Source organism: Pelorhabdus rhamnosifermentans (assembly GCF_018835585.1).
Taxonomy (GTDB): Bacteria; Bacillota; Negativicutes; order UMGS1260; family UMGS1260; genus Pelorhabdus; species Pelorhabdus rhamnosifermentans.
Map to the genome: position 1 here is coordinate 157,034 of NZ_JAHGVE010000002.1, position 57,671 is coordinate 214,704.

The window sequence follows — 57,671 nt, forward strand, 5'->3', positions numbered from 1 at the left end:
CTTACTTGCCAAATTTGTGCGATAAAGTTGAATTGTTACATACCTAGCTAATGCTTGCATAAAAAACTTCAGTTTGCATGAAATTATATATATCATTTGCTACTTTTTTAGCGTTCCTTCCAATCATAAAATTGTGCCCTCCCGCTATAGTTTTGGAGATAACAGGCGTTTTAATTGATGAGATTATATTTTTACGTTCCGGTTCTCGTATTATCACATCTCTATTCCCATAAATTAGTAGCATGGGTAAAGCCTTTTTTTGTAGTAGAGATAGTGATAACCATTTTAAATAAATGTTTCGTATAATATTTATATAGCGTACTTGGGATTTTGTAATAACATGTTTGAAACCTTGTTTAATCAACTCAAAGGATAGAAAAGATAAAGAAAGACCAACTAATCCTTTAACTTTATTGCTTTTGGATGCTAAATATATTGCTAACGAAGCTCCCTCGGAATGACCAATAAGCACTATTTTTTCTTTTTGATTACAGAGACGATAAAAATCTTGTTCGACTTTTTTAATGCCTACCCATCCATCCAATTCCATCCCGAGAATCTCGCATTCCAATCCTTTGCTTATCATTTCATTTTTAAGATTCATATACTTTTCGATTGGTATATGAAAGCCGGGAAGGATAATACATAAAGCGTTAATATCTGTTATAGTAATCACCAGCTTACTAATTAAATTTTTTGGAGATCAATTAATCTTTCAATAGGAACATGACCGCCTGTAACGGTATATAGCGCTAGGAGCTACTATACTTATTCACATGTTGAAACAATTCATAGTATATCACTTATGAAATAAATGTCAATTGACCTAAAAATTACTAATTTGACAAAAATAGATCTATTTTTCCACTTTTCTTTATATAAATTGACAATTTATAAATTAAATTGTCGATTTATTATATATAGTATGGAATTATTATAAATGTTTTTTTATACGAGACTTATTTCTAATAAATTTTACATATAGCAAGACGGAGTTATTCATTAATCTTGAAATTGTTCAGAAATATCCACATTTACAACAGTATAAGGGCACACAAAAAGTTGAGGAAAATGGTCCTCTGCTTTTGTGTGCCCTTTTTGTTTCAAATTACATTATATGAATTTGAGAAATTGTAAAAGAAAGAAAAGAGCTGTCACCAGCGATAAATTTATATCGTGAATGCGACAGTTTCTTTTGAATTGATGATCCATATTTATCGCTCATCAAAAGCAGGTTTTTTTTGCTTTTATGACAAATGTAATAATTATGAAAAACCTGAAAATGAAAATTAGTGAGTTTATTAAAGGTGGCGCAACGAATGAAGCGAATTGAGCATGTTTTTGAAATGGTCAAGGAGTTATGCGAGAAGCAGTATGTAGAGCAAGGTCAGAGGACGGGCATATCCACTGATGCGGTGGCTTCTCGGTTAGGTATTCAGCGTTCAAATGCTTCTGGCGATTTAAATGATTTGGTAAAAACGGGAAGACTAGAGAAAATAGAAGGCAAGCCCGTCTTGTATAAAATAGTGGATGATCCTATCAGAAAGACCGATGATATTATTTCGTGTTCCATATTGGATGATATTATTGGTGCGAATAAAAGTCTGAAAAACGCGATTCAACAAGCTAAAGCAGCTATTATGTATCCGCCATTAGGTTTGCATACTTTGCTTCTTGGCGAGACTGGCGTTGGTAAATCGATGTTTGCTGAGGCTATTTTTCGTTATGCTCGGGATATTGGGCGATTGAAGGCCAACGCGCCGTTTATTGAATTTAACTGCGCGGATTATGCTCACAATCCGCAACTTCTGTTAGCCCAGTTATTTGGTGTGAAAAAGGGCAGTTATACCGGAGCGGAACGGGATCGGATCGGTTTAGTAGAAAAAGCGAATCATGGCATTCTGTTTTTGGATGAAGTACATCGTTTGCCTCCGGAGGGGCAGGAAATGCTATTTTATTTGATTGATAAAGGGGCATTTCGGAGCATGGGTGAAATCGAGGCCCATCAAAAGGTTGAAATACTGATTATCTGTGCTACAACGGAAAATACGGATTCTGTTCTGCTCAGAACGTTTACCCGCCGAATTCCTATGATCATCCAGCTGCCTTCTATCAGAGAGCGATCCATGAGCGAACGTTGGGAACTTATTAAGTGCTTTTTTCAAAGGGAAGCCCTGTGTTTGAAAGTCCCCATTGGAATTTCTCAGAATTCCTTAAGAGCTTTTTTACTTTATGATTGCGTTAATAATATTGGTCAGTTGAAAAGCGATATTAAGCTTAGTTGTGCGAAGGCTTTTTTAGATTATGTAGGTAGTAAGGAGAAAATGCTTAAAGTACGGAGCGAAGATTTGCCTAAATATATCCGCCAGGGGTTTGTCAATTATAAAGAGCATCGGGGAGAACTGGATAAGATTGGAGTGACAAGAGGAATTGTTTTTCAGGTATCCCAGGACTCGTACTTTTCTGTAGAAGACACTCATACGGACAATATATATGAAGTGTTGGAAGAAAAAATGATGAACCTGAAATCAAAGGGGCTTAGCGAAGAAGATATTCAGTTGATTATGAGTTTGGACATGGATACTTATATCAAGAAGTATATGTCTAAATTTCGGCAAAGTAATTTGGAGGAGTTATATAAAATAGTGGACAGAAAGGTCGTGGAGGTTACACAGGAATTCTTGCAGTATGCCGCAGAAAAATTAGAACGGCAGTATAACGATAAAATTTTATTTGGTATGTGTATTCATATTTCCAGCACGTTAGAACGTATTCGAGAAGGCAAGGAAATTTTAAACCCTCACCTAGCAGAAATACAAAAGCTATATTCCCGTGAATATTCCGTCGCCAATTATTTTAGTTCGATGATGAAAAAATATTTTGGGGTACAGGCTTCGCTGTCTGAAATTGGTTTTATTACAATGTTTCTCGTATTTGACGATTATTTAGGGAAGGCAGAAGCCGGTCGGGTCGGGGTGATTGTAGCTATGCATGGTGCAAGTACAGCTACCTCGATGGCGGAAGTGGCTAATCGATTATTGGGAGAAAAGTATGTGGTGGGTTATGATATGCCTCTTGATCAAAGAACGGAAATTGCCCTGGAGGAGATTACTAAGTTAGTTGAATTGCATAACGAGGGACATGGTATTATCATGCTTGTTGATATGGGATCACTCGTGATGTTTGGCGATATGATTTATGAACGCACAGAGATACCGATCAAAACAGTAGAAATGGTTAGTACACCGATGGTGTTGGAAGCGACGCGCAAAGCATTGATGAAAATGTCTTTAGAGGATATCTATTATGCCGTGACCAATCTTAGTCCTTATATTGGGCGTATGCACGGGAATACGTTTAGTCATCAGTTGAAAGACAGTGTGATTGTGACGGCTTGTATTACTGGTAAAGGAACTGCCATTAAGCTAAAAAATATGATTGAAAAATTATTATGTGAGCAGGGACGGAAGGTGGATGTGATCCCTATAGAAATTAGTGACATGGAAGACTTCGAACGCAAGCTGACTAAAGTTAGTCAGGAAAAAAATCTAATTGCTGTGGTTAGTAGTATTAAGCCTCGCGATAAGACAATGAAGTACATTTCCACAAAGCAATTAGTGGAAGGTAAATTGGATCTGCTGCTTTCGGGGACAGCAATGGACTCTTTGCCCAACGAACTTGTTTTGGAACAATTGCAGTTCATGCAGGATGTAATTAGTGAGAATCTTGCTATAGATGGGAAACAGTTTATGCAGGCATGGAATTCGTTTTACTTAGAATTAAAAAAGCACAGTCTTGTGCTTAGTGAAGAAGCGGGGATTGGTTTAATTATGCATTTAGCCTGTGTTGTTGAGAAATTGACTCATGGTGAAATTATTGAATATTCTAAACGAACTGAACCATTGGATAGAAATCAATATGGCGGAAGCTGTAAGGTGGTGGAAATCTCTTTGCAGGCCCTGGAAGAAAGTTTCCATATTAACTTGGCTGATCACGAATATGAAAATGTGGTGAAACTTATCTACTATCTTTGATACACATCAGGCTAAAGAAGATTCTCGAAATGATCCTTCCAGGAATTTTCCTGGCTTTTACGGTGCTTGCGATAGTTATCAATAAAATAAAAGGAGAGTTTTAGATGAACAGGTTTGTTCGCTGGCTGGAAGAACATTTTATGCCTATCGTGGGGAGTATTGGACAACAGCGTCACCTGAAAGCACTACGGGATGGGATTGTTGCTACGATTCCCTTGTTACTGATAGGGTCTTTTTTCTTGATTATGGCTTTTCCTCCTATTCCATGGCTGGCCAAATGGGTGGAACCTTATGTCACCAGTTTGCTTACTGTGGTCAATGCTACATTTAACATAATGGCACTGTTTGTCGCTTTTTCTACTGCTTATTCTCTAGCTAATTCTTATAAGATGGATACACTTGCTGCCGGATTGTTCAGTGTTTCGGCTTTTTTACTTGCTACGCCTTTTACTAATAACGGAAATATTAATCTGGATCTCATGGGCAGCAAGGGCTTGTTTGTTGCTGTTATTTTAGCAATGATGGTAGTGGAAATACAGAGGATCATGCTCAAAAAAAATATCGTCATTAAAATCCCTGCGGGGGTTCCTCCTACGGTGGCTCGGTCCTTCGCGGCTTTGATTCCTGGATTTGTTATTGTTGTGACAGTATGGTTGCTTAATTGTATCCTGTTAGATGCGACCGACCTGTCTATCCAGGAAGTGATTAACCAAGTCATTACTGCGTCACTGCTTAATTTGGGTGGGAATATTTATGCAACGTTTATTGCAATCTTTTCCGGGCAGCTGCTGTGGTGTGTGGGAATCCATGGAACAGCATTGATTGACGGCATTATGAGACCTATTTGGATGGTTCTTAGCCAGCAAAATGTTGCGGCAAAAGCAGCTGGAGAAATGCTTCCCAATATTATTTCTCAACAATTTGTAGAGTCCTTTGTACTTATTGGGGGCTCAGGGACTACGCTGGCCTTAGAGGCGCTATTGGTTACTGTGGTGAAATCAAAACAGTTGAAGGCTTTAGGAAAGATGGCTATTTGGCCGGGAATTTTTAATATTAATGAACCCATTTTATTCGGTATGCCGATTGTCATGAACCCGATGATGTGGATTCCATTTATTTTTGCTCCGATAATTTGTGTCATGCTTACTTATTTTGCTCTGTCTACAGGGCTTGTAGACAGACCCTACGCCTATGTTCCTTGGACTACTCCGGCAGTTTTTAGTGGCTTTTTGGTAACGGGTGATTGGAAGGCCAGCGTGCTACAGATCGTTAATTTCTCAGTGGCTGCTATCGTTTATTATCCATTTCTAAAAGTGTGGGATAAAGCTAAGTTGTTAGAGGAGCAAGCTGTGGAACGCACGAGATCCTAAAGTTCTACACTGCATGGTTGTTCTTAAATAAAGGCATGAGAAAGGAGATTCACATGAATATTATACTAGTATGTGCATCAGGTATGTCTACCAGTCTCTTAGTAGACAAGATGGTAGCTGAAGGGGAAAGGCGAGGATTGAAGGGGATGCATGTTTTTGCCTGTTCTATAGATGAACTACAGGATTATATTGATCGGTTTGATGTGGTGTTGATTGGACCGCAACTTCGATATCGGGAAAAGGATGTTGCTGTTTTAGCCAAGTCCAGGGGTAAAAAGTACAGTGTAATAAATTTGATGAGTTATGGTATGATGGACGGTAGGCAGGTTTTAGATCAGGCTTTAAATATGCTGCAATAAAATTAAGCAGACGTGAAAGAAGGGATAGCATGGATCTTGAACAAGTGGCTTTTAATATCATCTTGCATGCCGGTAATGCCCGTAGCAGTTATTTTGAGGCACTGGGAATGGCGCGTGAAGAGAAATTCCCCGAAGCAAGAGAACGAATAGCTGAGGCAAAGAAAGAATTAGTTGAGGCTCATCGCATTCAAACTCATTTGCTTCAGCAGGAAGCGGGCGGAACAAGGCAGGAAATGAGTTTGTTATTGATTCATGCCCAGGATCATCTGATGACTGCCATTTTAGCACAGGATTTGATCCAGGAAATGATTCTTATGTATGAAAAACACGCGTCTTATACTGCGAACTGAAATCTTCGTTGTTTGAGTTGGTTTTAGCAAAGATCCCCTTACTGTAAATTTTTTGTTTTACAGTAAGGGGATCTTTTTTGATAAGTAGCTTATGTACTTTGTAATACAGAGAATAATACACACCAATACACATTTAATGGAAGAAAACACTATGGAAAAATATAGAATGTTTTGCGGTGAATTATCTGCCTTTTCAGATACTTTGGACGGCTTTTATTGTGTATTGGTATGTATCTTGCAATAAATGCAAGTAGGCAAGCAATAAGTAGTTATAAGAAAAGAGGTGCTGCTAGGCAAGCAGTAATTGGTTTGCAAGAAAAAGGCTGTTATTCAGTAAGTAAATCAAAAGTAAAGGAGTGTTGTTTTGATGGACGGAGTTATTAAATGGCTGGAAGACTATTATGCCCCTATTGCCGCGCGCATTGGTGAACAGCGGCACTTAAAAGCAATCAGGGATGGTATCGTATCTCTTATCCCTTTATTACTAATTGGTTCTTTATTTCTTATTCTGGCTTTTCCTCCAGTGCCTGTATTGGCAGACATGGTTAAACCCTATGTGGATAATTTGTGTTCGGTGAATAATGCCACCATGGGGCTGATGGGATTGATGGCATCATTCTCTGTTGCTTATTCATTAGCCAATTCCTATAAAATGGATCCATTGGAGAATTCTTTGTTTAGTGTGGCGGCTTTTATGCTTGCGACTCCTTTTGCTAAGGATGGTAATATTACATCATCCTGGATGGGGAGTAAAGGTTTGTTTGTGGCTATGTTATCAGCTATCTTTGTTGTAGAAATACATCGGTTTATGGTTAAAAAAAATCTGGTTTTCAAGCTGCCTGAGGGCGTACCGCCAGCAGTAACCCGTTCTTTTGTGGCTCTCATTCCTGGTTTTATTTCTTTAGCTATTGTTTGGTTGATAAACAGTATATTGTTGACGAGCCAAACCAATATCCAAGGTGTTATTTATAAGATCCTTGCTGCACCGCTTATTAGCCTGGGTGGTACTTTGCCTGCCTTTTTACTTTGCATATTCTTTTGTCAGTTATTATGGTGCGTAGGTATTCATGGCGCTGCCTTAGTCCAAGGTGTCATGAGTCCGGTATGGTTAACTTTAGCTCAGCAAAATGCCGCGGCCAAAGCAGCTGGCGAGGCTATTCCCAATATTATGTGTAATCAATTATGGGATGTGTATGCTTTGATTGGTGGGTCTGGTGCGACTCTGGCATTGGCGTTCATGTTACTGATGCTTAGTAAATCCAGACAGCTAAAAGTTCTTGGCAAATCTGCGATTGGCCCATCGTTTTTTAATATCAATGAACCCATTCTTTTTGGTATGCCAATTGTCATGAATCCGGTGCTGATGATTCCCTTCATATTCGCGCCGATGATATCCGCTACTATTGCTTATTTTGCCATCGATGCAGGCCTGGTAGACAAGATGTTTGCCATCGCGCCGTGGACTACGCCGCCCATTATTAACGCTTTCTTGGATACAGGCGATATAAAAGCATCAGTACTACAAATTGGTTGTTTTCTAGTTTCTGGTCTCATTTACTATCCCTTCTTTAAGATGTGGGATAAAGCGAAAATGAAAGAAGAAATGGCTGAAACACAGCAAAGTAAAATTGTACCAACACAAGGCTTTAAAGCCTGAATTATATTCTCGTTTACATTACGCGGGAAATGAAGCTGGAAGTTATGGGGGATTAATATATGTCTATTGAGTTTTAAATGTATTCATAAAAAATGAATCATAAGGAGAGGTAAAAATGAAAAAGGGTTTAAGTGCTTTATTAGCTTTGACATTTGCTCTTGGCGTTACGGGTACATCGTTTGCCGCCGGTAACAGTACTTTTTCGGATGTTCCTGCGAACCATTGGAGTTATAACGCTATCAGTCAATTGGCTAAGGACGGTATTATCGAGGGTTATCAAGATGGCACCTACCATGGCGAGCATATTTTGAGTCGCTATGAAATGGCAATGATTGTGTCGAGAGCTATGACAAAAATGGAAAAAGCCAATGATGCCGATAAAGCGTTGATTCAAAAGTTAGATGCTGAATATTCAACAGAGATCGATAAGCTAAATGATAAGTATGATAAATTGGATAAAAGAGTCGACAATGTTATGCTCAGTGGTTTTGTTCGGAGCAAATATGACAGTGATACTTCCAATGGGATGAGCAACAATGTGAATAAACATTTTTACATGGATTTTGAAGGCACCTTGAAAGTGAATGACACATGGGCTGGTCATTTCCAGAGTGAGACACGTGCCAATTATATGGCTCATAATAATTCTTACGGTCAAGATAATGAGCAGTATGGTACATATCAAAGAATTTGGACTACTGGCAGGATTGGTGATATCGGCGTTACACTAGGTAAAAAATGGTGGGGCTATGGTTTCCAAAATGTTATTTTTGGTCATGTCGCTGATGGTGTACAGCTGGATTGCGCTATTACTCCAAAACTTAACGCGAGTATCTTCAATTTAAGGCCAACTAGCGATCAAGGTGATTTAATGGATCTTGGCATACAGCCAACTCTTAATGCGAAGGGTAATGTTTGGAGTACTGCTCGCGATGCAAATATCTATGGTGTTAACTTGGTTAGTGAAGTACTCCCTAATCTCAATGCCAATTTGGTTGTTGCTGGAAACAATGATAAAGATAAACAAATGATGAGTAAATGGGGTTCGTTTGATTTGAGTACTAAAATGGGTCCCGATTGGAAGGTTACTGCCACTTATGCCAAAACGAATGCAGATGACTTTAACCACAGCACTGAATTTAGACTGGATTACAAACAAGTTGACCTCCAAAAACCGGGTTCCCTTAGTGCTTATCTGAGAGTGATCAATTTCGAAAAATATGGCGATGCGTCTCATGATGATGAGTGGGGTTCTTTGCCATCGGATATGAAAGGCTGGATTCTTGGAGTTGTCTATGTTCCTTACAAAAATGTCCAGTGGGAAACTTTTTATTCCGACCAAAAATTAAATATTTCAGGGACTAACGGCGGTGATTACAATTATGGTCATGGGGCAGTGAACCAAAATGCAAAAAGAAAATTGATTCGTTCTCAACTAGATGTTCACTTCTAATTAAATGATCTAACTACGAAAGGACTGCTAACCATTGGTTAGCGGTCCTTTCGTAGTTTAGATGGAACACGTAAGGGTATCTTGCAGGATTTGTCCAAGTGACAGTTTATGGAATGGATTCATCTTTTGTTAGTTCATTAATTAAATTCTGATCCGGTATATATACCTTAGTGCGAGAGCCAGCCAATTGAAAACAAGGAATATCCAGTTGGGTTCCTCCGTCTACGGCAATATAAGCAATCCCTTTTTCCTGAAAACGCTTCCGATTGGCTTGAAAGGTTGAGAAGTCAATCAACACACTGCGATGATTCTTAGCTATATATTCGTTCACTATTTTGAACTGCCGCTGTAGCTGATATTCACTGTAAATTTGTTCTCTTACTGATAGGAATACTACCAGGGTACTGTTGATAACAACTATGCACAGGAATAAGCTTGTGAGGTATTTCAGCTTAGGGTTTGTTTGAATCTCTGTTATATAACAGGCATAGATAAGTATGATTAGTGGAATCATCCACAGTTGAGGGGCATAACGTGCCCACCAAGCTTCAGGATTGATGAGTATTGATATCAATAGTCCAGTGATAAGGAATACAAAGTGATTACGTAGAGTCGTCTGGTGGCGCAATGCTAAAAAGCTCCCTAAGAGAACAGAACAGATCAAAATTCCGCTAAACCAAGGTCCAAAGCCACCAATTCGGGTATCTGCACTTTCATATAGTTTTAATTCATACTGAGAGAAGGTGAAGGGGATTTTAAGTTCCGGTGTTCCCCGCGGTTCCGGCATAGGCGCTGGGGAAAAGTCCGCATTATTCCGTCCGGTTGCCAGAGTTGACCAGATAACTTTTGTCAGGCGATTCTGTTTTAAAAAGTCGGGATGTTCATTTGGCGTTATGATATCAACACTATTTTTCCCCATAAGTGGCCAAAATGGATGGCCATGATGAATCAGATTGGTTATATAAGGGTGATATCCTACGAGTAAGCAGCTGGTTATTAGGCTAATAGTACACAATTTCAATAGGGTCTTTCTTTGCCTGTTAAATAAGTTGAAGAAAATCCAGCCTGTACAAAAAAGGCTGGCGTACACTAGGCCCGTAAACTTAATATTTGACAGTACGATGATTGCTAAGGCTATGCCAATATCCAGTATGACGCAGTCTGCTTCCTCCTGCTTACTCAGAAAATATCTTACATAGCCCAGGGCAATCAGTGCAAGAAGTAATAGGTACAAGACTCCATCCACGTAAAATGTGAAAAACTGTACTATTGCAACGGGATTGGCTACTAATAACAAACTAATCAGCCAACACAACACATTCGACTTTAAAAAAAATTTTAAGGCTGAATATGTAATGAATAAGGTTCCAAGCAACAATATCCCCTGAAACATCTTCCCTGTTTCAATAAGACCTGTAAATTGATAGACTGCTGTGCCAAAATACCATAAAGCTTTTGGGTATGAATTAATCCAGATAGAATAAGGAATATCCTCACTTAAGGCAGGGTCCCAAAAGGGGTTCCAGCCTTGATATAACCGAATAAGGGCTTCTTGCTGATAATTTTGTCCATCATAAGAGAAGTCATGAAAAGCACCGGCTAATAGCAAACAAATGATTAACGAAGCTAATAACTCTGCCATAATGTATTTGAAGACGCGTTTTTTTTCAGCAACATTTGAAATGGACTTTCCAGGTAGTGTCTTCCATAATAGCAAACTACATAACAGTAAACTTATTATAATACTATAGGACTGTATAGAGATGTTTAGAAGCAGGCTTCCCCACGTAATGAATAGGGTGATTCCTAAAAAATTCAGCAGTGAAATCCCTACAAGTAATAAATAATGATCTTTCATCGTCATTTTTTCCTTAGGTTAATTTTTTACCTCGAAAATATTTTTCATTAGCCCTAGCTAATAATTCCAAGTCGCCTCGACTATCGCCATAAACATAAAGATACTCTACGGCACGATCACCGAGCCATTCGTTAAGTTTTCTGACCTTCTCTGCCCCGTAGCAATTACATCCCAGAAGCTTTCCAGTGATTTTTCCGCAGGGATCTACCTCAAGCTGCGAGGATAGAACCATATCAAATCCATTGTCCTTGGCCCAGGTCGCTAAATAAAAATCAAAAGAAGCACTTATAAGGACACAAATGTGTCCTTGTTTTTTATGCCATGCTATTCTTGTCATCATTTCATGGCGAATAAACCGTGGAATCACTGTCCGGGCAAATTTTTTTCCGGATATTCTTATCTCTTCCATTCTTTTTCCTTTTAAAAAAGCCGTTATAAAGGCCTCTTTAGTCGTTATATTTGATATCCGGCCTAATTTGAAGGCCAATAATTTAGGCAATAGATGAGCACTTTCTGTTATAAAACGTGTTTTTTTAGATATAAACCATAAAAAAGGAATGAAACTATCATGATAGGTAATTGTTCCATCAAAATCAAATGCTGCAACAACCAACGCATTTGTGTCTTCAGGCATAGCGGCACCTCAAATGTTCTTTGATCAATTAAAATTACTTAGTATTACAAATACTGAAAATCCATACAAAATAACGGTTAATAGTATCGGTTTATCTGAAAACAATATTTTTGTCGGAGAACCACCTTGATTTCGTATATGAATGATATAGAGGTATCTGAAAATTCCATAGATGACGAGGGGAATAGTAAACATCATTGCTATTGATTTGCCTGACGTGAACGTATATAGTGCATAACTCATGATAGCTGCAGTGGCGACGATACTATTCAGTTGATCTAACAGTTGGGTGGAATATTGTTTCAAAACCTGCCTATGCTGAATCGTGCTATCTACTAATAGGCCGATCTCATATCTTCTTTTCCCGATAGCTAGGAATAATGCTAATAGCAGGGTGCAAAGCAAAAACCACGGAGTCAATTTTACATGAATGGCTATTCCACCGCCAACAGCCCGTAATACAAAACCAAACGCAATGGACATAACATCCATGATCACTACATGTTTTAATTTGCATGAATAGAAAAGATTATTGATCAAGTAGGCTAATAACAGAACACCAAACAATACATTTAGTTTGAAACCGCATATTACTGTTAATGTTGATAAGACAATACATCCTAGTAACCCTACATAAGCGTTAAGTTGACCTGTGACCATCGGTCGATGACATTTTTCCGGATTGAGACCATCTGCCTCACGATCTACGAAGTCATTAAGCAAATAGACGCTACTCGAAGTAAAGCAAAAAAGTATAAAAGCGACAAAACTAGCGATGACTTGCGCAGACGTTGCATATTTACTGGAAAATAGCAAAGCGGCAAAAACCAAGAGGTTTTTTGTCCATTGCTTTATTCTCATACTAGTTATGAGTCCCTTGATCTGACTAAGTAAATTCTTCCTCATCGTTTTAAAGCACCTTCCACCCTGAGTAGAATCATTTATTCCAATCCCTTGGTTCCAATGGAGCTATTCTTGGCCGAGATGTGTTGTTCACTCTCGGTGTAATGAATAACTAGTTACATAATTCTCCGAATTTTACCAATTCCCTTTGCGTTTTTGACAATTTATTAAAAGAAATAACTTTATGCGGGGAGGAGCCATTCGGTTTTCGTAAAGAAATTTGCCTATTTTATAATACAGATGAAAATACACAACAATACACATTATCATAAAAAATATTAAGAGAAATATGTGAAGAGCAAGGGTAGAGTTTGCTGGATTTCTAGCTGTTAGCGATGTTTTGCTGGTGTATTGGTATATATCTTGCATATATCATTAATAAGCCATGGGCAAGTAAAAAACAAAGGAGTGTCTTATATTGAGAGACTATGAATAAGCAAATATTTAGTGCTGCGATTCATAGCAGTGTGGGGTAAATGATCGGTTATCATGATAGTCCATTTTGTATCAAAGAAAGGAATGATAAGAATGAACATAATATTGGTTTGTTCAGCTGGAATGTCGACAAGTTTATTGGTAACGAAGATGCAAAAAGCAAGTGAAGAGATTGGCGGCAATGATGAGATATTTGCCTGCGCCGTTGATCAGTTGGATCAATATATTGATAAATATGATGTCATACTCATAGGACCGCAAATGAGGTACAAGGCCAAGAGTATTGGTGAACTTGCTACGGCCAAGGGGAAAAGCTTTGCAGTTATTGATTCTACAAGCTATGGACTGGTAGATGGAAAGAAGGTTCTTGCACAGGCTTATAGCATGAAACCATAGGGGATTTATTTGGAGGAGATATTAGATGGAGATGGAACAAATTGTTTTTACAATCATCGTGCACGCCGGGGATGCCCGCGCCCATGCGTTAGAGGCACTTAGGTATGCCCGTGAAGGTAATTTTATCGAAGCAGAGGAAAGCATGGTTCAAGCCAAATCAGAGTTAATTGAAGCTCATCAGATTCAAACAGAGTTGCTGCAGGCTGAGGCCGGTGGTGAAAAACAAGCGGTAAGCTTATTGCTCGTACATGCCCAGGATCATTTAATGACAGCTATTTTGGCAAAAGACTTAATTGAGGAAATGATCTTAATGTGTAAAAAATAGCGAAAACGGAACGAAAGTATTGGAAAGAGGGGAATTATTACCATGAAATACTTTTTATCTAAGAATTTTATGATGGGGGCTTCCGCTGCTGCTTGGCAGACAGAAGGTTGGGAGGGGAAAAAGCCGGGTCAGGAATCCTTGATCGATGCTGCCTATAAGGTGAATCCGGATAGATGGTATGAAGGATATGGACCAACCATTGCAACTGATTTTTATCATCGATATAAGGAAGACTGCAAATTAATGAAGGAAATGGGCCTCAAAGCTTATCGCACATCCATCGATTGGTCCCGATTCATTAAGAACTATGAAACAGGTGAGGTGAATGAAGACGCGGCGGCTTTCTATGATGGCGTAGTGGACGAATTAATCAAGAATGGTGTTGAGCCAATCATTTGTCTGGAACACTGGGAATTGCCCAATCAATTGTTCGAAAAGTACGGCGGTTGGAATTCAAAAGAAGTGGTTGAATTTTACGTGAAATATGCTGAAGCTGCTTTTAAATTATTAGGGAGTAAAGTTAAATATTGGTTTACTTTCAATGAGCCGATCGTATTTCCGGAACTGGCGATTATGGATGGTATCTGGTATCCTTATAAAAGCGATACACAGGAAGCCATGCAGTGGAATTATAACAAAGTGCTGGCAAATGCCAAAGCGGTTAAAATCTATCATGAAAAGGATTATGGTTATCAGTCAGGTGGTAAAATCGGCATCATTATTAATGCTGCGCCGAGTTATCCACGATCACAGTCGACAGATGATGTGAAGGCGGCTGACATGTATGATTTATTTTTTAATAAAATCTATACTGATCCATGTATTAAAGGTACGTTTCCAGAAATCTATTTTCCGTTGCTCAAAAAACATGATTGTATGATTGCGGTTACAGATGAAGAATTAGCGATTATCCAAGCGAATACCATCGATATGATGGGGCTAAATTATTATCGCCCGAATCGGGTCAAGGCCAGAAGTGCAGCATGGAATCCTGAAGTAAAATTTAACCCACAGTACTATTACGAGAACTATGAGCTTCAAGGCAAAAAAATGAATCCTTTCCGTGGTTGGGAAATTTATGCCAAAGGCTTATATGATTTTGCCATGATACTAAAAAATGAGTACAATAATATACCTTGGCTAGTTACCGAAAATGGTATGGGCGTTGCAGGCGAAGAAAAGCATAAAGATGCGGATGGCGTGATTCAAGATGATTATCGTATCGATTTTGTTGCAGACCATTTACGTTGGCTATTAAAGGCAGTCGAAGAAGGCAGTCAGTGTTTCGGTTATCTGATGTGGAACTTTACGGATAACGTTTCTCCTTATAATGCCTTCAAAAATAGATATGGTTATATCGAAATTGATCTTGACGACAATAGAAACCGCAGAATTAAGAAATCAGGTTATTGGTTCAAGAAAACGGTTGAAGATGGATATTTTGAATATGACGGATTTGAGCCTGTATATAAGTAGTGTCTTAGCCGATAAAGCAAGTAAGCTCCTATCACTTTCATGTGATAGGAGCTTACTTGCTTTATCGGTCATAAAATACTATATATAGTATTTTATGAAATGAAAAGATACAATATATTGCGATATGGGCGGAAAAACGGTTGCTGTTCCCAATCAGTTCGAAATTCCGGAATTCTGGTGACTTGCTAAACAGGAACGGAGCTAGTAGCATTATAATTACATTTTTTGTTCAAGTATCTGCTAAGGGAGAGTGAGAATATGCTCGCGTTATCAAAGGAAAAAATTAAAGAACTGAATGACGCCGTGGAGTTTGGCGTGTTGGGAAAGGCTGTTTATGAACGTACTTATTCTCGGATTAAACCGAATGGTGAGAAAGAATCATGGCCTGAAACGGTTTTGCGCGTTGTTAATGGCAATTGTAATTTAGTTTCTGATCAATATATTGAAGAGCAGGAACGGGAAAAGTTGTTTGACCTTATTTATCATTTTAAAGCTATTCCCGCGGGACGTAGCTTATGGGTGTCTGGTGTGCCTGGTCGTCAATTTTTATTTAATTGTCATAATAGCTCATGGACGGACGATGTAACAGAGCATTTTACCTTTTTATTTGATGAGCTTTGTAAAGGCGGTGGCGTAGGAAGTAATTATTCCAATCGGTATGTTGAACGATATGAACCTGTGCAAAATCAATTAACCCTACATATTGTATGCGCGAAAAATCATCCCGATTATTTATCTTTTCAAGATCAGTTGTCGACGCAATATTCTGCTGATTGGACAGGCTCGATTAGTATTGAAGATTCGCGTGAAGGCTGGGTAGCGGCATTAAAAGTTCTTCTTCAGGCGTTCTGGTCTGAAAAGGCCGGGACAGGTGAACTGATTTTTGATGTATCGAATATTCGCCCTAGGGGAGCGCGTATTAAGGGCTTTGGCGGCATTGCTTCGGGGCCTGTTCCTTTCATTGTTATGTTGCGGGAGGTAGCTGTTTTATTAAATAGTAAATATACGAAAAAATTATCTTCCTTGGATTTTATGCAAGTGGATCATTTGATTGCCAGTTGCGTTATTTCCGGCAATGTGCGGCGTAGCGCGCGCATGAGTATGAAATCATGGAAAGATCCAGATGTCATTGATTTTATTAATTGCAAACTGGATTTAACTTCTCATTGGACAACGAATATTTCCGTGGAAATTGATGATGAATTTTTTAAAGCCTGGAAAAAAGGCAATAAACATGCTAAGCTAGTCTTTAATAAGGCCGTTGAGGCCATGATGACACGCGGAGAGCCGGGTTTTTGGAATCGTTCTATGGCGCAGGTAGGAGAAACGGAGCCGGATTTGATTGAAAGCACCAATCCATGCGGTGAAATAGCTTTGCAGGGGTTTGAAAATTGTAATTTAGGTCATGTTAATTTAGCTGGATTTACAGATGACCAAGAACGGCAAGAAGCTTTTCGGCTCATGGCGCGATTTTTGATTCGCAACACTTTTGGCGATATTTTAAACAGTAAACAACAGGAAGTAGTGAAAAAAAATCGTCGCATTGGCGTGGGCTTTTTTGGTTATCAGACGTGGCTCGTCCAAAATAGTATTAAGTATTCTGAATCACATCATAATCAATTTGTCATCCAGGCCTTGAAAAAATACTACGAAGTTGTTCGCAGTGCGGCCAGAGAGTATGCCTTTCAATTGCGTATTCCCGAACCTGTTAAGGTGACAACTATTGCGCCAACAGGTACAATTGCGCTTTTACCTGGTGAAACAACAGGTCTTCAGCCGATTTATGCACGTTACGGAATTAGGCGCATTCGTTATGCCGATAATGATGAGAAACTGGCTGAGTATGCTGCTGATGATATTGAACAGGACATGTACAGCCCTTCAACGAAGGTTGTTAAATTTTATTATAAAGATCGCCTCGTAGAGATTGCTGAACAATTAAATCTTGATATAGAAGACATGGTTGAACAACAAAATGAGATTCATTTGGCTGATATGCTGAGCGTACAAGCCATGGTGCAAGATGTTTATGCTGATAATGCCGTGAGTTTTACGGCAAATATTCAGCCTAATGTCTTAACAAAGAAAGAAGTGAAAGGCATACTGATGTCTTATTTGCCAAGGCTTAAAGGTACGACGATTATGATCGATGAAAGCCGTCCACAGGCTCCGTATGAACTCGTTGATCGCAGCGAGTTTGAAAAACATCATGGCATGATCGGGCACGGCAATCTTGATTGTGCCAGTGGTGCTTGTCCTGTAAAATAATCGACAGTCAATCGGATGAAGTTTGGCTTGAACCTTATCTAAACTGGCATTATAATAAATGAAGAAAACCGTAAAGGAGTGGTCACAGTGGAAAATAATGTAAACTTAGCTGAAGAAACGACCATATTGACAAAAGAAAATTGGGAGAGTTTTGTTAAAGGAGCCGTTCTTAGCTTTTTGATTGAACATAATTTGCAAGCCATTACAGTGGATGATGGAGCAGGTAAAAAGGGGATAATTAAGAAAAATTCCAGTGGTGATTTTAAAGTACAAATTACCTCTAATGAGACATTATGAACCTTGGCAAGCAGGCAACAGCGGAGGGAACAAAAAAAATTGCTGCCAAACATCCAGAATTAACGTATGGTGAATTAGGCAGAACAGGACTACTTGTCAGCCAGGCAGGTTTTGGTGGGTATCGTATTTCTATTGCTCACGAGTCACAGTATAAAGCGTTACAACAAGCCCTGAATAGTGGTATTAATCTGATTGATACAAGCAGTAATTATGCCGATGGCGATTCTGAAAGACTCATTGGCAAGGTTTTGACCGATCTTGTGCAGCAAGAAAAGCTTCGGCGTGAAGAAGTCGTTATTGTGACCAAATCAGGTTATATATCTTCCGACGTAAGCGACGTAAGCTATCCGGACTTAATCGCTTTTAATGAAACACTCAAGTACTGTATCCATCCGGATTTTTTGCGCGATCAAATTACTGGCAGTCTGGAAAGGCTTCAACTGGCAAAGATTGATTGTTATTTATTGCATAATCCAGAGTATTATTATCTTTGGGCCCAGCAGGAAGGCATAGCTAAAAATGAAGCGGATGAAGAGTTTTCACGCCGCATTGAATTGGCTTTTCAGTATCTTGAATCAGAAGTAGCAGCAGGGCGTATTGGCTGTTATGGTATCAGTTCGAATACTTTTGCTGCGGATGAAACAGCTTATGAACGCGTCTTGCTTGAAGGAGTTTCTCGCATTGCAGAGAAAGTTTCTCCAAATCATCATTTTCAGCTCATTGAGTTGCCGCTCAATGTTTTTGAGACGGCTGCAGCAACTTCAGTGGACAGCAAAACTGGTCAAACACTACTTCAATTGGCCAAGCAACAAGGATTGGCAGTATTAACGAACCGACCGCTGAATGTCGCATTGGAAAATACGCTAAGGCGGTTAGTGGAAGTAACAGGAGAAGAATTCCGAAATATTGAACTGCTTGTTGCCCAAGTAAACGAAGTGATGAAGATGGAGAATGCTTTTCGCCAGAACTTTATCATGGAACTGACAGATGAAGAACTGAGTCAACCCGATTTATTTAAGGGATTGACAAGTGGCGAGGTGTTACAGAAGCATTGGTATACGTTTGATTCTTTTTGGCACTGGCAGGATGTGCGAGGTCATTATTTTAATCCTGTTATTCAGCATTCTCTTGATTTGCTTACAGTGCGTCAAACTATGTCGCGGGGTATGAAACAGTGGATTGATGCTTATGTTGAGTTATTAAATTCTCTGTTTACAAATATTACGAATTACTATCGCGGGAAGGAAATGAAGCGTGTGGTTCGTGATAAGCTAATGATTGCAAACTGCGGAGATGTAGATTGGCAGATTGAAGGTTCGTTAAGCCAAATGGCCATTCGTGTGGTTCGTTCTACAGCAGGTGTTGATTCGGTGCTTGTGGGCATGCGTGATGTAGATTATGTTCAGGATGTACTTATTGAATTGAGATGCGGCGTGAGAAAGTTGCCACGGCAATCAAGCTGGCAACTTTTGAAAGAAAAGGTTCAGCAGAATGCAGATGATGAACTCTCGTTGCTAGCGCAGCAGCTTACGGAAGAGGATGGGAATAGAACATAAAGAATAGGGCTATTTTTGTTTAATTATATATAATAGAGTAGATATTCATAGTAATCTATGATTGTTCTACTCTTCTTTTTTATACTAGGAATACTATTATTGGTAAGATAGTTAGCAGAGCCTTCGGTTGATTGAATAGCTGTTACTAACGTATTTGATTTATTTTCGTGTTGCGCACTAATGATAATCTAGTTACCAGAAGTTTGCGGTAGCTTCTCCAATTCCGCTACTTGCTCCTGTAAATACAACGATAATTTTTTTACGAGGAGAGAATATATAGTGATTATTAAAGTGTCAGGTAGTATTTTAGATACACTTTCCAAAACGGAACGTGAAGTTGTCCAGTTTATTAATGAAAATGAAGAGAATTTGGCAAAAATGTCGATTGTGGATATAGCTTTAGAAACATTTTCTTCGCCGTCAACTGTATCAAGAGCTATTCGAAAATGTGGCATCAATGGATTTAATGAGCTGCGTTATAAACTGGCGCAGCCGAGTAAGAATAAAGAGATTAGCAGTATCAATGAGATTATGAATAAATCCTTAATCGAAGCGACGGAGGTTTTGCAGAGAATTTCTTTGATGGATGTATTGGCTGTTGTGAGGAAAATTTGTGCTGCTAAGGACGAAAAAATATATGTTTTTTCGCGCGGCCCTACGGCGCAGGTTGCCAAAGAATTTACCTTTAAATTGGAGCTTTTAGACTATAATATAACGGAAACCGACGACCCGAATATCATCGTAAAATTAAGTAGAAAAGTGAAAAAAGATCGTTTGGTTATCATTTTTTCATTAAATGGACAAACAGAGGAATTGGTGGAAGCGGCCCGCAATGTGTATTTGAATGGGGCGAAAAGTGTTGTCATCTGTTGCTCGGAAACTACACCACTATTACAGTATGCCACGTGTTATCTAATCGGATATCGGTATGAAAAAATAGCGATTAGGGATTTTGAAGTGACATCGAGAGTGCCTTTGTATATTATATCGAGAATTATCATCGATTATCTGGTTGAACAGGAAAATCAAACAGAATAAATAGTTTTTTTGAAGCGTGAAAATTAATTTTCAAATTATGAAAAGATTTTCACGCTTTATTATTTTATAATAGGCGCGTGAGATGAAATTTATTTAATAAACTGAGTGGAATATTTGGAATATTATTAAATTTAAAAGGATAAAGAGAGCATATGTTGGCAAAAGCAATATATTTAATAGACGAAAATTTAAATTAGGAAAAAAGAATAAAGGTTACTGGAGGGAAAAATGCACACAATTTTATCAACTAAACAAATGCTTTTAAATGCACAGAAGGATCATTATGCTGTACCGGCATTCAACATTCACAATATGGAAACTATGCAGGTCGTTGTAGCAGCTGCCAGTGAATTGCGCTCACCGCTTATCCTAGCGGCTACGCCGTCAACGGTTGCCTATGCAAATCGCGATTATCTTGTAGCCATGGGCGAAGTTGCGGCTAAACAAACAAATATTCCGATTGCCTTGCATCTTGATCATCATGAAAAATTCGACGAACTTAAAGCAGCTATCGATTCTGGTTTTCGCTCTGCAATGATCGATGCTTCTCGTGAACCGCTTGCAAAGAACATTGAGCTCGTAAAAGAAGTCGTATCGTATGCACATGCATACGATACGACGGTCGAAGCTGAACTCGGCAAGCTCGTTGGTCAGGAAGATGATCTCATCGTAGGTGAGAAGGACAGTATCTACACAGATCCGGCTGTGGCCGTAAAATTCGTAGAGGAAACGGGTATCGATTCGTTGGCAGTTGCAATCGGCACAGCGCACGGACTTTACAAAGGAAGGCCAAAGCTCGACTTTGAACGACTTAAGGAAATTTGTTCGAAGGTCGAAATTCCGCTCGTCTTGCACGGCGCTTCGGATGTACCGGACGAACTCGTGCAGAAAGCTATTTCCTTAGGTATCTGTAAGGTCAACGTCGCAACGGACCTCAAGATACCATTCGCAGATGCTGTCAAGAAGTTCTTCCAGGAAAATCCGCAAGCAAACGATCCACGTAAATACATGACGCCCGGTAAGGACGCCATGTGGGAAATCGCAATTCATAAAATCAAAATGTGCGGCAGTGAAAACCGTTATTGAGAATAGGATGAAGGACTATGATTTATACGCTGACAATGAATCCGGCGATTGATATGAATCTAACCGGATATAATATCAAACCGAATCAGGTGAATCGTACCGGGCATACCGTATATTCACCCAATGGGAAGGGAATCAATGTAGCGCTTGTGCTCAGGCACTTTGGATTAGATGCAGCTGTTCTTGGATTTTTTGGCGGCTTTACCGGGCGGTATATTATCGACGAACTGTTACAGCGCAAGGTGCCGGCAAAACCGATTTGGGTCGAGGATACTACACGCATCAATATATTCATCAACGATGGCGATGATGAATTCAAGTTTGTCAACAGCGGGTCGTTTGTTCCACAGGAAAAACAACAGGAACTTCTAGAATTGTTAGAAAATTTAGAGAAATGCGATTGCGTGATAATCAGCGGTAGCTTACCAAAAGGAATTTCCGAAGCCTTCTATGACGAACTTTTAGAACTTTTTCGTAGAAAAGATATAAAATTTGTTTTAGATATAAGTTCGCTAAAATTAAAGGACTTATTGAAGTACGAGCCGCTGCTTATCAAGCCTAATGATGATGAAATTAAAGAAGTATTTGGTTTGAATGTCGGTTCGGATAATGAGGCTCTGCAGGTTATGCGATTTTTGAAGAAGAATGGAGCCCAAAATGTACTACTGACGATGGGGGAACGCGGTTCCTATTTTAGTAATGGAAGAGATTTATATTGGTGCAGTGTACAGCCGATTAAGATTTTGAGCTCGGCGTGCGCGGGTGATGCAGCGCTTGGAGCTTTTCTCAGTGAATGGCTGCCAGCGGGTGAAATCATCAAAGCACTCAAAAAGTCGGCAGCTACGGGAGCGAATGTAGCGGAAAGTGATGCTTTAGGAGATTTTTCTTCTGTTAATGAATATATGAAAAATATAGAAGTGAGAAAGGCAGGAGTATTGTAATGAAAAAGCTGTTAGGCGTGACAGGGTGTATCACAGGAATCGCGCATACCTTTATGGCGGCGGAGGCATTGAAAAAAGCTGCTGAAGCGGCAGGTGTACAGATTAAAGTAGAAACAAATGGTGCCATTGGTGTCGAAGATGCATTGACGGCGGAGGAAATCAAGGAAGCGGACTGTATTATCGTAGCCAGCGACAAACAGGTGGATATGGAACGTTTAAACGGTAAACCTGTTATTGAAGTTCCAGTCGCGAAGGGTATTCAGCATGCAGCAGAACTTGTGCAGGAAGCTATGTCGGGAAATGTGGCCATTCGTGGCGGTAAGACTGTTAATAACGGGATATTTAGGATTGAAGAAAAACCGGGCATGGGGAATGCGATTTACAAACATCTCATGAGCGGCGTATCGCATATGATTCCGTTCGTTGTAGCCGGTGGTGTACTCATCGCCATTTCATTCTTATGGGGGATTTATTCTTTCGATCCGACATCGGATCAGTATAATCCGACCGCGGCCTTGTTAAAACAAATTGGCGGCTATTCCATGGGACTCATGGTTCCGATCCTAACAGCATATATCGCGCAATCCATAGCAGATCGTCCGGGCCTTGTTGCGGGTTTTGTAGCCGGTACGATTGCGACAGCTACGGGTTCTGGTTTTATCGGCGGTATTCTTGGTGGTTTCTTGGCTGGTTATGTAGCATTTTTCTTAATTAAATCCATGTCTGGACTGCCAAAACAGTTTGAAGGGCTCAAATCCATTTTCCTTGTACCGCTTGTCAGTGTTGTCGTTGTCGGGGTCGTCATGTACCTGCTTGCTGATCCAGTAGCAACAATTAATGCGAGTATGATGAGCTTTTTGTCAAATTTGCAGAATTCAAATCCAATTATTCTGGGTATCGTAATCGGTTGCATGAGTGCTTTTGATATGGGCGGTCCAGTAAACAAAGCGGCTTATGTTACGGGCACATTGCTTCTCGGTCAAGGTAATTATTATTTCATGGCAGGGGTTTCCGCAGCTTGTATCACACCGCCGATTCTTGTTGCGATTTCTACGACGATATTCAAAAATAAATTTACCAAGGACGAGCGGGCAGCTGGCTTAGTAAACTATATTTTGGGCTGTACGCATATCACGGAAGGCGCTATTCCGTTCGCGGCTAAATCTCCATTGACGGTTATTCCGATTTTGATGCTTGGTTCCTCCATTTCGGCGGTTTTGACGTATATAATGAAGGTTCAGGTACCGGCACCGCATGGCGGTTTCCTGATTCTGGCCCTTGTCGACCAGCCTCTTACCTGGGTGCTTTGCATTCTTGCTGGTTCGGTTGTCGGGGCAGTTATTTATGGCGTAACTAGAAAGATGGTAGCAGAAGATTGATGAATTTATTTGCAGAAGATACGATTTGTATAGATTTACAGGCTAAAACACGGGAGGATGTTATCGATCAAATGGTAACGATGCTGGATGAGGCGGGCGTTCTTTCGGATAAGGAACTGTATAAGCAGTGCATCTGGGCTAGAGAAAAGTTGTCAACCACGGAAATTGGCTTTGACATCGCCATACCGCATGCAAAAACGAAAGCTGTCAAGGAAACACGGGTGGCTTTTGGAATTGTTAAGGAGGGTGTGGATTATAAGAGCGAAGACGAAAGTCTGGCACATCTGATATTTATGATTGCGGCAGGCGACGGTGCGGATAATTTACATCTGCAGGTGCTGTCACGGTTGGCGCGTAAACTGATTGACCCGGTATTCCGTGATCAACTTCTGAAGGCAAAGGATAAAAAATCAGTAATGGAATATTTATCTGAAGTGTAAAACATGCAGGAATGTTTCCGTTTGCCGATAGAGCCTCATGGTAGCGCAGGAACGGGCTTTTTCCTCCGCTTCTTCGCTGCCATTTGGAACACAAAATGCACCTTACGCTTTGCGTAAGGTGCATTTTTGTCTACGATCTGAGACGCCTGCATATGCAGGTGTCTTTTGCTACTTAGTATAAGATAAAATAAAAGCAATAAAAGGCCTTGTTCTTTTATTTGTTATTTTTTTAAATGGAAGGGGATGGTTGTGACAACAACATTGTCTTTTAAAATGAGCAAGGTACGTAAAACCCAGCCTGTTTGATTATGAAGCAAACGGTGCCAATTCTTTTTTGTTTCAAATTCCGGAATGAGCACAGTAATAAAATCTTCCGGTGCTTTTGCTTTTTCCAGTTTCGATACATAATCAATGAGTGGCTGAATGACGAGACGATAGGGTGAGTAGACAACAACGAGTTTAAAGTCTGTACGGAGGGATTCCCATTTTTTTTCTACACGCTTGCCTGATTCTTCATCAATGGCAATATGGAGAGCAATGACATCATTGGAAATGGCTTTGGCATATTTGAGTGTCTCCGCTACAACGCGCGTTGGTGAAGCAATAGGGACGATTACCATATTTTTTCCAATGGGTGTATTGAATGTAGCTTCAATTTCATCAACAGGCAAATGAAGCTGTTCAGCCATATCATTGTAATGGTGGCGGATTTTTTTTAAAATAAAAATCATGATAGGAATAAAGACAATGACCATCCAAGCGCCATAGAAGAATTTCGTGACAAGAATAATGATTACAACAATCCCTGTAATGACGGCGCCGAAAGCATTGAGTACGGCGCGGATCATCCAGCCTGAACCTTGTTCTTTACGCCAGTGTACAACCATACCGCTTTGTGCGATGGTAAAAGATAGAAATACGCCAATGGCATAGAGAGAAATGAGATTTTCTGTGTTGCCGTCATAGAAGAAAATGAGTAGTCCCGCTGTTATGCTAAGTAAGATGATGCCGTTAGAAAAGCTGAGACGTTCGCCTCGTGTGCCAAGATAGCGGGGCATATAGCCATCTTTGGCTAAAATGGAGAGAAGTGGCGGCAAGCCGTTAAAGGAGGTATTCGCTGCTAAATACAGGACAAGCATGGTTGTAATCTGGATGTAGTAGTACATAAAGCCTCTACCAAAAGTTTTCTCAGCAATTTGTGATAAAGCTGTGACATCTTCAATAGGCAGAATATGAAAATGCATTAAGAGGTAAGTAATGCCAAAGAACATGATACCTAAAATGCCAGACATCAAATAAGTCGTTTTTGTGGCATTTTTTACTTCTGGCTCCTTAAACATGGGAACACCATTTGAAATAGCCTCGATACCTGTCATCGAACTACAGCCATTGGCAAATGCACGAAGCAGAAGATAAAAGACTGGAAAATTTAATTGTTTTTCGAGTGACTGAGGTGGAATAGCAGGAGCTGTTCCTTGGAACGATTGGAAGATACCCGCGCCAATTAAGACGATAATACCAATAATAAAGGCGTAAGTAGGGATAACAAAAGTTGACGAAGATTCGCGAACACCTCGGAGGTTAATGAGCGTTAAAATACCAAACAATACGAAAATGTCGAGCACTACTTGATGTACAGCCAGTTCGGGAAAAGCCGAGACAATGGCGGCCGTACCTGCGGATACACTGACAGCCACAGTCAATGTATAATCGGCAAAAAGTGATGCAGCGGCAGTAAGTGCCGGCCATTCGCCGAGATTATGTATGGCTACGGCATAAGAGCCACCGCCCCCGGGATTGGCTTTGGCTACTTGAACGTAAGATAAAGTAACAATGGCAAGTAAGATTAAAATAGCAATGGCTACAGGTCCAATAAAGCCATAAGCAAGCATACCCGGAATAGCAAGTATGAGCATTATCTGTTCCGGTCCATAAGCAACAGATGAGAGAGCATCTGATGAAAAGATAGCTAAGGCTTTCCACTTAGGTAATTTTTCACGTATCATTTCTTGATTATGCAGCGGTCTACCAATAAGTATGCGCCGCAAAAAGTGCATCATAATTTGATCATCCTCCAAGTATAAGTTAACCGATTTTATTGATTTTTTTTCTTCATGCATAAAAAAAACTCAGAAGGTCCTAATTTTGGTTAGACCTACGGAGTTCGCAGATGAGCCGCTCCGAGTAATTTATCTTTCTTATTATAGACCATTTTGCTCACATCTAATTATACAAAACTTGTAGAAGAAAGAAAGCCTAGCTTTTTCAGTATAAATAATAATTTACAGGTTAAAAATGATGATTTGTTGAATAAATCTCTTCGTTACACCTATTTTGACCTGATCTCTCTATTTATCGGCGTTTTACTTGAAAAAGAACATCGGATAAACCGATGTTCTTTTAAAATTTACCTTTTTAGCGACGCGGATAACATCCGTGAGGATAACAAGGACGAGGATAGCAATGTCTTGGATAACAGCCATGAGGATAACAAGGGCGAGGATAGCAGGCCGTATTTGGTGAACAAGGTGTATTAGGTGAGCAAGTCGTATTGGGCGAACAAGGTGTATTAGGTGAGCAAGTCGTATTGGGCGAACAAGGTATATTAGGTGAGCAAGTCGTATTAGGCGAACATGGTGTATTAGGTGAGCAAGGTGTATTAGGTGAACAGTATGTGTTAGGCCAGCAATTTTTTACGGGATAACAAGGCCTTGGGTAGCAATGATGAGGATAACAGTATCCATAATGAGTGACGCGAGGTGCGTCTTCTAATTCCTCAAAATCTTCAATGTCTTCAATCTCAAAGTCGTCTCTGTCAAGGTCTTCTCTATCATCAAGGTCTTTTCTTTCATCAAAGTCTTCTTTGTCATCAAACATTTATTTTTCCTCCCAAATTCCAGTTTCAGGATTGTAATAACAACCGGCCGGGCAGGCAAGCCAGTTTCTTTGACTATCGCAGCTTTGCGAGAGGGGACGGCAATCATGGCAAGCATAACGATATTCACAACTCTTGCATTTCGTAATGCAATCTTTCGTGGTTTGCCAATAATCAGTCAGTGGTTTTTCATGAAGAATTGTGAGCAGGGATTTCTCTAGCACATTTCCGCAAAGCTGATTGCGGGAAAAAATACAGGGAATGACATCGCCAGTAGCTGTTATGGCTAGTTTTCCTGCTAGACAATTGTGATAGTGCTGTGCTTCAAAAAAAGAAAAACTATCTGTGTAGAAGGGCGGTTGAATAAGGGCTTTTTTATAATTATCAGGTCTTAACTTTTCATCATCCCCTCGCCCAGTGGGGCGGATGACATCGGGGGGGTTGACTTCTACCCCTAAATTTTTGCAGAAATTCATGATATTTTCTACTTCATTTTCATTTGTCTTCATTATTATAGAAGCAATACGTAGGGGAATGTCAGCATTAAGTATACGGTGAATAGCAGTTTGTGTGAGGTCAAAGCTACCTGCGTGTTGTGTAACGGCATCATGGACTGCTGCGTTATCGGCATAAATAGTTGTGGCTATTTGGACCTGATATTTTTTAAAAAAGTCAATGTCTTCTGTTGTAATCAGCGTAGCATTGGAAAAAATTTCAATGTACTCGTACCCTAGTTTATGAGCTGTTACAATAAGTTCGCGCCACTTTGGGTAGAGGAGTGGTTCGCCACCGATGAACTGAATAGCTCGGGCTCCGGACTGAAAAGCTTCTTCCATGACTTTAAGCCAGACTTCATGGGGAACTTGTTGTTTCTCACAGTTGGGGCCACTTGTGGCGTAGCAGTGTAGGCACTTGTTATTGCAAGCAGATGTTAATTCAAGCCAGAGAAAGTCTAGCTTGACAGGAGAAGCTTTTGGTGGCACCGATTGTTGAGGCTCATGATAATAATAATCAGCCAGTTCTAAAGTCACGAGCTTATCGAAAAAATCATAGGAATTGTTGTGTGGAGTATCATGGGGAACTAGGCTTCCTAAATCCTGATTTTCGCATAAACGAAGAAGTTTTACTGCGTGACCATTAATGGAATGGACCTTGCCTGTCTTGAGATTATAAATGGCGCCGCGTGCTGTTCCTTCTACAAGTTTGCAATGATCACGTAATCGAAAATACAATGATACCACTCCTTTTTGCTTCCATAAACAACTCTTAGTTATTTTTATTCCTCTCATATTCCGATTGTGCTTGTACAAAAAAAGTCATGATAGAAAATGATGATTTTATGTTGACAAAATTCAACGTGTTGGTTATAATAAACAAGTCGTAAAAATGTTGTGCGGAAGTAGCTCAGTGGTAGAGCATCGCCTTGCCAAGGCGAGGGTCGCGAGTTCGAATCTCGTCTTCCGCTCCATAGATGATTAAAAACCCAGTTATGTACTGGGTTTTTTGCATTTTTGTTGTTTTTGTTATACAATTATGGTAATATATTAGGCATGGCATGCTGGAATTTGTCCAACCTGTTTGTATTTTTTTTGCTTCGAGTCACAATTAGCATTGACAATTAGCCATTTATGGAACACTAAGATAGAACAGGGCAAGCATGGTCAGTATTTACTAAGGGAGGATATCGCATAAATGAAAGTAACAGTGGAAAGAATAGACAATCATAAAGCCGTATTAGAAGTGGAAGTTCCACAGGAGGAAGTAGGAAAAGCTGTTAACAGAGCTTATCAAAAATTAGCAGCAAAGGTCAATATTCCTGGTTTCCGTAAAGGAAAAACCCCTCGCAAAATTTTAGAAATGCGTATTGGTAAAGAAGCGATCCTTGAGGAAGCTTTTGATTTCATTGTACCTAACGCTTATGGTAAGGCTCTTGAAGAACAAAAACTGGAAGTTGTGAGTCGGCCTGAAATTGATGTTATTACATTAAAAGAAGACGAACCTTGCGTATTTAAAGCAACTGTGATTGTTAAGCCAGAAGTGACACTTGGTCAATATAAGGCTTTGAAAATTGCCGAAGTGAAAGCAGAAGTGAAAGACGAAGAGGTAGAAAAGCAGTTGGACGACATGCGTAGTCGTCAGGCGAAAATGATTGTAGTCCCTGATGCTGTTTTAGCGAAAGGTGATTTTGCTATTATCGATTTTGAAGGCTTTGTTGATGGAGAGCCGTTTAAAGGTGGCGATGGCCAAGGCTATCCATTAGAAGTAGGTTCAGGCAGCTTTATTCCTGGCTTTGAAGATCAACTCATTGGCGCTAAAAGTGGTGAGGATCGGACAGTTAAAGTAACTTTCCCGGATGACTACTTTGTAAAGGAATTGGCAAGTAAAGAAGCAGAATTTAAAGTAGCCATTCAAGATATTAAGCGTAAGGAATTGCCGGAGCTTGACGATGAATTCGCTAAGGATGTCAGTGATTTTGCGACCTTGGAGGAATTAAAGACTGATTTGAAGAATAAGTTAGAAGAGGCTGCGAAGGAAAAGGCCGAACGGGAATTTAAAAATAATGTTGTCAAAACGGCCGTAGATAATGCTCAGATGGATATTCCTGATATTATGGTTGATGACAGAGTGAATATTATGATTCAGGATTTGGCAATCAACTTGGAAAATCGCGGTATGCAGCTTGATAAGTATTTAGAATATGTTCATACGGATATGAATGATTTGAAGAAAAATTATCGCGAGAGTGCTTTAGCTAATGTGAAAGTCGATCTTTTGTTGGAAGCCATTGCGAAAGAAGAAAAGCTGGAAGTGGCTGCTGAAGATTTAGATGCTGAAACTTTAGCTATGGCTGAAACTTATCAAACGACTGTAGAAGAAGTTCGCAAAATTATTACGGAACAGGGAAATATTGGTGCTCTTGGCAGAACAGTTTTGCGTAAAAAGGCGCTTGGCCTGATTATGGATACTGTTGAAACTGTTGAACAAGCATAAAATTAGCTTAGAATATATGAACCGGGGTGTGTTAAATGAATTTTGTGCCGATGGTAGTTGAACAATCAAATCGTGGTGAACGGGCTTATGATATTTACTCACGCCTGTTAAAAGATCGTATTGTGTTTATTGGTGGGCCGATTGATGATAATATGGCTAACCTTGTTATTGCACAACTCTTATTTTTGGAATCGGAAGATCCTGATAAGGATATTCATATTTATATTAACAGTCCAGGCGGTGTTGTGACAGCAGGACTGGCGATTTATGACACCATGCAGTATATTAAACCGGATGTGTCGACTATTTGTTTAGGTAGTGCCGCCAGCATGGCAGCATTACTCTTGACTGCTGGCGCCAAGGGTAAACGCTATGCTTTACCTTACGCGCGTATTATGATTCATCAGCCTCATGGTGGAGCGCAAGGTCAAGCGACGGATATTGAAATTCATGCCCGTGAAATTTTGCGCTTGCGTGAAGTGGGGAATGAAATGCTCGTTCGTCATACTGGCCAAACGATGGAAAAGATTAAGCATGATGTGGAACGCGATTTTTTCATGTCGAGCCAGGAAGCCATGGATTACGGTTTGATTGATGCAGTAATTACTCGCAATGATAAACAAAAGGAGACTTCCAAATAGAGAGGTGATAACATGTTGAAGTTTGGAGATGACAGAGGTCAATTGAAATGCTCTTTTTGCGGTAAGCTACAAGAACAAGTCAAAAAGTTAGTAGCTGGTCCCGGCGTCTATATTTGTGATGAATGCATTGAGTTATGTAATGAAATTATTGAAGAGGAGCTCGGCGAGGCAATTGATGTCGATATGAAGGAAATTCCCAAGCCGAAGGACATCAAGGCGATTTTAGATCAATACGTTATTGGTCAGGAAAGTGCTAAAAAGACATTAGCTGTTGCTGTGTATAATCATTATAAGCGCATCAATATTGGTTCTAAAATGGATGATGTGGAACTGCAAAAATCCAATATTGTTATGTTAGGACCAACCGGTAGTGGTAAGACATTACTTGCCCAAACGCTTGCTAAGATACTCAATGTGCCTTTTGCTATTGCTGATGCTACGTCCTTAACTGAAGCAGGCTATGTGGGGGAAGATGTTGAAAACATTTTGCTTAAGTTGATCCAAGCCGCTGATTATGATGTAGAGAAAGCTGAAAAGGGCATTGTCTATATTGATGAAATTGATAAAATCGCTCGTAAGTCTGAGAATCCTTCTATTACACGTGATGTTTCTGGCGAGGGTGTTCAACAGGCTTTGTTAAAGATTCTGGAAGGTACTGTGGCCAGTGTGCCGCCTCAAGGTGGACGGAAACATCCTCATCAGGAATTTATTCAGATTGATACAACCAATATTTTGTTCATTTGTGGTGGCGCTTTTGACAGCATTGATCGTATTATTAGTGCTAGAATTGGTAAAAAGAACATGGGATTTGGTGCAGATATAAAGACCAAGGAGAAACGCAAAGTAGGCGAGCTCTTACAGCAAATGTTGCCGGAAGACTTGTTGAAATTTGGTTTGATTCCAGAGTTCGTGGGGCGTTTACCCATTATTGTGACACTTGACGCTCTTGATGAAGAGTCTCTTGTCCGCATCCTTCTGGAACCCAAAAATGCCTTGATTAAGCAATATCAAAAATTCCTTGAAATGGATGATGTGCAACTGGAGTTTAAGGACGATGCTCTTAAAGCCATTGCCGACGAAGCTATTAAACGTAATACAGGTGCCAGAGGGCTTCGTGCTATTATTGAAGGCATCATGCGTAATGTGATGTATGAAGTTCCTTCGCGTACAGATGTATCAAAATGTGTTGTCACGAAAGAGGTTGTTCTAAGTACGGAGGAACCTGTGATTGTCACGGCTGGTGAAAAAAAAAGCAAGAAAAAAGAAGCATCAGCATAATTAGTCCTGGTCAAGAAATGGTTAAAAATGAGAGAATCTAATTCTCTCATTTTTTTTTACAAATCTCTTTTTTTCTTTCGGATAAAATGAGTCGGCCTGTCTATACTAATTCTGTACATAAGTCTATGATTGTTCAAATGATTAGACATGGAAGGGAGGACTTAGTCAGTTGGAATATGCAACGAATATTTTCACGATGATTCAGTTTTTCTTTGCAGTGGTCATTGGACTGTATTTCTGGAATCTCCTAAAATCTCAGCAAGGGAATAAGGTGGCTGTTGATCGAGAATCAAAAAAAGAGATTGATAAATTACAAAAAATGCGTTCGATTTCCCTGACGGAACCTTTATCTGAAAGAACACGACCCAGTAATTTTAACGAGATCATTGGACAGGAGGAAGCTCTTAAAGCCCTAAGAGCCGCTTTATGCGGCCCCAATCCTCAGCATGTGCTTGTTTATGGTCCGCCTGGGGTGGGAAAAACTGCCGCAGCCCGGCTGATATTGCAGGAAGCCAAAAAAAATCCCCTATCGCCTTTTGGTGATACTGCGAACTTTACGGAGTTAGATGCTACAACAGCTCGATTTGATGAACGAGGTATTGCAGATCCTTTAATTGGTACGGTTCACGATCCTATTTATCAAGGTGCAGGGCCGCTTGGAATAGCGGGTATTCCTCAACCTAAGCCAGGTGCTGTAACCAAGGCCCATGGGGGAGTTCTTTTCATCGACGAAATTGGTGAACTTCATCCCATCCAAATGAATAAACTACTAAAGGTATTAGAAGACCGGAAAGTATTTCTAGACAGTTCCTATTATAATAGCGAAGATACGAATATTCCTGTTCATATTCATGATATTTTTCAAAATGGATTACCTGCTGATTTTCGTTTAGTTGGTGCTACAACACGCTTGCCGCAAGATATTCCACCAGCCATTCGGTCACGTTGTGTCGAAATTTATTTTCGCCCGCTTTTTCCGGATGAAATTGGCCGAATTGCTTTAGGAGCAGTAGATAAAATTCATTTTTCTATCGATAAAGAGGCTGTTGAGGTTTTGAAGCGTTATGCCACGAATGGACGGGAAGCTGTTAATATTATTCAAATTGCAGCCGGTATTGCTATGAATGAGCAGCGTCAGCAGATCTTACAGCAAGATATTCAATGGATTATTAATTTTGGTCAGTATAGTCCAAGGCCGGAAAAGAAAATTGCGAGTATTCCGCAGGTTGGCATTGTCAATGGTCTTGCCGTTTATGGTCCAGGTATGGGGATGGTGATGGAGATTGAAGCATCCGCCAAGACGAATGAGGCAGGTCAGGGAAAAATCATCATTACAGGCATTGTTGATGAGGAACAGATGGGATCATCAGGGAAAACACTAAAGCGTAAAAGTATGGCTAAGAGTTCGGTAGATAATGTGGCTACAGTTCTTACGAATCGGTTTCAAATTGATTTTAATTCCTGTGATATTCACGTGAATTTTCCTACGGCGGGTCCTATTGATGGGCCTTCAGCTGGGGTGAGCATTGCCACTGCAATTTATTCGGCGGTAAAAAACATTCCCGTTGATAACAAGGTGGCATTGACTGGTGAGTTATCCATTCGGGGCTTTGTCAAACCTGTGGGTGGTGTGGCTTCTAAGATTTTGGCAGCAAAACAAGCCGGAGCCCAAAAGGTAATCATTCCAAAAGAAAATTATCAGGAAGTATTTTTAGAGGCGGGTATTGAAGTGATTCCTGTCGAGACACTTGATGAGGTGCTGAGTGTGGCGCTTATGCAAGAAAGTGAGACAGTTAAATTAGAAGTTGTTTCGCCTCCTGCAAACAAGCCCCGATCCAAGCTTGCCATGCCATTATAGGGTTTCATAAGAGTAGCCGGGAAACTTACCCGGCTACTCTTGTAATTGAAGAAAGGAATTTGACGAAAAGGTAAGAATATGTATAGGTAAGGTCGGTACAGGATGAAAAATGACTACACTATAGCTGTTGTAAGAAAAGAAGTATTAAAGGAGGCGCAAATATGTCAACTACGAAGAAAATGATACCATTATTGCCGCTTAGGGGCATATTGGTTTACCCATATATGATTATTCATTTAGACGTGGGACGGGAAAAATCGATTAATGCTTTGGAAGAGTCAATGGTACATGATAGGTTGATTATGTTGGCAACGCAAAAAGAGGCCCAAAATGATCAACCGGCAGCGGAGGATATTTTTGAAATTGGTACCATTGCTGAAATAAAACAGTTACTAAAATTGCCAGGTGGGACGATCCGTGTTCTTGTGGAGGGCTTATATAGAGCAAAAATTGTCAGCTATATGAGTTTTGATCCTTATTACTCCGTCGAAATTGAAGAGTTTTCTGCTGAAGAAGTAAAGACACCGGAAATTGAGGCGTTAACGCGCACCGTTATTCATCAGTTTGAGCAATGGGTTAAGTTAAGCAAAAAAATTCCGCCTGAAACGCTTGTATCCGTTGTTACTGTAGAAGATGCAGGGAGATTAACGGATCTGATTGCTACCCATTTGTCATTAAAAATCGAAGATAAGCAAGCGTTACTAGATGCTGTACTTATTAAAGAACGCCTTGAAAAGCTTTGTGAAATATTGGCCAGAGAAATGGAAATTCTCGAACTAGAGAAGAAGATTAATGTGAGAGTTCGTAAACAGATGGAGAAAACTCAAAAAGAGTATTATCTGCGTGAACAACTCAAAGCCATTCAGAAAGAACTGGGCGACAAGGATGATCGTACACTGGAATTGGAAGAGTACCGCGAGCGTATGAAAGAACAAGAGCTGCCCAAGGAAGTAGAAGAAAAAGTTCTGAAAGAAATGGATCGTCTGGAAAAAATGCCGCCTATGGTCGCCGAAAATGGCGTAATTCGGACTTATATTGATTGGATATTGTCATTGCCTTGGTCTAAAAGCTCGACAGACAGACTGGATGTTTCCATTGCTGAAAATATTCTCAATGAAGATCATTATGGCCTTGATAAAGTAAAAGAACGAATTTTGGAATATCTTGCCATTCGTAAACTCACGGATCACATGAAAGGACCGATTTTGTGTCTTGTGGGACCGCCGGGTGTGGGAAAAACCTCACTGGCGCGTTCAATTGCCCGTTCTATGGAACGAAAGTTTGTGCGTACTTCTCTGGGTGGTGTAAGGGATGAAGCAGAAATTCGTGGTCATCGCCGAACTTATGTGGGAGCTCTGCCTGGTCGTATCATTCAAGGTATGAAGACAGTTGATTCCAAAAATCCTGTGTTTTTACTTGATGAAGTGGATAAGATGAGTGCTGATTTCCGCGGTGATCCCTCGTCCGCGTTACTGGAAGTACTCGATCCAGAGCAGAATAATACTTTTAGCGATCATTATATCGAATTACCCTTTGATTTGTCGCGTGTACTTTGGATTGTTACAGCCAATGTCATTCACAATATTCCGCGGCCTTTACTGGATCGTATGGAGATTATCCAAATTCCCGGCTATACAGAGGAAGAAAAAGTTCAGATTGCCAAGAAGTATCTGATTGCTAAACAAACGAAAGAACATGGTTTGACAGCAAAGCAATTTAGCTTATCTGACGGGGCTTTGCAGAACATTATCCGTAATTATACACGTGAGGCAGGTGTGCGTGGCTTAGAACGCAGCATTGCTAGCTTGTGTCGTAAAGTGGCTCGCCTTATTGTACAGGAGAAAAAAAGCAGCGTTAAAGTAACACCTCAAAATCTTCACACTTATTTAGGACCCCTGCGTATTCGTCATTCTATGGCGGAAAAAGAACCCCAAGTAGGTGTGGCTACAGGACTTGCCTGGACAGAAGTCGGTGGCGATGTGTTGCCTGTGGAAGTGTCCACTATGAAAGGCAAGGGGAAATTGACGCTAACAGGTCAGTTAGGCGATGTCATGCAGGAAAGTGCGCAGGCTGGATTTAGTTATATCAGAAACCGTGCGCAGCAGCTTGGTATTGATGAAGAATTCCATGAGAAACTGGATATTCATGTTCATTTGCCTGAAGGGGCCATTCCTAAAGATGGTCCTTCAGCAGGTATTACCATGGCAACGGCCATTGTTTCAGCTCTTAATGGCTTACCCATTCGCAGTGATTTGGCTATGACAGGTGAAATTACTTTGCGCGGCAGGGTACTTCCTGTAGGCGGTCTCAAGGAAAAAATATTGGCAGCTCATCGTGCCGGAATTAAGACAATTTTGTTGCCTGCTGATAATAAATCTGACATTGAAGAGTTACCGGCCAATGTGAAGCGCAGCCTGGAATTTATTCCTGTTGAGCATATGGATGAAGTGCTAAAAGTGGCTTTATTGCCGGAAAAAGTGCAAAAATCAAAGGAGTCAACAAGTGAAATTAGAGAGTAACACGCTGCATCAGCAGCCAGAAGCAGCGAAAGTTGCCACTCCGGAATTAGAAATATTATCAGCAAAATATGTGGCTTCAGCTGTTCGTGAAGATCAGTATCCGGAAGAAAAGTTTATTGAGTGTGCTTTTGTCGGACGTTCCAATGTGGGGAAGTCATCGCTGATTAATTCCTTGTGTCGACACCGTGGCTTGGCTCGTACGAGTAGTACACCGGGTAAGACGCAGACACTTAATTTTTATCAATTACAAATTCGGCGGGTCTTAGAAAGAAAACAACTTTATTTTGTTGATCTGCCTGGCTATGGTTATGCTAAACGGTCTCAAAAACAGCGTACAAGCTGGGGGAAATTTATTGAAAATTATCTGACTGAGTCACGTCAGTTAAAAATGGTTTTTCAACTCATTGATATCCGTCACCCTGCCATGGACAGTGATGTGCAAATTTATAATTGGCTTATGAATGAGGGAATTCCTGTGCAAGTCATTGCTACAAAAGCCGATAAATTAACTAGAACATCGATTATGAAGCAACTTCAACTGATTGAACGGCAATTAAAATTGAATAGGGGACAGATTATTATGTATTCTTCCCTAAAAGTCATTGGGCGAAAGGAAGTTCTTAATGTGATGGGGGAGATCGCCGGATTTGGCAGTCTCTCTGATCGGGACTCTTGCTTGTGAGAGAGGCTGGATATGATGTTAACACCTTTAGATAAGTCCATTTTAAATATTATTCAAACGAGATTTCCTGTTGCCAAGCGTCCTTTTGCTGTTATAGCCCAGATCATAGGTTCAGAGGAGAAAACGGTGTTGACGCGCATTAAATGGATGAAAGAAAAGGGACTTATTCGTCGTATAGGTCCTTTTTTTGACTCGAAAAAGCTTGGCTATTGTGGCACACTTGTTGCTGTTGATGTTGATCCGATTTACATACAACAAGTGGCGGAGGCCATTAATTCTTATCCCGGTGTTACGCACAATTATGAGCGGGAGGGTCCGTTTAATTTATGGTTCACATTGCTTTCGCCGAATCAGGAGGCTCAGGACCGGATTTTGCATGAAATCCAAATTTTAACGGGAATTCAGCGGATGGTGAATTTACCTGCAACAAATAAAATAAAAGTTAATGTAGAGTTTACTTTAAAGTAGGTGAAGTAGGTGGATGAACTAGATCGAAAACTGGTTATTGCCATGCAAGGGGACCTTCCGCTTGTTCTTGAACCTTATGCCGAGATTGCACAGGAATTGGGTATAACGGAAGATAAACTATTTGAACGGCTGAAAGTGCTAACTAATGAGGGGCAAATTCGTAAAATGGGGGCCGTGCTAACGCATCGGCAACTTGGTTATGCAGCGAATGCCTTATGTGCATGGATTGTGCCGGATAGAAAGGTAGAGACGGTAGGGCAGTTAATGGCAGCACACGAAGCTGTGACTCACTGCTATTGCCGTGAAAAGAAAAGCAATTGGCCTTATAATTTCTATACCATGATTCATGGTAAAAGCCGGGCTATTTGTGAAGGCATTGCTCAGCAATTATCTTTAGCTACGGGTGTTGAACAATATATTTTGCTCTTCAGCACGAAGGAATGGAAAAAAACCAGTATGCGTTATTTTCAAGCAACTTAACTCGGGATGGTTTTTTCATGTATCCAGAGTATGATGATGCCTATACCTGAGTATGTAGAAAATTTGTGGAAAAAGGGTGCTGAAATACTTTAATTCAGAATAAAAAAGACAAATAAAGTAGAATATAGAGATATTGCTTGATGATTATAGATCTTTCTTGTAGGTGAATAAATTGAAAGTAACTGAGCTTTTTTCCAGTATTTCCGATGATTTAACTGCTGTTGAAACCGAACTTGTTTCAATTATTCAATCGCCTATGACACTCTTTCATGACATAGGAACCCATTTGGTGCAAGCAGGCGGAAAGAGACTTCGACCTGCTTTGTTTTTGTTATGTGCCAAGCAATCAGGTGTGACAAGTGCAGAAACGTTGCATTTGGCTACAGCCATCGAACTGATACATATGGCAACGCTTGTCCATGATGATGTTATTGACGTGGCGGAAGTGCGTCGAGGACTGCCAACTGCGAACATATTGTTTGGCAATCATGCTTCTGTGTTGACTGGAGACTATTTCTTTTCCAAGGCATTTTCTTTAGTTGCTCAGTTCTCAGTTCCTGACAGTTTAAAAATTCTTACGGATGCCATTCAAGTGATGTGCGAAGGGGAAATTGTTCAGGCCCAAGACTTGTATGTTCTTGATCAGAGTGTGTCTGATTATTATCATAAAATCAATTGTAAAACAGCTGATTTTATTGCGACGAGTTGTCAGTTAGGGGGACAGTGCGCTCAGTATGATAAAGTTTCTATTGATGCATTGCGTCACTACGGTTATAGCATTGGTATGGCTTTCCAGATTACAGATGACATTTTAGATGTCATAGCAAAGACTCAAGATGTAGGCAAGCCGACTGGTCATGATATTGGGCAGGGTCTTTTGACGCTACCTGTGTTATATGCCTTACAGCATGGGAAACATTGCGAGGAACTTCGTCAGCTTATTGAATCGAGGCGGATTATGGGAACGGCTTTGGAACAGGCTTTAGTCTGGATTCGTGAAGGAAGTGCTGTGGATTATTGTTATGAGCAAGTGGATGCGTATTTAAAACAAGCCCGGGAAGTCCTGCCTGTGTGTTTGTCTGAAAATGTTTATGAGTCACTTATTACTGTGACTGATTTTATTGGCCGAAGAATTTCTTGAACCCAATGATGATTCAACTAGCGGAATGATAAGGGTGCCTTTTTGATTTAAATGTATGATATTGTCTTTTAGCTGGTAAACAGTTATAATATAATATATAGGGTTGTGTATGGACGTAGACGGTTAGTTTGTCCATGCTTTTGCGCAAATCAATAGGTAATTCCTTTCAATTTTGGCTTATAGCCAGGAAGGTTGAGAGGAATTTTTCATATATGAAAGGGTGAAAAAGTGGCTAGAATACTTGATGGAAAACAGATTGCATCAGAGCTGAAAGAAAATATTGCTTTAGAAATAGCCAAGCTTAAGGAACAGTCAATTGTACCAGGGCTGGCTGTAGTGCTTGTTGGCGAAGATCCGGCGTCGAAGGTTTATGTGGGGCATAAAGAAAAAGCTTGCCAAGCTCTTGGTATTCATTCTGAAGTCATTCGTCTGGCTGAAACGATTACAACACAAGAACTTCTTGTTCAAATTAAACAATTGAATCAGCGTAGCGACATCCATGGCATTTTAGTCCAACTGCCTCTGCCGCAGCAATTAGATGAGCAGCGCATTATTGAATCTGTATCACCTGACAAAGATGTGGATGGATTTCATCCCATCAATGTGGGACTTTTGTCATTAGGACGGAAAACTTTTGTTCCTTGTACGCCACGTGGCATTATGGAAATGCTTAAATTCAGTGCCATTGATGTAGCAGGAAAGCATGCCGTGATTATTGGTAGGAGCAATATTGTTGGTAAACCACTTGCAGCATTGTTACTCGCCCAAAATGCGACAGTCACGGTTTGTCATTCGCATACAGTTAACTTAGCTCAAGTAACAAAAGAAGCCGATATTCTGATTGCTGCAGTCGGAAAAGGGAGATTTGTTACGGAAAATATGGTGAAACAAGGGGCTATTATTATTGATGTAGGCATTAATCGTGAGGGGAAAAAGCTTGTCGGTGATGTTGATTTTGATGAGGTAGAACAAGTGGCAAGCGCCATTACACCTGTCCCCGGTGGCGTAGGTCCTTTAACGATTATGATGCTTATGGCGAATACGATTGAAGCTGCTAAGCGAAGGGCTTTATGCAATAAGGCAAAATAAGCTGTCACTACATATATTCATAATTCGGTAAAAGTTTAGGGGGGGCATAAAATGAAAAGTGATGTGGAAATTGCTCAAGCTGCAGTCAAACAGCCAATTACGACGGTTGCTGCGGAATTGGGGATTACAGAAGATGAATTGGAATTATACGGTAAATACAAGGCCAAAATTTCGCTTCAAACCTGGGAAAATTTAAGCAAGAAGTCCGATGGAAAATTGGTGCTCGTTACAGCGATTAATCCGACTCCGGCTGGTGAAGGTAAAACGACAACAACAGTTGGTTTGGGCGATGCATTACGGCGCTTAGGCAAGAAAGTTGTCATTGCCCTCCGCGAGCCTTCTTTAGGGCCTTGTTTTGGTCTCAAGGGTGGAGCGGCTGGCGGCGGATATGCCCAAGTTGTTCCCATGGAAGATATTAATTTGCATTTTACCGGAGATATTCATGCCATTACTACGGCACATAATCTTCTTGCCGCGATTATTGACAATCATATTCATCAAGGGAATGAGCTTAATATTGATCCAAGACGGATTACTTGGCGACGGGTGATGGATCTTAATGAACGGGCGTTGCGTCAGATTATTACAGGTCTTGGCGGCAAAGCCAACGGTGTACCGCGTGAGGCTGGATTTGATATTACGGTAGCATCGGAAATGATGGCTATTTTGTGTTTAGCTAAGGATTTGGATGATATGAAACAGCGAATCAATCGGATTATTGTGGGTTACACCTATGATAATCAGCCTGTTACGGTTGCCGAACTCAAAGTGGCCGGAGCCTTGACTTTGTTATTTAAAGATGCAATCAAACCGAATTTGGTGCAAACGCTGGAAAATACGCCGGCTCTTGTCCATGGGGGGCCTTTTGCTAATATCGCTCATGGCTGTAATAGTATTATGGCGACGAAAATGGGATTAAAGCTTGGCGACATTGTTGTCACAGAGGCTGGTTTCGGTGCTGATTTGGGGGCCGAAAAATTTCTTGATATTAAATGCCGTTTTGCTGGCTTTAAACCCGATGCCGTAGTCATTGTTGCCACCGTTCGTGCTTTAAAAATGCATGGCGGTATAGCTAAAAGTGCCTTAACGACTGAAAATTTGACGGCTTTGAAACAGGGGATGGACAACCTTATTAAACATATTGAAAATATTGCGAAATTTCATCTGCCTGTTGTTGTGGCTGTGAATGCTTTCCCGACTGATACAAAAGCCGAGCTTGATTTGTTAGCTAATGAGTGCCAAAAATTAGGTGCCGACGTGTCTGTTTCAAATGTATGGGCTGATGGCGGTGCAGGCGGCATTGATTTAGCGCACAAGGTGCTTGAAGCTTGCAATAAACCAAATGATTTTCAATTTATTTATGATGTGACGCAATCTATTAAAGCGAAGATAACGACGATTGCGCAGGAAATATATGGTGCCAGGGATGTGCAATTTACACCTCAAGTAGAGAAGACTATTGCCGAGCTGATGAAGTTAGGTTTTGATCAAACACCCATTTGTATGGCGAAAACGCAGTATTCCTTAAGTGATGACAAAGATAAATTGGGTCGTCCAACTGATTTTACCATTACCGTGCGTGAAGTGCGTGTGGCAGCAGGGGCTGGTTTTTTGGTTGCTTTGACAGGCAATATTATGACCATGCCCGGACTTCCGAAACATCCAGCAGCTGAGGGAATGGATATTTTAAATGATGGTACTATTGTAGGTTTATTTTAGTGTTACCTGTTTTTATAAATCGCATTTCGAGGAGTGGTTGAATGTTTAAAATCGTTGCAAAAAAAGTTTTATCACCCACAGTCAAGCAGTTTGCCATGGCTGCACCGCAAATTGCAAAAAAATGTCAGCCGGGGCAATTTGTGATTATCCGAATTGATGACGAAGGGGAACGTGTACCTCTCACAATTGCTGATTTCGACCGGGATAAAGGGACAATTACCTTGCTTTTTCAGGAAGTTGGGGCGTCAACCCAGCAGCTAGGGCAGCTTGAAGAAGGCGAAAGTATTCTCGATATTGCTGGTCCGTTAGGTAATCCGACGCACATAAAAAAAATGGGAACTGTTGTATGTATTGGCGGGGGTATTGGTACAGCTCCTGTATATCCCATTGCCCGTGCCATGAAAGCAGCGGGCAATCGTGTGATTTCTATTATTGGTGCACGTACGGCGGAACTATTAATTTTTGAAGATGAAATGAAAAATGCCAGTGATGAACTCTATATTACAACGGATGATGGTTCCAAAGGAATCAAAGGGTTTGTAACAGATGTACTGAAGCGCTTAATTGATGACGAAGAAAAATTGGCCGAAGTCATGGCAATTGGTCCTGTCGTGATGATGCGCGGCGTTGCTGAAGTGACACGTCCTTATAAAATTCCGACGGTTGTTAGCCTAAATCCAATTATGGTCGATGGCACAGGTATGTGTGGCGGTTGTCGGGTGGCTGTAGGAAATGAAAGCAAATTTGCTTGTGTTGATGGACCGGAATTTGATGCCCATCAAGTGGACTTTGACACCTTAATTGCTCGTCAAAAAATGTATATTCCACTTGAGAAAAAGAGTTGTGAAAATGGAAGGGGGGGCTGCAAATGTCACCAGTCATGAAAAAACATGCCATGCCTGAACAAGATCCCAAGGTTCGAGCTAAAAATTTTAATGAAGTAACATTAGGATATGGTGAAGACACTGCCCTTGCTGAAGCACAGCGTTGTTTGCATTGCAAAACAGCCCCTTGTCGCCAAGGCTGTCCTGTTGAGGTAAATATTCCCGAATTTATTCAGCACATTAAAGATGGACAAATGGATGAGGCCATAAAAAGCTTAAAAAGCTATAATAGTCTCCCTGCCGTGTGCGGGCGTGTTTGTCCGCAGGAAGAACAGTGTGAAAAGCATTGTGTGCTGGCAAAGAAAGGCGAGTCTGTTGGGATCGGCCGCTTAGAACGGTATGCAGCTGATTATGCAAGAGAACATGGCGAGACAGTAACGGCACCACAAAGGAAAGCAAATGCACAAAAGGTGGCCGTCATTGGCGCTGGCCCGGCAGGTCTTACGGCAGCAGGCGATTTGGCTAAACTAGGCTATGCTGTGACGATATTTGAAGCTTTGCATGCGCCAGGTGGAGTTCTCATGTATGGCATCCCAGAATTTCGGTTGCCCAAAGCCATTGTGCAGCAGGAAATTAGCAATCTAAAAAAATTGGGTGTAGTTATTGAAGTGAATGCCATTATTGGCCGGACCTATACGATTGATGAGTTACTTGATGAGGAAGGTTTTGAGGCTGTCTTTATTGGGACAGGCGCTGGTTTACCGCACTTTTTACAAATTCCGGGTGAAAATCTAAATGGTGTATATTCGGCCAATGAGTTTTTAACGCGTTGTAATTTAATGAAGGCCTATCAATTTCCGAAAGCAGCGACACCCATTAAAGTGGGCCATAAGGTTGCTGTTGTTGGCGGTGGCAATGTGGCGATGGATGCTGCTCGAACGGCACTTCGTCTGGGAGCGGAAGAATCTTATATTGTCTATCGGCGATCCGAAACAGAAATGCCGGCTCGTTTAGAAGAAGTACATCATGCTAAAGAGGAAGGCGTGCAGTTTAGACTGCTAACGAATCCGCTTGAGGTTGTTGGAAAGGACAGCTGGGTTACGGGGCTTAGGTGCATGAAGATGGAGCTTGGCGAGCCTGATGCGAGTGGTAGGCGTCGTCCTGTAGAAATAGCCGGATCGGAGTTTACTCTTGATGTAGATGTAGTGATTATGGCGATTGGTCAAGGGCCGAATCCGTTGATACAATCGACAACAAAGGGATTAGATACGAATAAACGCGGTAATATTATCGCTGATGAAGAGACAGGCCAGACTTCACGACTGGGTATTTTTGCTGGTGGTGATATTGTGACAGGCGCAGCAACTGTTATATTGGCCATGGGAGCAGGAAAGAAAGCTGCTGTGGCCATAGACAAGTATCTACAGGAAAAACGTCAGTAAGACAGAGTGCCTGAGCTTGACAAGGCATGACAAAGTGAGTAATATGTTAATGAAACTAATAACTAGATAAAGTAACTGCAGTGATTGGAAGAGTAAGTTCATTTAAGTGCACAGAAAAGAGATTCTTAAGGCTGAAAGATCTCTCAACTTTGATGGTACTGAAAGTCATCCAGGAGTTGTCGTGTTGAAAAAAGTAGGTGCGACCGGTTTTGTTCCGTTATAACAAGCGAAGTGTTCAGCGAAGACCGCTGAAAATTAAGGTGGTACCACGAAAGAAGACCCTTTCGTCCTTTTTAGGATGAAAGGGTTTGTTGTTTTTATTATAAGAAAGTAATCAGCAGTTTTTCTTATTTTATTGGAGGAGGAACATAAATTGAGTGAGAAAGAAGCACTATCGACGGTATATGATCCCGCAGCATTTGAAAAAAAATGGTATAAATATTGGCAAGACAATCACTTTTTTCATGCTGAAGTAGAACCTGATAAACAGCCCTTTAGTATGGTTATTCCACCGCCCAATGTAACAGGGAAACTTCATATGGGCCATGCTTTAGACAATACCTTGCAGGATATCCTTATTCGGTTTCGGCGTATGCAAGGTTACAATACTTTGTGGATGCCTGGCACGGATCACGCGGGTATTGCCACGCAAATCAAGGTGGAAGAAGTACTTACCAAGGAAGAAGGTAAAAGTCGCTACGATTTAGGGCGTGACGCTTTTATTGATCGCGTATGGGAATGGAAAGAAAAGTTTGGCAGTAACATTATTAATCAATTGCATAGTATGGGGGCTTCTTGCGATTGGGAACGCGAACGATTTACGATGGATGAAGGTTGTTCAAAGGCTGTCCGAGAGGTCTTTGTCACTCTTTATGAGAAAGGCCTTATTTATCAGGGACATCGTATTACCAATTGGTGTCCGCGCTGTAATACAGCATTAAGTGATATTGAAGTCGAGCATGAAGATCAGGCCGGTCATTTATTTTATGTTCGTTATGACTGTGAAGATGGAACACCTGGCTTGACAATTGCTACGACGCGTCCTGAGACGCTGCTTGGCGATAGTGCTGTCGCTGTTCATCCAGACGACAAACGCTATCAGCATTTAATTGGTAAAAATTTAGTATTGCCGATAGTTCACCGACACATTCCAGTGATTGCTGATGAATATGTTGATCCTTCCTTTGGGACAGGCGCTGTAAAAATTACGCCGGCTCATGACCCCAATGACTTTGACATGGGGCTTCGTCATCGTTTGCCCGAGTATATTGTCATTAATTCCGATGGCACGATGGCTAAAGAAACGGGGAAATATGCCGGAATGGATCGGTTTGTGTGCCGCAAAGCGCTTGTGCATGATTTAGAAGAACAAGGCCAGCTCGTAAAAATTGAGGATCACAGTCATGCTGTTGGACATTGCCAACGCTGTCATACCGTTGTTGAACCACTCGTTTCAAAGCAATGGTTTGTTAAAATGGAACCACTAGCCAAACCTGCCATTGAAGCGGTGACAAGTGGTAAAATTCAGTTCGTGCCCCAGCGATTTACGAAAATTTACAGCAATTGGCTGGAGAATATTCGCGACTGGTGTATTTCCCGGCAGATTTGGTGGGGGCATCGTATTCCGGCTTGGTATTGCGAGTCATGTGGCAAAACGATCGTTTCCAGACAAGATGTGACGGCTTGTCCTCATTGCGGGGGCAAAGTTATGCAAGACCCAGATGTGCTTGATACCTGGTTTAGTTCGGCTTTATGGCCTTTTTCAACCATGGGCTGGCCTGCTGATACAGCTGAAGTGAAGCAGTTTTATCCCACAAGTGTTCTTGTGACAGGCTATGATATTATCTTTTTCTGGGTTGCCCGTATGATTATGATGGGGTTGGAATTTAAACAGGAAATTCCTTTTAAACATGTTTTTATTCATGGACTTGTGCGTGACAGTCAAGGCCGAAAGATGAGTAAATCATTAGGGAACGGCATTGATCCCTTAGAGGTTATTGAAAAGTATGGTGCCGATACGCTGCGTTTTATGCTGATTACAGGGAATACACCTGGCAATGATATGCGCTTTTATTGGGAAAGAGTTGAAGCGAGCCGTAACTTTGCTAATAAAATTTGGAATGCATCGCGTTTTATGCTCATGAATTTAGAAGGCTTTGATAAAGACTTCCGACCTGAAAACGTTCATTTGGCTGATCGCTGGATTTTGAGTCGCTACAATCAGACTATTCAGGAGGTAACAAAAAATTTAGAGCAGTTTGAACTTGGTGAAGCAGCTCGGTTATTATATGAATTTATTTGGAATGAATTTTGTGACTGGTATATTGAGTTATCTAAGAATCGTTTGTATGGCAAGGAAGATGAAACAAGCCGCAAGACGGCACAGTATGTATTAAGCCATGTCCTGAGGGGAACAATGGAATTGCTTCATCCTTTTATGCCGTTTATTACGGAAGCCATTTGGCAGAACTTGCCTCATGAAGGCAAGAGTATTATGATTGCCAAGTGGCCTGTGGCTCAAGAACAATTAATTGACGAAGAAGCTGAAAATCATATGGCAGCTGTCATGGATACTGTAAAGGCCATTCGTAATATGCGTGCTGAAGTAAATGTAGCGCCAGGCAAGAAGTGCCAGGTGATTTTGAAACTAGCTGATCAAGCTTTGACGCCCGTTTTTGAGCGTAATCAAGGGTATCTTTTTACACTGGCTGGTGCTGATTCTCTTGTACTTCTTAGTAATGATATGGCCAAACCGGAAAACGCCATGACAGCTGTGGTAAGTGGGATTGAAATCTTTCTTCCACTGAAAGGCTTGATTGATATTGACAAAGAAATGGCTCGCTTGACGAAAGAATTGACATCCCTTGATAAAGAAGTGGCCCGCATTGAAGGAAAATTGAACAATGCCGGTTTTGTAGCCAAGGCGCCAAGTGAAGTGATTGAGAAAGAAAAAACAAAATTAAGTGGTTATGAGCAGCAACGAGCGGCTGTTCGTGAGCGGTTAGCCTATTTGGATACTTTGTAATCTTGTCAGCAGGGCTTGTCCCTGCTGAATTCTTAATTAGGAAGTGATTCATATGAGCTATGAAGAAGCATTGAAGTATTTGCAATCTTTAATGACATTTGGCAGTCAACTGGGCTTAGTGCGGATCAAAGAGCTTCTGAAATTGATGGGAAATCCCCAGAATTCTTACAAGACCATTCATGTTACAGGAACGAATGGCAAGGGATCTACTTCAGCCATGATTGCGTCCATGCTCACCGCTTCAGGCATTTCAACGGCTCTTTATACATCACCTCATCTTACACGTTATACAGAGCGGATGAATATTAATGGTGAAGAAGCAGCACCTGAAGATTTTGCCCGTGCTATTGACTACACAGCCAAATTTGTACAACAAATGATTGAACAAGAGTTTGAGCATCCTACGGAATTTGAAGTAGTTACGGCGGCGGCTTTTTACTTTTTCGCTGAAAAGAATGTGGAAGTAGCTGTTATTGAAGTAGGGTTGGGAGGACTCCTTGATTCGACGAATGTGATTATTCCCGAAGTTTCCGTCATTACGAATGTGACGCTTGAACATATGGATCGTTGCGGCAATACGATTGAAGAAATTGCTTGCCACAAGGCCGGAATTATTAAACAGGGGAGGCCGGTGATTACGGCGGCTCAAGGGCCGGCTCTCGCGGTAATTCGTCAAAAAGCAGCAGAGGCAGGTAGTGTGCTGAATGTTTATGACAAGGATTTTTTTAGTCATACTAGTGGTTATGATCTAACAGGTCAACAATTAGAGTTGACGGATTTGAAGCATGAACTTAGCGTACGGCTACCACTCATGGGAGAACATCAAGCAGTCAATGCAGCACTCGCGTGGCAGGCTGTGTCATGTTTGGGAAAGCGGGACGAGCGTATAACAAAGCAGAACATGAGACAAGGCTTGGAAAGTACAAAGTGGCCAGGTAGGTTTGAAGTGCGTAGGGGACAGCCGACTGTCATTTTTGATGGAGCTCATAATCCGGCAGGTATCAAGGTGCTTCGGCAGACGCTGAACGACTATTTACCAGGGCGGGCGATTGTTTTTGTACTGGGCATCTTGCGTGACAAGGCCATTTCTGAAATGTTGACAACCTTGCTTACTTCTGGTGATAAGGTGATTGTTACGTTGCCCCTGTCTGAGCGGGCTTGTCCAGCAGCCCAGTTGGTTACTGCCATTGAACAGCAAAAGCTTATTTCTGCGCCTGCTTACGTTGCTGAAGATTTCTCCGAGGCTTTTCGTTTAGCCTGTCAATTGGCAGGCGCGGAAGGCATTGTCTGCGTGACAGGTTCCCTTTATCTCATTGGCGTAGTACGTCAGTGCGTTGCTAGACAATAGAGAATGACTTCGTTATAATAGGTAGGGACTATCTTCCTTGTTACTTGATTAAATTTGAAATGATAAAAGGTGAAATCGTGCAAAAAGCCAGCAAAATTCAGACTGTTTTCCGTTCTATAGATCATTATATTGAATACTCGATGATTGCAGTAGCCTTTTTTTTGCCGCTGTCGTTGAATGGGACAACATTCTTTCTGCTGCTAGGTACAGCATTATGGCTGGCGAAAATGTTGTATTATCGGAAGGTACTTCTAAGATCATCCCCTTTCGATAAGCTGATTGGTATATTTGTGCTGCTTTCTTTTGCTTCTGTATGGGTGTCGCCTGATAAAGGTTTTAGCTTTTATAACTATTCTCATTTAATGGGGCGTTATGTACTTATTTATTATCTTGTCGTCCATAACGTTCATTCTTTAGGACAAATCAAGCGCATGGTTATGGCTTTATTAGGTGCCACTTTTCTTGTGAATTTTTACGGGTATTATCAATATATTTTTGGAATTGATATTTCTGCTATGGAATGGGTCGATGATGCTCAATTTCCGGATTTAAAAATTCGCGTTTTTTCTACATTAAAAAACCCCAATTTGTTGGCATCTTTTTTGGTGAGCATGATCGCCATTGCAGGAGGACTCGGATTTTATGCTCCAGATAAAAAGGTGAAAACCACTTTATTGTTCCTGGTAGTTTCGTGTTCAGCCTGTCTGATTATTACCTATTCACGCGGGGCTTGGATTAGTTTGTTTGCTGTTTTTGCCGCGTTTGGTTTTTGGCATAATCGAAAAATGTTTTGGCTACTGCTGATTGTGCCACTCCTTATACTTTTGGCGCATAACGGTGTGCTGGAGCGTGTGATATCTATTGCAAATCCGACAGATACGTCTTCAACACTTCGCATAGCTTTATGGGAAAGCACATGGTCCATGATTTCGGATCATCCCTTATTTGGTATTGGCTGGGGGGCTTATTATCTCGTATATCCCAATTATGATTTCTTTATTTTAAACGGTACGAAGATATTCCATGCTCATAATATGTATTTAAATATTGCGGCCGAAATTGGCATTCCTGCTTTTTGTGTCTTTATGCTCTTTTTATGGGGACACGCGAATTTGGCCTTGAAATTGTGTAAAAAAAGCGGCAATCCTTATATTGTGGGGTTAATGCTGGGGGCAGTTGCGGCTATTTTTGGTCTTGTTGTGAGTGGTTTAACGGATTATACCTTGTTTAATATTCAAATGTCCATGCTGTTTTGGTTCCTCAATGCCTTGATTGTTCAAGCGTGGCGTTTAAGTCCGCGGCATTCAGGGCGAGTAAAAGAATTAAACTAAAATGAGAAAGAATATTTCCAATAAGATGGAAAGTTTGGTAAATTTATCTTTATTTACTTGACTAAATACTTATACTATGTGAAAATAATAATTAAGTATTATGTCCTGCAACTGCATTCAATAAGGAGGAGCTTGTTTGAAAAATCAGGTCATTATATCGAAAGCAACGATTGATCGTTTGCCTCTTTATTTTCGTACTTTAAAATTTATTCAGCAGGAAGGAATTGAAATTATTTCTTCAGAAGAACTTGGTAAACGTATTGGGGTGACGCCTGAACAAATTCGTAAAGATCTGGCATCGTTCGGCCAGTTTGGGAAGAAAGGCGTTGGTTATTATGTACGTGAGCTGATTGGTAATATCAGTGAAATATTAGGATTACACCGCAGTTGGAACATGTCTATTGTCGGGCTTGGTCATCTCGGCTGGGCTTTAGCGAATTATCCGAACTTTAGTTCACTTGGTTTTAATATGAAGGCGATTTTTGATGTGGATTTAAGCAAAATTGGTCTCAATATTAAGGGAATTGAAGTAAGTCATATCCGGAAAATGCCCGAAATTATTGCGGAACACAATATTCATATTGCTATCATTACTGTTCCGGCTGAACAGGCTCAAGATGTGGCGGATCAGTTAGTTGCAGCCAATATTAAAGGAATTTGGAATTTTGCACCTGTAAAAATTAAGGTTCCTCGTCATATATTGCTTGCTTCAGAAGATTTATCTGTAGGGCTTAGCAGTTTATCTTATCATTTAACAAGAGCATTTCCTGACTCCAAATAAACGAATAATTTACTATTCAATAAAAAATTCTAAAAAATTTTTTTTAAAAAATGTGCAGGAGATTGTATTAGGGCAGCGAAGTATACTTATATAACAAAATAGAGTAACATGTATGTTGTAGTTTGTTATAAAAATAACTACATAATTACGGACGGTATGATTGCGGTCATGCTGAAAGTAATACTTACAAACTGAAGTAACTTATGTTGTATTGCCCTACCGGCGTTACAAAAGAGTAAGTTGCGCCAAGGTTTGTTTTGATAATTATTGTCAAAACATTTCTTGGCGTTTTTTTGTTTGTCTGTATACTTATAAAGCAAACAGAATATTAGGCTAAATCGCGGGTTTTATTTTGAATTGTTTTTGTAACAATTCAAAATACTATAAGTAAGACAATTTAAATAAGGGGGAACAAGAATGATTGATATTAAGGGTCGCATTCATAATCCGAAGCTTTATTCTAAGATTGTAAGTGCTGAAGAAGCCGCTGCTCTCATTAAGCCTGGCATGAATATTGGTACAAGTGGATTTACTCCGGCTGGTTATCCAAAAGCTGTGCCGCTGGCGCTTGCTGAGCGGATCAAGAAGGAACATTTTCAGATTAATTTGTGGACAGGCGCTTCTGTTGGTCCAGAACTTGATGGCGCATTAGCTAATGTTGATGGCATAGCTAGACGCATGCCATATCAAACTAGTGGTGACTTAAGAAAAAGCATTAATGCTGGTAAAATAAATTACATCGATCAGCATTTGAGTCATATGGCTCAAATGGTTCGGTATGGTTTCTTTAAAGGGAAAGTCGATATAGCGATTGTTGAAGCTTTAGGCATTACGGAAGAAGGAAACATTATTCCGACAACTTCCATGGGTAATTCAGCATCTTTTGTAAAAGACGCTGACATGGTTATTGTTGAAGTGAATACAGCTCAGTCACTCGAATTAGAAGGTATGCATGATTGCTATATTCCGCTTGATCCACCTTATCGTAAAGCTATTCCAATTGAAAAACCGAACGATCGGATTGGTACGGCTTATATTCCTTGCGGACTGGATAAGATTACTTGTATCGTTCCTTGTGATAAACCAGATACAGCACGCCCGTTAGGTGCGATTGATGATGATGCGAGAGCTATGAGTGCTCATTTGATTGAGTTTTTGAATGAGGAAATTAAACAGGGACGTATGCCGAAAAACTTACTGCCGCTCCAATCTGGTGTCGGTTCTGTAGCAAATGCCGTTATTTCCGGTTTGGTGAATTCGCCTTTTGAACACCTTTCAGTGTATACAGAAGTTATTCAAGACGGTATGCTTGATTTATTTGATGCCAATAAACTTGATTTTGCTTCAGGTACTTCTTTAACACTTTCGCCTGATGGACAAAAACGTTTCTTCGATAATATTGGTAAATATCGCGACAAAATTATATTGAGACCTACTGAAATTTCCAATAATCCGGAAATTGCTCGCCGCTTAGGTGTTATTGCTATGAATACGGCAATTGAATTTGATATTTATGGGCATGTTAATTCCACACATATTATGGGCTCAAAACTGATGAATGGTATTGGCGGATCAGGCGATTATGCTCGTAATGGTTATCTGACAATTTTCTTCAGCAGTTCTGTGGCTAAAAATGGTGCGATTTCTTCTATTGTACCTATGTGTTCACATATTGATCACACGGAACATGATGTTGACCTGTTTGTTACTGAACGTGGTGTAGCAGATGTTCGTGGTTTGTCACCAAAAGAAAGGGCACGCGTTATTATTAATAATTGTGCTCATCCTGATTACAAACCGATGCTTCTCGATTACCTAGAAAGAGCTGAAAAAGCGACAAAATTTGCTCAGTCGCCTCATATTTTGAGTGAAGCCCTTTCTTGGCATAGCCGGTTCCTTGAAACTGGCACTATGAAGAAATAAAGTAAAGAAAAGGAGGATTTGGAACATGTCTAATGACACTTTGAAAGAAAAGCTTGCCGCTTATCAAGCAAAAGTTGATAAAGCGATAGCAAAATTCCCAGAACGCAAAAACCTCATGGCAGAACGTCTGTGCACTCCACTTGATATTGAGGGCTTTGACTATGAAAAAGAACTTGGATTTCCTTCGGAATATCCCTATACTCGCGGGGTACAGCCGACCATGTACCGCGGTCGTTTCTGGACGATGCGTATGTATGCTGGTTTTGCTACAGCTGAAGAATCAAACAAACGTTATCGCTATTTAATCGAGTCTGGTGCAACCGGTCTTTCCTGCGCATTTGACCTTCCAACTCAAATCGGTTATGATTCTGATGACGAAGTTGCTACAGGTGAAGTAGGTAAGGTGGGTGTTGCAATCGACTCCCTAGCTGATATGGAAATTCTGTTTGATCAGATTGATCTTGGTAAAGTATCTACTTCCATGACAATCAATGCGCCAGCATCTGTTTTACTTGCTATGTATATTGCAGTAGGTGAAAAACAGGGTGTGTCTGCTGATAAATTAAAGGGTACGATTCAAAATGATATTTTGAAAGAGTATGCTGCTCGCGGAACTTACATTTTCCCGCCAAAACCTTCTATGCGCTTAATCACGAACGTATTTGAATATTGTTCGAAAAATGTACCTTCGTGGAATACTATTTCAATCTCTGGTTATCATATTCGCGAGGCGGGTTCAACGGCTGCACAAGAAATCGCTTTTACGATTGCAGATGGTATTGCCTATGTTGAAGCCGCTTTAAAGGCTGGCCTTGATGTTGATGCTTTTGCCGGACGTCTTTCCTTCTTCTGGAATGCACATAATAACTTCTTTGAAGAAGTGGCTAAATATCGTGCGTCTCGCCGCATTTGGGCAAAAATTATGAAAGATCGTTTCAAAGCGCAAAAAGCAAAATCCATGATGCTCCGTTTCCATACGCAAACAGCAGGTTCTATGCTGACAGCACAACAACCGATGAATAATATCGTTCGTGTTGCTCTACAGACAGCTGCAGCTGTTATGGGTGGTACGCAATCACTTCATACGAATTCCAAAGACGAAGCATTGGCTTTGCCAACAGAAGAATCTGTTCAGGTAGCTCTTCGTACGCAGCAAATTGTAGCTTATGAAAGCGGTATTGCTGATACAATTGATCCACTTGGCGGTTCTTACTATGTGGAATCACTTACAAATAAAATTGAAGCCGAAGCCATGGAATACATCAAGAAAATTGATGAAATGGGCGGCGCTGTTGTTGCTATTGAAAAAGGCTATATTCAGAGAGAAATTCAGGATAGTGCTTACAAATGGCAAATGGATGTTGAGAAAAACAACCGCATTATTGTCGGCGTAAACAAATTCCAAGTGGAAGAAAAGCCTGTTGAAGGTCTGCTGCGTGTAGATGCTTCCGTTGGCGAACTTCAGAAGAAAAAATTGGCTGATTTGAGAGCAAAACGTGATAATAAAGCTGTTCAAGAGAGTCTCGCTGCTCTTGAAGCAGGCTGCAAAGATGAACATGTTAATTTGATGCCGCTTATTATTGCTGCAGTTCATACTTATGCAACGCTTGGCGAAATTTGTGGTGTAATGCGTAAAGTATTCGGCGAATATGAATCGCATGTAAACTTGTAAGAAGGGTAGGAGGGACAACGATGGAAAAACGTATAAGAGTATTAGTAGCTAAACCTGGTCTTGATGGTCATGATCGTGGTGCTAAAGTTGTAGCCCGCGCTCTTCGCGACGCCGGCTTTGAGGTTATTTACACAGGTCTTCGTCAAACGCCTGAACAAATTGCTGAAGCAGCATTGCAAGAGGACGTAAATGTCGTTGCATTGAGCTTGCTTTCAGGCGCACATAATCATTTATTCCCCAAAGTTATCGGTTTATTAAAAGGTAAAGGAATGTCTGACGTTCTTGTTATCGGCGGCGGCGTAATTCCTGATTCGGATATTCCAGGTTTAAAAGAAGCTGGTGTAGCTGAAGTCTTTACACCAGGTACAACAACTGCGAAAATTGTAGAATTTATTACGGCTAACGTAAAATAAATTCACTGCAAGGACGCCAATAATTTTGTGGAGGTTCTGCTGCTTCTCTGATGAAGAAGCAGCAGGAATCCATAAGGTGGTGCATATAGTGGACATAGCAACTGAATTATTGGCAGGATCGCGCCTGGCATTATCCAGAGCGATTACAGCTGTCGAAAATGAATATGACGATGCCGTAGAGATTATGAAAAAAATCTACAGCCATACAGGAAAAGCACAGGTTATTGGTATCACAGGTCCTCCTGGTGCTGGAAAAAGTACGTTGACAGATAAACTTGTCAAAGAATATCGCAGGCAAGGTAAAACAGTGGGAATTATTGCGATTGATCCCACAAGTCCCTTTACTGGTGGCGCTATCTTGGGTGATCGTATTCGAATGAATGACCTCACGACAGATGAGGGGGTATTTATTCGCAGTATGGGAACACGGGGAAGTCTAGGCGGTTTATCACGCAAAACAGCGGAAGCTGTCAAGATTATGGATGCTTTTGGTAAAGATATTATTTTTGTTGAAACAGTGGGTGTAGGCCAATCGGAAATTGATATTGTCAAGATGGCTGACACCACTTGTGTAATCCTTGTTCCGGGATTGGGCGATGATATTCAAGCGATTAAAGCGGGGATTCTTGAAATTGGTGATGCTTTTGTCATTAATAAAGCGGACCGTGAAGGTGTTGAACGACTCAATATTGAACTTGAAATGATGCTTGAATTGGATCAGGACAAGGGTGAGTGGCGTCCCCCTGTAAAGCGGACAGTTGCCCAAGAAAATACGGGCATTACGGAACTTATTGCTGTATTAGATGACCATTATCACTATTTGGTAGAGTCGGGACAACTTGCGGCGCGTCGTAAAAAACGCACGAAAGATGAACTAGTTACCATGATTCATGATGACATTGGGCGTTATGTGTCGAAAAAAATTATAGCAGGCAAAGAATTCGAAGAAATTTTGTCTCATGTTGAGAAAAGAGAAAAAGATCCTTATACAGTTGTTAGTGAAATTATTACCAGTGTTTTAAAATAAATCGGTAGCAAAATAAAAGGGGGAAATGTACATGTTTGACGTGTTAAAAGTAGACCATATTGGTATTGCTGTAAAAGACTTAGCCGAAGCTAAAAAATTCTATACGGAAATGCTCGGTATTAAGGCTATGGGCGAAGAAGTCGTTGAACAGCAAAAAGTAAAAGTATGCTTTATTCCTTGCGGAGACAGCGAACTTGAATTACTTGAATCAACTTCACCAGATGGTCCGATTGCTAAATTTATTGAGAAAAATGGACAAGGCATTCAACATCTTGCACTGCGTGTTGACAATATCGAAGCAACTCTTGCTGATCTTAAGGAAAAAGGTGTTCGTCTCATTGATGAAAAACCTCGTTATGGTGCAGGTGGAGCAAGTATTGCTTTTGTACATCCAAAAGCAACAGGTGGTATCTTGTTAGAATTATCTCAGCGCAAATAAGTTTTACAAGATAGCAATTATAATGGAGGTGTCATATGGCTACTGTTCAAGAAAAACTGCAAGATCTTAAAGAACGTCGCGAAAAAGTAATCGCAGGTGGCGGCCAGAAAGCAATAGACAAGCAACATGCGAAGGGAAAATTGACTTCGCGTGAAAGAATTGATTTATTGCTTGATCCAGGTTCTTTTGTTGAATTAGATCAATTTGTTACGCATCGCTGCACAAATTTTGGTATGGAGAAAAAAGAGTCACCAGGTGAAGGTGTTACAACCGGTTATGGTACTGTTGATGGGCGGCTTATTTATGTATATGCCCAGGACTTTACGGTTATAGGCGGTGCACTTGGTGAAATGCATGCAGCTAAAATTGCCAAGGTTCAGCAAATGGCGTTAAAAATGGGTGCGCCGATTGTTGGTTTGGCTGATTCCGGCGGAGCGAGAATTCAAGAAGCTGTTGATGCCTTATCAGGCTATGGAAAAATTTTCTTTAATAATACCATGGCATCTGGTGTCATTCCGCAGATCTCTGTTATTATGGGACCAAGCGCAGGTGGCGCTGTTTACTCTCCAGCGTTAACTGACTTTATCTTTATGGTGAAAAACACCAGCCAAATGTTCCTTACCGGTCCGGCGGTTATTAAATCAGTTACAGCGGAAGAAGTGACAGCTGAAGCTTTGGGCGGAGCCATCACTCATAACCAGACCTCTGGTGTATCCCAGTTTGCTGCCGAAAATGATGAAGATGCGCTGAAGCAGGTTCGTTACCTCTTAAGTTTCCTTCCTAGCAACAACCTGGAAGATGCTCCCATTGTTGATACGGGTGATGATGCGGCACGTACGGATGAAGGGCTAAACACTTTAATGCCTGATAATCCAAATCAACCGTATGACATGTATGATGTGATTAAGTCTATCGTCGATAATGGCGAATACTTTGATGTTGCATCGTATTTTGGTAAAAATATGATTACCTGTTTTGCCCGGATTGATGGACAAAGTGTTGGTATTATTGCTAATCAACCAGCAGTAATGGCCGGTTGCTTGGACATTAATGCGTCTGATAAAGCAGCCCGTTTCGTTCGGACTTGCGATGCTTATAACATCCCTCTGTTAACGCTCGTAGATGTTCCTGGCTTCTTACCTGGTACGCAGCAAGAATACGGCGGAGTTATTCGTCATGGTGCGAAAATGCTTTATGCTTATTCCGAAGCAACAGTACCTAAAATTACCGTAATTACACGTAAAGCTTACGGTGGTTCTTATCTTGCCATGTGCTCGAAAGATCTGGGTGCTGACCAAGTATTTGCTTGGCCTTCAGCTGAAATCGCCGTTATGGGACCTGCTGGCGCTGCAAATATTATTTTCCGCGGTCATGATAATATTAAAGAAGAGACTGCAGAATATATTAAAGACTTTGCCAACCCTTATAAAGCAGCAGAACGTGGTTTTGT

The 57,671-nt window shown here is 40.7% G+C and carries 47 protein-coding genes, 1 tRNA gene and 1 other annotated feature (1 of these 49 cut by a window edge); of the genes, 42 read left to right on the plus strand and 6 right to left on the minus strand.

Annotation, left to right across the window (positions count from 1 at the left end):
• Positions 1 to 43: 43 nt before the first annotated feature.
• On the minus strand, positions 44 to 550 hold the full coding sequence (locus Ga0466249_RS03970) for an alpha/beta hydrolase (RefSeq protein WP_215828134.1): 507 nt from the start codon (positions 548 to 550) through the stop codon (positions 44 to 46).
• A 769-nt stretch (positions 551 to 1,319) separates the two neighbouring features.
• Here Ga0466249_RS03970 and Ga0466249_RS03975 point away from each other — a divergent pair.
• From Ga0466249_RS03975 to Ga0466249_RS04000, 6 genes are all read left to right on the plus strand, one after another.
• The gene (locus tag Ga0466249_RS03975; RefSeq protein WP_215828135.1) at positions 1,320 to 4,034 is read left to right on the plus strand and encodes a sigma-54-dependent transcriptional regulator; all 2,715 of its coding nucleotides are present in this window, start codon (positions 1,320 to 1,322) and stop codon (positions 4,032 to 4,034) included.
• 104 nt (positions 4,035 to 4,138) lie between these two features.
• The gene (gene celB, locus Ga0466249_RS03980; RefSeq protein ID WP_215828136.1) at positions 4,139 to 5,404 is read left to right on the plus strand and encodes a PTS cellobiose transporter subunit IIC; all 1,266 of its coding nucleotides are present in this window, start codon (positions 4,139 to 4,141) and stop codon (positions 5,402 to 5,404) included.
• Between the two features lie 53 nt (positions 5,405 to 5,457).
• Complete coding sequence (locus Ga0466249_RS03985; protein ID WP_215828137.1) at positions 5,458 to 5,763, plus strand: PTS sugar transporter subunit IIB; 306 nt, start codon at positions 5,458 to 5,460, stop codon at positions 5,761 to 5,763.
• 29 nt (positions 5,764 to 5,792) lie between these two features.
• Positions 5,793 to 6,113, plus strand: coding sequence for a PTS lactose/cellobiose transporter subunit IIA (locus tag Ga0466249_RS03990; protein ID WP_215828138.1), 321 nt, complete (start codon positions 5,793 to 5,795; stop codon positions 6,111 to 6,113).
• 367 nt (positions 6,114 to 6,480) lie between these two features.
• Complete coding sequence (gene celB, locus Ga0466249_RS03995) at positions 6,481 to 7,770, plus strand: PTS cellobiose transporter subunit IIC (RefSeq protein WP_215828139.1); 1,290 nt, start codon at positions 6,481 to 6,483, stop codon at positions 7,768 to 7,770.
• Positions 7,771 to 7,885: 115 nt separating this feature from the next.
• Positions 7,886 to 9,223, plus strand: a complete 1,338-nt coding sequence (locus Ga0466249_RS04000; RefSeq protein WP_215828140.1) for an S-layer homology domain-containing protein — start codon at positions 7,886 to 7,888, stop codon at positions 9,221 to 9,223.
• 106 nt (positions 9,224 to 9,329) lie between these two features.
• On the opposite strand, the gene Ga0466249_RS04005 is transcribed toward Ga0466249_RS04000, so the two are convergent.
• Genes Ga0466249_RS04005 through Ga0466249_RS04015 form a run of 3 tightly spaced genes read right to left on the minus strand, consistent with a single transcriptional unit; the run spans position 9,330 to position 12,621 of the window.
• A complete protein-coding gene (locus Ga0466249_RS04005; RefSeq protein WP_215828141.1) occupies positions 9,330 to 11,081 on the minus strand; it encodes a hypothetical protein in 1,752 nt (583 codons plus the stop codon).
• Positions 11,082 to 11,094: 13 nt separating this feature from the next.
• Positions 11,095 to 11,715 carry an HAD family hydrolase gene (locus Ga0466249_RS04010; RefSeq protein ID WP_215828142.1) on the minus strand — a complete coding sequence of 207 codons (621 nt, stop codon included), beginning with the start codon at positions 11,713 to 11,715 and terminating at the stop codon, positions 11,095 to 11,097.
• A 24-nt stretch (positions 11,716 to 11,739) separates the two neighbouring features.
• On the minus strand, positions 11,740 to 12,621 hold the full coding sequence (locus Ga0466249_RS04015) for a decaprenyl-phosphate phosphoribosyltransferase (RefSeq protein WP_215828143.1): 882 nt from the start codon (positions 12,619 to 12,621) through the stop codon (positions 11,740 to 11,742).
• A gap of 525 nt (positions 12,622 to 13,146) precedes the next feature.
• Here Ga0466249_RS04015 and Ga0466249_RS04020 point away from each other — a divergent pair.
• From Ga0466249_RS04020 to Ga0466249_RS04070, 11 genes are all read left to right on the plus strand, one after another.
• A complete protein-coding gene (locus Ga0466249_RS04020) occupies positions 13,147 to 13,449 on the plus strand; it encodes a PTS sugar transporter subunit IIB (RefSeq protein WP_215828144.1) in 303 nt (100 codons plus the stop codon).
• A 25-nt stretch (positions 13,450 to 13,474) separates the two neighbouring features.
• Positions 13,475 to 13,774 (plus strand): PTS lactose/cellobiose transporter subunit IIA, encoded by a 300-nt coding sequence (locus tag Ga0466249_RS04025; RefSeq protein ID WP_215828145.1) that lies wholly within the window; start codon positions 13,475 to 13,477, stop codon positions 13,772 to 13,774.
• Between the two features lie 42 nt (positions 13,775 to 13,816).
• Positions 13,817 to 15,250, plus strand: a complete 1,434-nt coding sequence (locus Ga0466249_RS04030) for a glycoside hydrolase family 1 protein (protein WP_215828146.1) — start codon at positions 13,817 to 13,819, stop codon at positions 15,248 to 15,250.
• Positions 15,251 to 15,508: 258 nt separating this feature from the next.
• Positions 15,509 to 17,518: a ribonucleoside-triphosphate reductase, adenosylcobalamin-dependent gene (gene nrdJ / locus Ga0466249_RS04035; RefSeq protein WP_215828147.1), complete on the plus strand. Its 2,010-nt coding sequence runs from the start codon at positions 15,509 to 15,511 to the stop codon at positions 17,516 to 17,518.
• 87 nt (positions 17,519 to 17,605) lie between these two features.
• Positions 17,606 to 17,815, plus strand: a complete 210-nt coding sequence (locus Ga0466249_RS04040) for a hypothetical protein (RefSeq protein WP_215828148.1) — start codon at positions 17,606 to 17,608, stop codon at positions 17,813 to 17,815.
• Positions 17,812 to 19,371 (plus strand): aldo/keto reductase, encoded by a 1,560-nt coding sequence (locus tag Ga0466249_RS04045; RefSeq protein ID WP_215828149.1) that lies wholly within the window; start codon positions 17,812 to 17,814, stop codon positions 19,369 to 19,371. Before Ga0466249_RS04040 ends, Ga0466249_RS04045 begins: the two co-directional genes overlap by 4 nt.
• Before the next feature lie 279 nt (positions 19,372 to 19,650).
• Positions 19,651 to 20,409: a MurR/RpiR family transcriptional regulator gene (locus Ga0466249_RS27470; protein WP_215828150.1), complete on the plus strand. Its 759-nt coding sequence runs from the start codon at positions 19,651 to 19,653 to the stop codon at positions 20,407 to 20,409.
• Between the two features lie 228 nt (positions 20,410 to 20,637).
• Positions 20,638 to 21,495: a tagatose bisphosphate family class II aldolase gene (locus tag Ga0466249_RS04055; RefSeq protein ID WP_215828151.1), complete on the plus strand. Its 858-nt coding sequence runs from the start codon at positions 20,638 to 20,640 to the stop codon at positions 21,493 to 21,495.
• A gap of 17 nt (positions 21,496 to 21,512) precedes the next feature.
• Positions 21,513 to 22,436: a 1-phosphofructokinase family hexose kinase gene (locus Ga0466249_RS04060; protein ID WP_215828152.1), complete on the plus strand. Its 924-nt coding sequence runs from the start codon at positions 21,513 to 21,515 to the stop codon at positions 22,434 to 22,436.
• Entirely contained in the window at positions 22,436 to 23,815 is a 1,380-nt protein-coding gene (locus tag Ga0466249_RS04065) for a PTS fructose transporter subunit IIC (RefSeq protein ID WP_215828153.1), read from the plus strand. The genes Ga0466249_RS04060 and Ga0466249_RS04065 overlap by 1 nt, the downstream gene beginning before the upstream one ends.
• Positions 23,815 to 24,255: a PTS sugar transporter subunit IIA gene (locus tag Ga0466249_RS04070; RefSeq protein ID WP_215828154.1), complete on the plus strand. Its 441-nt coding sequence runs from the start codon at positions 23,815 to 23,817 to the stop codon at positions 24,253 to 24,255. The genes Ga0466249_RS04065 and Ga0466249_RS04070 overlap by 1 nt, the downstream gene beginning before the upstream one ends.
• 221 nt (positions 24,256 to 24,476) lie before the next feature.
• Here the strand turns inward: Ga0466249_RS04070 and Ga0466249_RS04075 are convergent, their stop codons facing one another.
• On the minus strand, positions 24,477 to 26,315 hold the full coding sequence (locus tag Ga0466249_RS04075) for an APC family permease (RefSeq protein ID WP_215828155.1): 1,839 nt from the start codon (positions 26,313 to 26,315) through the stop codon (positions 24,477 to 24,479).
• Positions 26,316 to 26,806: 491 nt separating this feature from the next.
• On the opposite strand from Ga0466249_RS04075, the gene Ga0466249_RS04080 reads away from it, so the two are divergent.
• Positions 26,807 to 26,959, plus strand: coding sequence for a hypothetical protein (locus Ga0466249_RS04080; RefSeq protein WP_215828156.1), 153 nt, complete (start codon positions 26,807 to 26,809; stop codon positions 26,957 to 26,959).
• Between the two features lie 173 nt (positions 26,960 to 27,132).
• On the opposite strand, the gene Ga0466249_RS04085 is transcribed toward Ga0466249_RS04080, so the two are convergent.
• Positions 27,133 to 28,362 carry a radical SAM/SPASM domain-containing protein gene (locus tag Ga0466249_RS04085; RefSeq protein ID WP_215828157.1) on the minus strand — a complete coding sequence of 410 codons (1,230 nt, stop codon included), beginning with the start codon at positions 28,360 to 28,362 and terminating at the stop codon, positions 27,133 to 27,135.
• Between the two features lie 161 nt (positions 28,363 to 28,523).
• Between Ga0466249_RS04085 and Ga0466249_RS04090 the strand changes: the two genes are divergently transcribed.
• From Ga0466249_RS04090 to mmdA, 24 genes are all read left to right on the plus strand, one after another.
• Positions 28,524 to 28,598, plus strand: a tRNA-Gly gene (locus tag Ga0466249_RS04090).
• Positions 28,599 to 28,822: 224 nt separating this feature from the next.
• On the plus strand, positions 28,823 to 30,121 hold the full coding sequence (tig, locus tag Ga0466249_RS04095) for a trigger factor (RefSeq protein ID WP_215828158.1): 1,299 nt from the start codon (positions 28,823 to 28,825) through the stop codon (positions 30,119 to 30,121).
• 35 nt (positions 30,122 to 30,156) lie between these two features.
• Complete coding sequence (gene clpP, locus Ga0466249_RS04100) at positions 30,157 to 30,762, plus strand: ATP-dependent Clp endopeptidase proteolytic subunit ClpP (RefSeq protein WP_215828159.1); 606 nt, start codon at positions 30,157 to 30,159, stop codon at positions 30,760 to 30,762.
• Positions 30,763 to 30,774: 12 nt separating this feature from the next.
• Positions 30,775 to 32,040, plus strand: coding sequence for an ATP-dependent Clp protease ATP-binding subunit ClpX (gene clpX, locus Ga0466249_RS04105; RefSeq protein ID WP_215828160.1), 1,266 nt, complete (start codon positions 30,775 to 30,777; stop codon positions 32,038 to 32,040).
• A 169-nt stretch (positions 32,041 to 32,209) separates the two neighbouring features.
• The gene (lonB, locus tag Ga0466249_RS04110; protein ID WP_215828161.1) at positions 32,210 to 33,898 is read left to right on the plus strand and encodes an ATP-dependent protease LonB; all 1,689 of its coding nucleotides are present in this window, start codon (positions 32,210 to 32,212) and stop codon (positions 33,896 to 33,898) included.
• 161 nt (positions 33,899 to 34,059) lie between these two features.
• Positions 34,060 to 36,417: an endopeptidase La gene (gene lon, locus Ga0466249_RS04115; RefSeq protein WP_215828162.1), complete on the plus strand. Its 2,358-nt coding sequence runs from the start codon at positions 34,060 to 34,062 to the stop codon at positions 36,415 to 36,417.
• Positions 36,401 to 37,099, plus strand: coding sequence for a ribosome biogenesis GTP-binding protein YihA/YsxC (yihA, locus tag Ga0466249_RS04120; RefSeq protein ID WP_312889703.1), 699 nt, complete (start codon positions 36,401 to 36,403; stop codon positions 37,097 to 37,099). Before lon ends, yihA begins: the two co-directional genes overlap by 17 nt.
• A gap of 15 nt (positions 37,100 to 37,114) precedes the next feature.
• A complete protein-coding gene (gene ahbA, locus Ga0466249_RS04125) occupies positions 37,115 to 37,567 on the plus strand; it encodes a siroheme decarboxylase subunit alpha (protein ID WP_215828306.1) in 453 nt (150 codons plus the stop codon).
• Positions 37,568 to 37,576: 9 nt separating this feature from the next.
• Entirely contained in the window at positions 37,577 to 38,047 is a 471-nt protein-coding gene (gene ahbB, locus Ga0466249_RS04130) for a siroheme decarboxylase subunit beta (protein WP_312889704.1), read from the plus strand.
• Between the two features lie 172 nt (positions 38,048 to 38,219).
• Positions 38,220 to 39,188: a polyprenyl synthetase family protein gene (locus Ga0466249_RS04135; protein WP_246588435.1), complete on the plus strand. Its 969-nt coding sequence runs from the start codon at positions 38,220 to 38,222 to the stop codon at positions 39,186 to 39,188.
• 228 nt (positions 39,189 to 39,416) lie between these two features.
• Complete coding sequence (gene folD, locus Ga0466249_RS04140) at positions 39,417 to 40,277, plus strand: bifunctional methylenetetrahydrofolate dehydrogenase/methenyltetrahydrofolate cyclohydrolase FolD (protein WP_215828163.1); 861 nt, start codon at positions 39,417 to 39,419, stop codon at positions 40,275 to 40,277.
• Between the two features lie 51 nt (positions 40,278 to 40,328).
• Positions 40,329 to 41,996 carry a formate--tetrahydrofolate ligase gene (locus tag Ga0466249_RS04145; protein ID WP_215828164.1) on the plus strand — a complete coding sequence of 556 codons (1,668 nt, stop codon included), beginning with the start codon at positions 40,329 to 40,331 and terminating at the stop codon, positions 41,994 to 41,996.
• Between the two features lie 41 nt (positions 41,997 to 42,037).
• On the plus strand, positions 42,038 to 42,880 hold the full coding sequence (locus Ga0466249_RS04150; RefSeq protein WP_215828165.1) for a sulfide/dihydroorotate dehydrogenase-like FAD/NAD-binding protein: 843 nt from the start codon (positions 42,038 to 42,040) through the stop codon (positions 42,878 to 42,880).
• Positions 42,865 to 44,262 (plus strand): NADPH-dependent glutamate synthase, encoded by a 1,398-nt coding sequence (gene gltA, locus Ga0466249_RS04155; RefSeq protein WP_215828166.1) that lies wholly within the window; start codon positions 42,865 to 42,867, stop codon positions 44,260 to 44,262. The genes Ga0466249_RS04150 and gltA overlap by 16 nt, the downstream gene beginning before the upstream one ends.
• Before the next feature lie 71 nt (positions 44,263 to 44,333).
• Positions 44,334 to 44,557: a binding site (T-box leader), on the plus strand.
• A 78-nt stretch (positions 44,558 to 44,635) separates the two neighbouring features.
• On the plus strand, positions 44,636 to 47,287 hold the full coding sequence (locus Ga0466249_RS04160; RefSeq protein WP_215828167.1) for a valine--tRNA ligase: 2,652 nt from the start codon (positions 44,636 to 44,638) through the stop codon (positions 47,285 to 47,287).
• 52 nt (positions 47,288 to 47,339) lie between these two features.
• A complete protein-coding gene (locus Ga0466249_RS04165) occupies positions 47,340 to 48,635 on the plus strand; it encodes a bifunctional folylpolyglutamate synthase/dihydrofolate synthase (protein ID WP_215828168.1) in 1,296 nt (431 codons plus the stop codon).
• Positions 48,636 to 48,712: 77 nt separating this feature from the next.
• A complete protein-coding gene (locus Ga0466249_RS04170; RefSeq protein WP_312889705.1) occupies positions 48,713 to 49,966 on the plus strand; it encodes an O-antigen ligase family protein in 1,254 nt (417 codons plus the stop codon).
• Positions 49,967 to 50,102: 136 nt separating this feature from the next.
• Positions 50,103 to 50,747 carry a redox-sensing transcriptional repressor Rex gene (locus Ga0466249_RS04175; RefSeq protein ID WP_215828169.1) on the plus strand — a complete coding sequence of 215 codons (645 nt, stop codon included), beginning with the start codon at positions 50,103 to 50,105 and terminating at the stop codon, positions 50,745 to 50,747.
• Positions 50,748 to 51,164: 417 nt separating this feature from the next.
• Complete coding sequence (gene scpC / locus Ga0466249_RS04180; RefSeq protein WP_215828170.1) at positions 51,165 to 52,670, plus strand: succinyl-CoA:acetate CoA-transferase ScpC; 1,506 nt, start codon at positions 51,165 to 51,167, stop codon at positions 52,668 to 52,670.
• 25 nt (positions 52,671 to 52,695) lie between these two features.
• The gene (locus tag Ga0466249_RS04185) at positions 52,696 to 54,342 is read left to right on the plus strand and encodes an acyl-CoA mutase large subunit family protein (RefSeq protein WP_215828171.1); all 1,647 of its coding nucleotides are present in this window, start codon (positions 52,696 to 52,698) and stop codon (positions 54,340 to 54,342) included.
• A gap of 20 nt (positions 54,343 to 54,362) precedes the next feature.
• Entirely contained in the window at positions 54,363 to 54,755 is a 393-nt protein-coding gene (locus Ga0466249_RS04190; RefSeq protein WP_215828172.1) for a cobalamin B12-binding domain-containing protein, read from the plus strand.
• A gap of 88 nt (positions 54,756 to 54,843) precedes the next feature.
• On the plus strand, positions 54,844 to 55,782 hold the full coding sequence (meaB, locus tag Ga0466249_RS04195; protein ID WP_215828173.1) for a methylmalonyl Co-A mutase-associated GTPase MeaB: 939 nt from the start codon (positions 54,844 to 54,846) through the stop codon (positions 55,780 to 55,782).
• Between the two features lie 31 nt (positions 55,783 to 55,813).
• The gene (gene mce / locus Ga0466249_RS04200) at positions 55,814 to 56,221 is read left to right on the plus strand and encodes a methylmalonyl-CoA epimerase (RefSeq protein WP_215828174.1); all 408 of its coding nucleotides are present in this window, start codon (positions 55,814 to 55,816) and stop codon (positions 56,219 to 56,221) included.
• Positions 56,222 to 56,256: 35 nt separating this feature from the next.
• Positions 56,257 to 57,671, plus strand: partial view of a methylmalonyl-CoA decarboxylase subunit alpha gene (gene mmdA / locus Ga0466249_RS04205; protein ID WP_215828175.1) — the 5' portion only. 115 nt of this gene lie beyond the right edge of the window; the window shows 1,415 of its 1,530 coding nt (coding positions 1–1,415); it begins with the start codon at positions 56,257 to 56,259; the stop codon falls past the right edge of the window.

What these genes read in the sequence shown, in the direction of transcription:
- Ga0466249_RS03970 (WP_215828134.1), bottom strand. Translation starts at nt 550, where the DNA reads ATGGAATTGGATGGATGGGTAGGCATTAAAAAAGTCGAACAAGATTTT.
- Ga0466249_RS03975 (WP_215828135.1), top strand. Translation starts at nt 1,320, where the DNA reads ATGAAGCGAATTGAGCATGTTTTTGAAATGGTCAAGGAGTTATGCGAG.
- celB (WP_215828136.1), top strand. Translation starts at nt 4,139, where the DNA reads ATGAACAGGTTTGTTCGCTGGCTGGAAGAACATTTTATGCCTATCGTG.
- Ga0466249_RS03985 (WP_215828137.1), top strand. Translation starts at nt 5,458, where the DNA reads ATGAATATTATACTAGTATGTGCATCAGGTATGTCTACCAGTCTCTTA.
- Ga0466249_RS03990 (WP_215828138.1), top strand. Translation starts at nt 5,793, where the DNA reads ATGGATCTTGAACAAGTGGCTTTTAATATCATCTTGCATGCCGGTAAT.
- celB (WP_215828139.1), top strand. Translation starts at nt 6,481, where the DNA reads ATGGACGGAGTTATTAAATGGCTGGAAGACTATTATGCCCCTATTGCC.
- Ga0466249_RS04000 (WP_215828140.1), top strand. Translation starts at nt 7,886, where the DNA reads ATGAAAAAGGGTTTAAGTGCTTTATTAGCTTTGACATTTGCTCTTGGC.
- Ga0466249_RS04005 (WP_215828141.1), bottom strand. Translation starts at nt 11,081, where the DNA reads ATGAAAGATCATTATTTATTACTTGTAGGGATTTCACTGCTGAATTTT.
- Ga0466249_RS04010 (WP_215828142.1), bottom strand. Translation starts at nt 11,715, where the DNA reads ATGCCTGAAGACACAAATGCGTTGGTTGTTGCAGCATTTGATTTTGAT.
- Ga0466249_RS04015 (WP_215828143.1), bottom strand. Translation starts at nt 12,621, where the DNA reads ATGAGGAAGAATTTACTTAGTCAGATCAAGGGACTCATAACTAGTATG.
- Ga0466249_RS04020 (WP_215828144.1), top strand. Translation starts at nt 13,147, where the DNA reads ATGAACATAATATTGGTTTGTTCAGCTGGAATGTCGACAAGTTTATTG.
- Ga0466249_RS04025 (WP_215828145.1), top strand. Translation starts at nt 13,475, where the DNA reads ATGGAGATGGAACAAATTGTTTTTACAATCATCGTGCACGCCGGGGAT.
- Ga0466249_RS04030 (WP_215828146.1), top strand. Translation starts at nt 13,817, where the DNA reads ATGAAATACTTTTTATCTAAGAATTTTATGATGGGGGCTTCCGCTGCT.
- nrdJ (WP_215828147.1), top strand. Translation starts at nt 15,509, where the DNA reads ATGCTCGCGTTATCAAAGGAAAAAATTAAAGAACTGAATGACGCCGTG.
- Ga0466249_RS04045 (WP_215828149.1), top strand. Translation starts at nt 17,812, where the DNA reads ATGAACCTTGGCAAGCAGGCAACAGCGGAGGGAACAAAAAAAATTGCT.
- Ga0466249_RS04055 (WP_215828151.1), top strand. Translation starts at nt 20,638, where the DNA reads ATGCACACAATTTTATCAACTAAACAAATGCTTTTAAATGCACAGAAG.
- Ga0466249_RS04060 (WP_215828152.1), top strand. Translation starts at nt 21,513, where the DNA reads ATGATTTATACGCTGACAATGAATCCGGCGATTGATATGAATCTAACC.
- Ga0466249_RS04065 (WP_215828153.1), top strand. Translation starts at nt 22,436, where the DNA reads ATGAAAAAGCTGTTAGGCGTGACAGGGTGTATCACAGGAATCGCGCAT.
- Ga0466249_RS04070 (WP_215828154.1), top strand. Translation starts at nt 23,815, where the DNA reads ATGAATTTATTTGCAGAAGATACGATTTGTATAGATTTACAGGCTAAA.
- Ga0466249_RS04075 (WP_215828155.1), bottom strand. Translation starts at nt 26,315, where the DNA reads ATGATGCACTTTTTGCGGCGCATACTTATTGGTAGACCGCTGCATAAT.
- tig (WP_215828158.1), top strand. Translation starts at nt 28,823, where the DNA reads ATGAAAGTAACAGTGGAAAGAATAGACAATCATAAAGCCGTATTAGAA.
- clpP (WP_215828159.1), top strand. Translation starts at nt 30,157, where the DNA reads ATGAATTTTGTGCCGATGGTAGTTGAACAATCAAATCGTGGTGAACGG.
- clpX (WP_215828160.1), top strand. Translation starts at nt 30,775, where the DNA reads ATGTTGAAGTTTGGAGATGACAGAGGTCAATTGAAATGCTCTTTTTGC.
- lon (WP_215828162.1), top strand. Translation starts at nt 34,060, where the DNA reads ATGTCAACTACGAAGAAAATGATACCATTATTGCCGCTTAGGGGCATA.
- ahbA (WP_215828306.1), top strand. Translation starts at nt 37,115, where the DNA reads ATGTTAACACCTTTAGATAAGTCCATTTTAAATATTATTCAAACGAGA.
- Ga0466249_RS04145 (WP_215828164.1), top strand. Translation starts at nt 40,329, where the DNA reads ATGAAAAGTGATGTGGAAATTGCTCAAGCTGCAGTCAAACAGCCAATT.
- Ga0466249_RS04150 (WP_215828165.1), top strand. Translation starts at nt 42,038, where the DNA reads ATGTTTAAAATCGTTGCAAAAAAAGTTTTATCACCCACAGTCAAGCAG.
- gltA (WP_215828166.1), top strand. Translation starts at nt 42,865, where the DNA reads ATGTCACCAGTCATGAAAAAACATGCCATGCCTGAACAAGATCCCAAG.
- Ga0466249_RS04165 (WP_215828168.1), top strand. Translation starts at nt 47,340, where the DNA reads ATGAGCTATGAAGAAGCATTGAAGTATTTGCAATCTTTAATGACATTT.
- scpC (WP_215828170.1), top strand. Translation starts at nt 51,165, where the DNA reads ATGATTGATATTAAGGGTCGCATTCATAATCCGAAGCTTTATTCTAAG.
- Ga0466249_RS04185 (WP_215828171.1), top strand. Translation starts at nt 52,696, where the DNA reads ATGTCTAATGACACTTTGAAAGAAAAGCTTGCCGCTTATCAAGCAAAA.
- Ga0466249_RS04190 (WP_215828172.1), top strand. Translation starts at nt 54,363, where the DNA reads ATGGAAAAACGTATAAGAGTATTAGTAGCTAAACCTGGTCTTGATGGT.
- mce (WP_215828174.1), top strand. Translation starts at nt 55,814, where the DNA reads ATGTTTGACGTGTTAAAAGTAGACCATATTGGTATTGCTGTAAAAGAC.